Source organism: Pseudomonas sp. LB3P81, assembly GCF_054897965.1.
This window is the reverse complement of record NZ_JBUBVG010000001.1, coordinates 5,266,340-5,324,010: the sequence shown is the minus strand read 5'-3', so window position 1 is coordinate 5,324,010 and position 57,671 is coordinate 5,266,340. Positions and strand designations below refer to the sequence as shown.

Sequence of the window (57,671 nt, the reverse complement as noted above, 5' to 3'; positions counted from 1 at the left end):
TGGCCTTCATCGGCCGAACCCTGCACGTGGCCAACCCGATCGTCGATTTGCGTGCCCTCAAAGACCGCAACTTCGCCCTCGGCTGTTTCTTCTCGTTCGTCACCGGGATCGGCCTGTTCGCCACGATTTACCTGACGCCGCTGTTTCTCGGCCGAGTACGCGGCTACGGTGCGCTGGACATTGGTCTGGCGATTTTCTCTACCGGGGTGTTCCAGCTGATGGCGATTCCGCTGTACGCCTTTCTGGCCAACCGCATCGATCTGCGCTGGATCATGATGACCGGCCTCGGGCTGTTCGCGTTGTCGATGTGGGATTTTAGCCCGATCACCCATGACTGGGGGGCCAGGGAATTGATGCTGCCGCAAGCCTTTCGAGGGATTGCCCAGCAACTGGCCGTGCCGCCCGCCGTCACCTTGACCCTCGGCGGACTGGCGCCAGCCCGGCTCAAACATGCTTCGGGTTTGTTCAATCTGATGCGCAACCTCGGCGGCGCCATCGGCATCGCCGTGTGCGCGACCATCCTCAATGACCGGACCAACCTGCACTTCACCCGGTTGGCGGAAAACCTCAACAGCACCAACGAAGCCCTGAATCAATGGCTGTCCCAGGTCGGCAACAACTTCGCCGCCCTCGGCCAGAGCGGTGACACCGGTGTCACCGCCAGCCTGCATCAGTTATGGCTGCTGACCTACCGCGAAGCGCAGACGCAAACCTACGGCGACGCGTTTCTGATGATCGGGGTCTGTTTCGTCATCGCCACGGCGATGGTGCCCTTGATGCGCAAGGTGCAACCACCGGCCGCGCCATCACCAGACGCTCACTGATCAGGCCTGAGGCATCTTGCGAAAACCTACGGCCAGGCGATTCCAGCTATTGATGGTAGAAATCGCCACGGTCAGGTCGACCATTTCCTTCGGGTTGAACTGCGCGGAGACCTCTTCGTAGTCTTCGTCCGGAGCGTGGGTCAGGCTCAGTTGGGTCAGGGATTCGGTCCAGAGCAGCGCGGCACGTTCGCGATCGGTGAAGAACGGTGCCTCGCGCCAGGCCGTCACGGCGAACAGGCGACGCGGGGTTTCCCCGCCCTTGATGGCATCGGCGGTGTGCATGTCGATGCAGAAAGCACAGCCGTTGATTTGCGATGCACGCAGCTTGACCAGTTCGATCAGGGTCTTTTCCAGCGGCAGCTTCGAGACGGCGGTTTCCAGGGCGATCATGGCTTTGAGCGCATCAGGGGAAGCGGTGTAGAAATCGATACGAGGTTTCATGGCAGGCTCCGGGAGCAAGTGGGGGTGGAGCTAAGTTAATGCCGTCGGCCTGTCGCTTAAATAGCCAATATTTCAGAAGACGGGTAGGCCATTGCGGGATGTCGGTGACGTTGGATTTCTGATCTGGGTTTTATGGTGAGCCTGATGACCGTTTACACAAAGCTCAGTACACCCTCACATCTTGACCCCGTTTATCCAAACAACTCGGTCCATTGTGGGAGCGGCGGTGCGACGATTCGACTTGCTCGCGAACCGCGCAGCGGCCATCCACCAAAAATCACTAAGCCCGACTCCGCAACCACTGCAAAAACCCCTTCTTCACCACCACCTTCGGCGTTTCCTGGGTCAACGTCTTGGCCTTGTGCAAACGGAAATCCAGCAACGCCTTCATCGCTTCGCCGATGTCATGCCGCGCATCCAGGCAGGGTTTGAGGTAGTCCTTTTCGATCCGGTACAAGCTGCAGGCCGTCATGGCGGTGAAGTCCGCCGGCAGCGCCGTGTCCGACAGGATCCCGCCCTCGCCGATCACCTCGCCCGGCCCCATGCGCCCGGACTCGAACTTGACCCCGGCGCGGCTCAGCGCCACCGACACCACGCCGGATTCGATGATGAACAAATGATCGCTGACCTCCCCCGCCGGCAGGATCACTTCCCCGGGACGGAAGGTTTGCAGCGTCAGGTGCTGGCTGAAGGTTTCTTTCTCTTCCTGGCGCAGGGTCGAGAAAATCGCCGAACTTTCCAGCAACGCCCGCGGGCGTGACAGGGCGACCGGCGCATTCGATTCGACGCTGGACAACAGGCTCACGCCCGACGCCTGCAAGTGCCGGAATGCCAGGTCGAACAGCAGGTTGCGCACCATGCGTTTCTGATCCATCGAAACCACGAAACCGCTGATTTCGTATTCCACGCCGGTGGCACTCGAACCTTTCAGCGCAACGCACGGCGCCGGTTTGTTCAGCAGATAACGGCAACCCTCCATCGCCCGTTCCAGCGCATCGATCACCGTTTGTGGCCGTGCATGCGGACTGAGTTGCAGGCTGATCGACACGCCGAAAATGTCGCTCGGTCGGCTGAAGTTGACGATCTTGGCTTTCGCCGCCAGCGAGTTGGGAATCACCGCCATGCTGCCCTGGGCGGTTTGCAGGCGCGTGGCGCGCCAGTCGATGTCGATGACCCGGCCTTCGGTGCCGTCGATGGAGATCCAGTCATCCAGTTGGTAGGGTTTGGTGGTGTTGAGGACGATCCCGGAAAACACGTCGCTGAGGGTGCTTTGCAACGCCAGGCCGACGATGATCGCCAACGCACCGGAGGTGGCCAGCACGCCTTTGACCGGCAGGTCGAGCACGTAGGCCAGCGCCGCGATGATCGCGATCAGGAAAATCACCGCGCCGAGCAAATCCTGAAGCAAGCGCCCGGTATGCCCGACCCGTTGCATCATCACCGCGCCGATCAGCACCGTCAGCGTCCGCGCGCCGAACAGCCACCAACCGATCTGCAAACCGGTCGCCGCCAGGTGCAGCGGCACATTGTCGGCCCAGGGCGGGGGCTCCAGCGGATTCAAACCCTCGTTGAACAGCAGCATGCTGAACAGCGCGAAAATCACCAGCCGCACCACCAGTTTCCAGTTGCTCCCGCCGGCACTGATCAGGCGCCACAATCCGAGGTCGATCAGAATCAGGATCAGGGCGCAGATCAACGGGTGATTGGTGAGCAGTGACAGCATCGAGCAACTCCAGCAAGGACCAATGACGCAAACATCGCACGTATTGTAGGAGCTGGCGAAGCCTGCGATCTTTTGGCGATCTAGAAAGATCAAAAGATCGCAGCCTTCGGCAGCTCCTACAAGGGGCGATGTGGGTCAGTGATTACTTGCTGTTGGTCAGTGTGTTGTAGCTGGTCATCAAATTGCGGTAGTCCGGGATGTGGTTGGAGAACAGGGTCGCCAGGCCTTCCACGTCGTTGCGCCAGTCGCGGTGCAGTTCACAGGCCAGGCCGAACCAGGTCATCAGTTGCGCGCCGGAGGACGACATGCGGTCCCAGGCCGATTGGCGGGTCAGCTCGTTGAACGTGCCGGAAGCGTCAGTCACCACAAACACATCGAAGCCTTCAGCCAGGGCCGACAGCGCCGGGAATGCCACGCACACCTCGGTCACCACGCCAGCGATGATCAGTTGCTTCTTGCCGGTGGCCTTGATCGCCTTGACGAAATCTTCGTTGTCCCAGGCGTTGATCTGGCCAGGACGGGCAATGTACGGCGCGTCCGGGAACAGCGCCTTGAGCTCGGGCACCAGCGGACCGTTGGGGCCGGTTTCGAAACTGGTGGTGAGGATGGTCGGCAATTTGAAGTACTTGGCCAGGTCAGCCAAAGCCAGCACATTGTTCTTGAACCGGTCCGGTTCGATGTCCCGCACCAGAGACAGCAGGCCCGCCTGATGATCGACCAACAGAACGGCGGCGTTATCCTTGTCGAGACGTTTGTAAGAAGTAGTCATGGGGTCATCCTCGCTTTTAATCGATGCCGAAGAGTTCGGCGAACAGGTGTCTTGATTGATCGTTCAGACGCGGCCAGACAAGCGTAGTCAGTCAAGCCTGGCGCGGTGCAACTTTATTTCCGTGTTTCAACCGCTCATCCGTCCAAACCGGCCCGACTGAAAATCGGCAAAGGCCTGGTGAATCTCTTGCTCGCTGTTCATCACGAACGGACCGTGGCCGACGATGGGTTCGTCGATCGGCTCGCCGCTGAGCAGCAACACCACTGCATCGTTATTGGCTTCCAGACTGATCTGGTTGCCATTGCGTTCGAACAACGCCAACTGCCCTTCGCGCACCAGCTCCAGGCCGTTGACCTGAACCGTGCCGCGCAGCACTACCAACGCGGTGTTGCGGCCGTCATGAAGGTCGAGGGTCAGTAACTTGCCGCCGTTGAGGCGCAGGTCCCAGACGTCGACCGGGGTGAATGTCCGCGCCGGGCCGGTGTGGCCGTCGAACTCGCCAGCGATCAGGCGCAGGCTGCCGGCCTTGTCCTTGAGCGGGATGCTCGGGATGTTGCCGTCGAGAATCGTCTGGTAACCGGCGTCGGCCATTTTGTCTTTGGCCGGCAGGTTGACCCACAGCTGGACCATTTCCAGGGTGCCGCCAGTTTTGGCGAAACCTTCGGAGTGGAATTCTTCGTGGAGAATTCCCGAGGCGGCGGTCATCCATTGCACATCGCCCGGGCCGATCTTGCCGCCGCTGCCGGTGGAGTCGCGGTGCTCCAGTTCGCCCTTGTAAACGATCGTCACGGTTTCGAAACCACGGTGCGGATGCTGACCAACACCACGACGCTCGGTGGTCGGAGTGAATTCGACGGGACCGGCGTGATCCAGCAGCAAAAACGGGCTGATGTGCTTGCCCAGATTGTCATAGGAAAACAGCGTACGAACCGGAAAACCGTCGCCGACCCAATGGGTCCGTGGGCTGGTGTAGATGCCGATGATGTTTTTCATGCTGCCTCCAAATCTGTGGTTTGACGCGATGGAGAAAGCTTAAAACCGAACCCTTTGGTGCGCTAGACTGCGAAAATCAGCCTTAGCGTTCTATATGGAGAACGATGGTGGAAGACCTCAACACCCTCTACTACTTCACCCAAGTGGTGGAACATCAGGGTTTCGCCGCGGCCGGGCGGGCACTGGACATGCCCAAATCGAAGCTCAGCCGGCGCATCGCCGAGCTCGAAGAACGCCTCGGCGTACGTTTACTGCACCGCACCAGCCGGCATTGCTCGCTGACGGAAATCGGTCAGGCCTATTACCAGCGTTGCCTGGCCATGCGTGTCGAAGCGGAAAGCGCCGCCGAACTGATCGAACGCAACCGCTCCGAGCCTCAGGGCCTGGTGCGCATCAGTTGCCCGACCGCGCTGCTCAATTCCTGGGTGGGGCCGATGCTGACTCGTTACATGCTCAAGTACCCGCTGGTGGAGTTGTTCATCGAGAGCACCAACCGCCGGGTCGACCTGATTCACGAGGGTTTCGACATTGCCCTGCGCGTACGCTTTCCGCCGCTGGAAAACACCGACATGGTGATGAAGGTGCTGGGCAATAGCACCCAATGCCTGGTGGGCAGCCCGGCGTTCGCCGAGCGGCTGTCGTCGCCCGCCTCCCCGGCCGACCTCAGCGGTTTGCCGAGCGTGCACTGGGGCGCGGCGCAGCGTGAATATCAGTGGGAGTTGTTCGGCGCGGACGGCGCCAGTGCGCTGATTCGGCACGCGCCGCGCATGGTCACCGATGACCTGCTGGCCTTGCGTCACGCGGTGCTCGCGGGCATAGGCATCGCGCACCTGCCCAGCGTGGTGGTGCGCGATGACATCGCCGCCGGACGCCTGGTGGAACTGGTGCCGGGCTGGGCGCCCAAGTGCGGGATCGTCCACGCGATCTTCCCGTCGCGCCGTGGCCTGCTGCCGTCGGTGCGGGCGTTGATCGACTTTCTGGGGGAGGAATTCAGTCACAGCGATATTGCGTGAGGGACTCGACACGCGGGGCTGGCGGAGTTTTTATTCCGGACATAATATTGGCGCAGATTACAACCATAATATCCGCACCCGTCCGAGGACATGACAATGCAAAGCCCCAACCGAGAAGCCACCCTCGCCCGATGGATTGCACAGGAAGACGCCATGCGCGCACGTCTGGCCGGGCCCGGCAGTCTGTCGATGGCCGAGGTCAGCGCGCTGTCGCCCACCGAATTTTTCAACGGCATCGGCAACGGTGAACTGCCCTCGCCGCCCATTGGCACGCTGATGGATTTCATCCCCATCGAATGGTCGGCCGGGCTGTTCATCTTTCAGGGCACACCGGATTCGCGGCATTACAACCCGCTGGGCAGCGTGCATGGCGGCTATGCGGCGACCTTGCTGGATTCGTGCATGGGTTGCGCCATTCATACGCAACTGAAGAAAGGCCAGGGCTATACGACGCTGGATCTGCGCATCAGCTATGTTCGCGCGTTGACCGGCGCCAGTGGGCCGGTGCGGGCCGAGGGCAAGATTGTGCATCTGGGACGCTCGACGGCGCTGGCCGAGGGGCGGATTTATGATGTGGATGGGCGGTTGTATGCGACGGGGTCGACGACTTGCATGATTCTTGAGGCGCGGGGGTAGCGTTTAAGATCACAAGATCGCAGCCTCGTTTCACTCGACAGCTCCTACAGAGTACGCAATCCCCTGTAGGAGCTGTCGAGTGAAACGAGGCTGCGATCTTTTGATTCATGACTTGCGGTAAACATTGCTTTGCCCCACCAGCGGTTTTTCTCAAGGATGCGGGCGCGGATACTCGTGCCCATTCCCACTGCAAACCCTGGAGTCATTGATGTCTATTCCCGCATTCGGTCTTGGTACGTTTCGCTTGCAAGGCCAGGTGGTCATCGATTCGGTCAGCACCGGCCTGGAGCTGGGCTATCGGGTCATCGATACCGCGCAGATCTACGAGAACGAAGCCGAGGTCGGCGAGGCCATCGCGGCCAGTGGCATTGCCCGTGACGAGCTGTTCATAACCAGCAAGATCTGGGTCGCCAACTTCGCCAAAGACCGCTTGATCGACAGCCTCAAGGAAAGCCTGAAAAAACTCCGGACCGACTACCTGGACCTGACCCTGATCCACTGGCCGTCCCCGGAAGATCAGGTGCCGGTCGAGGAATTCATGGGCGCCCTGCTCGAAGCCAAAAACCTTGGCCTGACCCGCCGGATCGGCGTTTCCAACTTCACCGTCGATTTGATGAAACAGGCGATTGCCGCCATCGGTGCCGAGCACATCGCCACCAACCAGATCGAACTCCACCCGTACCTGCAAAACCGCAAGGTCGTCGGGTTCGCGCAGAGCCAGGGCATCCGGATCACTTCCTACATGACCCTGGCTTACGGTGAAGTGCTGAAAGATCCGGTCATTCAGCAGATCGCCGAACGCCTGCAAGCAACGCCTGCGCAAATCACTCTGGCCTGGGCCATGCAATCGGGTTACGCGGTGATTCCTTCGTCCACCAGACGCGCCAATCTGCAAAGCAATCTCAAAGCCTGCGCCCTGACCCTGAGCGACGCTGACATGGCGCTGATCGCCGGTCTTGAGCGCGACCAGCGTCTGACCAGCCCGCAAGGCATCGCGCCGAACTGGGATTGAACCTTAGCCCTGCGCCAGGCTTTTGTCCAGCCGCGTCATGGCCTGCTGCAACTGATCGACAGCGGCGTCGATCTGCGCAGCGTGGCCATCACCGCAGGCACGCTCCAGTGCCTCGCAACACTCGATCAGGCTGACCGCGCGAACCATCAACGCCCCGCCCTTGATACGGTGCGCGAGCGTGCGAAGCACCTGCTGCTCGCCGCTCGCATGCGCCTCGAGCAGTTCATCGCGATCAGTGCGATTGGTCATGACCACGTCGCGCAACAATTGCGTGATCAATTCATGGTCGTCGCCGACGTATTGCTGCAGACCGCTCAAGTCGATCTCGGGGACTTTAAGTGCTTCGATAACTGGCACCGGTTCACCCGCAAACCTTGCGGCCAGCCAGGCTCTCAACTCCGCCAGCCCGATCGGTTTGAACAGGCAATCGTCCATGCCCGCCTCCAGGCAACGGGCCTTCTCATCGGGCTGCGCATTGGCGGTCAACCCCAGAATCAGTGTGGGCGGCAATCCCTGCGCACGCTCTTCATCGCGTATCGCACCCGTCAGTTCATAACCGTTGCACACCGGCATGTTGCAATCGGTCATGACCACATCGAATTGAAATTCGCGCCACTTCTCGAGTCCTTGCCGCCCATCCTCGGCGACCATCACGCTGTGACCCAGATAGCCCAACTGCCGGGACATCAACAGACGGTTGGCCGGAAAATCATCGACCACCAGAATCGTCAGCGGACGCGTCTGCGGCAGCCCTTCGTCTTCGGGCACACCGCAGGAGGGCAGCGGATGCAACACGGGCAGTTCAAGGCAGACATCGATCCGCGTACCACGTCCAAGCAAGCTTTCGAGGTGCAATCGGCCGCCCATCATTTCGCACAAGGTTCGGCTGATCACCAACCCCAGCCCGGAACCTTGCCGGCCTGAATGCGGATTGTTACCGGCCTGCGCGAACGATCTGAACAGGCGCTGCTGATCGAGTGCGCTAATGCCGATGCCGGTGTCTGCAATGCGCACGTTGACCACCAGATGCCCCGCCAACCCGGGTTCGACCCGCAGTGTCAGGCTCACTTCGCCTTCACGGGTAAACTTGATCGCGTTGCTCAGCAAATTGGACAGCACCTGCTTGAGACGCGTGGAGTCGACCGACACGTCGCATTTGCTGCGAACATCCAGAGCGACGTGCCATTCCAGACCCTTCTGCCGCGCCAACCCCTCAAACACCCGGCACACCGATTCGACCAGCGTGTGCAGATTGGACCGTTCCGGTGTCAGGGACAAATGCCCTGATTCAATACGCGCGATGTCCAGAATGTCGCCAATCAACGCCAGCAATTGTTGCCCGGCATTGAACGCCACTTCGATGGCAGGACGGTCAGTAACGCCTTCATCCGCTCCCTTCTTCGCCAGTTCGAGCATACCGAGCATCGCATTCATCGGCGTGCGGATTTCGTGGCTCATGGTTGCCAGAAACGTGGTTTTCGCACGGTTGGCATCGTCCGCAGCATCCTTGGCGTCCTGCAATTGACTGAGCAATTGCTGACGCAGACGAATCTGCCGACGCAGCCAGGCGATCCAGGCCAGCGCCAGCAACAACAAGGCACCGGCGACGGCAAAGGCCTGGAGAATGTCCTGGCGGTGCCCCAGCCAGAAACTTGGTTCGACCATCAGGTCATTGCGCCAGCGGCCAGTCATTTCATCGATTTCTTCGGGTGGAATGCTGAGCAGCGCCTTGTCCAGAATCGAATGCAGCACCACCGCCTCGCGACCGGTTGCCAGGGTGCTGCGGGCCGGATCGGTGCCGACGGTGCTGGTCACTTGCAGCCGGTCCCGATACTGCCGGGAAATCATGACCCGGGCACCGATCAGTGAGTTGATGCCGCCGTCAGCGTTGCCTTCGGCAACCATTTCCATCGCTTGCGCCGTCAATGGCGCATTGACCAGTTCAATCTGCGGAAAGTGCTGACGAATGAACTCGCCGGCACTGTTGCCCTGGGTGACGGCCAGTTTTTTGCCCGCCATTTCATCCAGTGTTCGGGGACTGTCCGACGCGATACGAGTCACCAGCACATTAGGACTGGTCAAAAACGGTCGGGTGAAGCGCAATCCGGTTTCACGTTCGATGCTGGGGCTTATCCCGGCAACCATATCGACCTGTCCGGTCCTGATCCATTCAAGTATTTCAGCCACTGACCGGGTCGGTTGGATGTCGAACTTCAAGCCTGTGCGCAAGCTGATTTTCGCCAGCACATCAATGCTGATCCCCCGGTACTTGCCCTCACTGTCGATGAATGAAATCGGCATGAGGTTTTCGTTGATCGCCACTCGCACACGCGGATGATCGTCGAGCCAGCGTTGTTCGACCACGTTGAAATGCAGGGCTTGAGTGCCTGCGATGGAGGTCCCGCTGCCACCCCATCGGCGCAGAATGTTCATCCGTTCATTGGTAGGGATCGCCGCCAGCGCCCGGTTGACAATGCGTTGCAGCTGCTGGTTGTCGCTGCTCATCGCGAACGCGAAACGCCCGGACTCCAGAAGCGAAAAATCGGCCAGTTGAACATTGTTGAGGTAGTTTTTGCTGATCAGGTAATTGGCGCTGATCGCATCGCTGAGGACAGCGTCCGCCTGACGGAACGCTACGGCCCCTACCGCCTCAAGCGTCGAGGGATACAGCTCGACATTCGCCTTGGGATAAAACGCCCGCACTTGCTGCTCGGGCAAATAGTGGTACAGCATCGCCAGCCGTTTACTGGCCAGATCGGGGTCAAGCGGCGCAGTCGAATCCGTGCGGGTCAGCACGACGGGTTGATCGTCCGCATAGGCGCCGGACATCCGCAACTGTGGATCCTCGGCCTCATAACGATTGGCTGTTCCCAGTAAATCAGCCTTTCTTTCCTTGACCGCCCGCACCGCCTCGTCCCGCGATGCATAGCGGTGAACGACGATCTCCACGTGCAACAGTTGCTTGAGCAACCCTGCAATGTCAGCCGTCAACCCTTCGTAGTCCGTGCCGGTGGTGGTGATGTCGAAGGGCGGATAATCCGGTGCCGAGACGGCCAGCACCAACTGGCCCTTTTGTCGCAGCAACCGCGAATCGGCATCCGACAGTTTGACGTCGTAGCCGTCGACGTTGGAGCGTCCCAGCAATTTCAGTGTTTGAGGTTGTGCGTAGACGCTGGATATCCATAGATAGCCCAGCAGAGCGAGGAGTAGCGGGTAACGCAAACGTCGGAAGGTCTTCATTCAGATCAGATTATTGCGTTTGGCGAAATCCCGCAGGTGCACCTTGGACTCGACGTTGAGTTTTTCTGTCAACCGGGTCTTGTAAGTGCTGACCGTCTTGTGACTAAGGTTCATGAGTTCGCCGATTTCCTTGTTGCTCACTCCCTGGGCCAGGTACAGAAAGATTGTCAGTTCACGGTCGGAGAGCTTGTCGATCATGTCCTTCTCGCTGCATTGCATTGCGTTCAGCGACACCGAACTCGACGGCAGCTTGGCGAAATAGGTGTAACCGGCCATCACCGCAAGCACGGCCTCGTGCAAATGCTTCAAATCGTTGGCCTTGGAAACATAAGCCCTGGCGCCGGCACGCATGCAACGGTCTTGATAAAACCGGCGTTCTTGCCCGGTGAAAACCAGTACCCGGCATTGCACGTCACTGGCCTGGATGCGGGCCAGCACATCCAGCCCGGGGAGACCGGGCATCATCAGATCCAGCACCACCAGTTCAGGTTGATGCTCACAGATCGTCGAAAAGACCTCGTTGCCGCTGGATACCTGATGAATCAGTTTGAAACCCAGCTGTTTAAGCAGCATCGCGACAGCAGCGCGAACCACCGGATGATCGTCTGCTAATAGCGCTGACTTCATGGCAACTCCCTGTGCAAATACACGACGATTGGGCCAGTAATGCCCGCGGGCCAGCCCCTGGTTAGACGCAAAGCTGCGCGAAGACTCTTGCACGGAAAACCGCGCAAAACTACCTGACAGAAATGACAGTACCGACGAACGGTAATCGAGGATCAGCAGTTGCCATCAACCGCTGAATGCATGCCAGATCAGGCAGCGTGGCGTGGCTCACCTGAACCTTCTGCTGCCCGCAGGCAGGGATCGACGGCAACTTCACCTGCTCGCCGTCATAGATCAATGCGTGATGAACCTGTGGGTTATCGAGGAAGAAATCGGGCAGGTCCAGCTCTTCACCCGCCAGCGAGGCATTGATGACCACCAGATCAAAAGGCTCGCTCCCGTACTCGATAAGCGTCAGCAATTCCGCAAGGTCTTGTACCGGCGCTACGCGGTAGTAATCGAGCCGGTTGAACAGGCGCTCGATTCTCATCCGCTGAAAATGCTGCTCGTCGGCAATCAGGATACGTAATGCTTTGTTCGGCAACCGGGGCCCCCAGAAGGGTTTCAGATTCGTGAGGCCGCAAGGCTACGGAAGACCTGCAGAGCTTTCTGTAGGACTATTCCTAAAAACCAAGGCATCTAGTCCATCATCAGCGGGGAATCAACGCTATTGCGAGGTCAGGTTGATTTTGTTGAGTGCCTGCATCAGAAAATCCTTGAACGACATAGGTCCCTGTGGCGAGGGAGCTTGCTCCCGCTGGGCTGCGGAGCAGCCCCAATAACCGGCTGACGTGATCTTTCTGCGCTGCCTGGTTTTTTAGGGCCGCTTCGCAGCCCAGCGGGAGCAAGCTCCCTCGCCACAGGGTTTTGTACGGTTTATTGCCAGCCAAACCGGCGGATATAGAACCCCTTCACCGCCTGGGTCAGCGCCATGTATGCCAGCAGAATCACCGGCAGGAACACGAAGTACAGCGACGGCAGCGCCTGCAATTTGAAGTAGTGCGCCAGAGGCCCCATCGGCAGGAAGATGCCCACGGCCATGATGATTGCGGTCATCACCATCAGCGGCAGGGCCGCGCGGCTTTGCAGGAACGGGATCTTCGGCGTGCGGATCATGTGCACGATCAGCGTCTGGGTCAGCAGCCCGACCACGAACCAGCCGGACTGGAACAGGGTCTGGTGGTCCGGGGTGTTGGCGTCGAACACGTACCACATCAAGGCAAACGTGGTGATGTCGAAGATCGAACTGATCGGGCCGAAAAACAGCATGAAGCGTCCGACATCCGCCGGTTGCCAGCGCTGGGGTTGCTTGAGCATTTCTTCATCGACGTTATCGAACGGGATGGCGATCTGCGAAATGTCGTAGAGCAGGTTCTGCACCAGCAGGTGCATCGGCAGCATCGGCAGGAACGGGATGAAGGCACTGGCCACCAGCACCGAGAACACGTTGCCGAAGTTCGAGCTCGCGGTCATTTTGATGTACTTGAGCATGTTGGCGAAGGTGCGGCGCCCTTCCAGCACGCCCTCCTCCAGCACCATCAGGCTTTTCTCCAGCAGGATGATGTCCGCCGCTTCCTTGGCGATGTCCACGGCGCTGTCCACCGAAATACCAATGTCGGCGGTGCGCAGAGCCGGGGCGTCGTTGATGCCGTCGCCCATGAACCCGACCACATGACCGTTGCCTTTGAGCAGACGGACGATGCGTTCCTTGTGCGTCGGCGTCAGTTTGGCGAAGACGTTGGTGGTCTCCACGGCCACGGCCAGTTCGGCGTCGGTCATGCGCTCGATGTCGTTGCCCATCAGCAGGCCTTGCTGCTCCAGACCGACTTCGCGGCAGATTTTCGCGGTCACCAGTTCGTTGTCGCCGGTCAGCACTTTTACCGCCACGCCATGAGCGGCCAATGCTTTCAGTGCCGGCGCGGTGCTTTCCTTCGGTGGGTCGAGAAACGCCACGTAACCGATCAGCGTCAGTGCCTGCTCATCCGCCAGGCTGTAAGTGTCGTGCCCCTCGATCATTGGCCGCGCGGCTACCGCCACCACGCGCAGTCCTTCGGCATTGAAGGCGGCAGTGACCTGGCGAATCCGTGCCAGCAGGTCATCGGTCAGCGCTTCATCGACCACGCCGTGCCGCACCCGCGCGCACACCGCCAGCACTTCTTCCACCGCGCCTTTGCAGATCAGCAGGTGCGAGTGATCGCGCTCGGCGACCACCACCGACATGCGTCGGCGGGTGAAATCGAACGGGATTTCGTCGACCTTGCGAAACGCCGTGCCGACTTTCAGTTCACGGTGGACTTCGACGTGTTCGAGCACCGCCACGTCCAGCAGGTTTTTCAGGCCGGTCTGGTAGTAGCTGTTGAGGTAGGCCATTTCCAGCACGTCATCGGAGTCGTTGCCCCAGACGTCGACGTTGCGCGCCAGAAAAATTTTGTCCTGGGTCAGAGTGCCGGTTTTGTCAGTGCACAAAACATCCATGGCGCCGAAGTTCTGGATCGCATCAAGGCGTTTGACGATGACTTTTTTGCGCGACAGAAACACCGCGCCCTTGGCCAGTGTCGAGGTGACGATCATCGGCAGCATTTCCGGGGTCAGGCCCACCGCAATCGACAGCGCGAACAGCAGCGCTTCGGTCCAGTCGCCCTTGGTAAACCCGTTGATGAACAGCACCAGCGGCGCCATGACGAACATGAAGCGGATCAGCAGCCAGCTGACTTTGTTGACCCCGGTCTGAAAGGACGTCGGCGCGCGATCAGTGGCGCCAACCCGCTGGGCCAGCGCGCCGAAATAGGTGCTGTTGCCCGTGGTCAGAATCACCGCAATCGCAGTGCCGGAAACGACGTTGGTGCCCATGAACAGGATGTTGTCGAGGTCCAGCGGATTGTGGGTGTCGTTGTCCTGCTGACGGGGAAATTTTTCCACCGGCATGGATTCACCGGTCATCGCGGCTTGACTGACGAACAGGTCCTTGGCGTTGAGCACGCGGCAATCGGCGGGAATCATGTCGCCGGCCGAAAGCACGATCAGATCGCCCGGCACCAGCAGTCTGATCGGCACTTCGGTGCGCAGCGCGTCCCGACGCATCACCGTGGCCGTGTTGCTGACCATCGCCTTCAGCGCGTCGGCCGCCTGGTTGGATTTGGTTTCCTGCCAGAAGCGCAGCAAGGTCGAGAGCACCACCATCGAGAAAATCACGATGGCGGCTTTCATGTCCTCGGTCAGCCAGGAGATCACCGCGAGCAATGTCAGCAGCAGGTTGAACGGATTCTTGTAGCAGTGCCACAGGTGAACCCACCACGGCAGCGGTTGCTCGTGCTCGACTTCGTTGAGGCCGAATTGCACACGTAGTGCATCGGCTTCGGCTTCGCTCAGGCCGTCGGTGTGACTATTGAGATTCTCCAACAGTTGGCCGGTGTCGCTGTTGGCGGCGCTCACCAGGGTTTGCGCCAAGGTCGGCGGCACCTCGCGGCTGACCGTGGTGTCGGTGAAGTTTTCCAGCAGCGCCAGGCGACGGAAGTGTCGGGCGATGTGGCGGGTGCGCAGGAATCCAGCGAAGAATTCCTTGAGCAGGGTCAGGTTCATGGCAGTTCCCCCAGGGTCAGCCGGGAAACCTTCGAGCAGGCGTGTCGGTGCGCCGCGATGACGACAACACGTCGAACATCACGCACGGTTCAGCGTCGATGAGAGGACGTCGGGACACGGACCAGGACTGGCCGCGATCGGGATGCCGCTGCTCGCTATCGGGCGAGACAACGGCACAAAAAGTGGCGCGTTATCTTGCCGGGAAGTTGCCGGTTATCGAAACCGGCCGACTACTGTCACTCGAACAAGTACCCACTGTGGGTCTCCGCTATTGATGAAAACGCGCGAAGCTTACGCCCCGATTTCTGGAGAGTAAACGATGCATTGGCAAGTCGTCGGGGAATTGCGGGGTTCTTCAGGAAGGGTTCAGGATCGGTTTAATGTCAGCCCGAAAATCAAAAGATCGCAGCCTTCGGCAGCTCCTACAGGTGTACGCCCGTAGGAGCTGCCGAAGGCTGCGATCTTTTCCGGACCGACTCGATATCAGCTCGCTGTGGCCAACAACAAGTCCACCACCGAACGACCATGCACACGCGCCTTGCCATGCTCATACAAAGACCCGGCAATCTCATCCGCGCGAATCGGCAGGATCGACAGCAAGGTGTCACTCAAGCCGTGGCTCGCCTGGCAGAAGCCCTGCATGTAGATGCCGGCCTTGCAGCGCTCGTCGGTGATCAGTTTGTAGTTGCGATCCACTTCGAAATCACCCAGGTACTCTTCCAGCGGCGCCAGCAGTTTGCGGTGCATCTGACGCTCATACCCGGTGGCTAGAACCACAGCGTCGTAATGACGAACCGTGACTTCGCCGGTGGCATTGTTGCGCAACGCCAGTTCGATGCCACGCTCGGTGGCCGTGGCTTTTTCGATAGTGGTCAGGGTGCGGAAAGCATGACGCGCAATGCCCGAGACTTTCTGGCGATAGAAGATCCCGTAGATGCGTTCGATCAGGTCGATGTCCACCACCGAATAGTTGGTGTTGTGGTATTCGTTGACCAGACGCTCACGCTCGCTGTTCGCCTGCTGGAACACCAGGTCGGTGAACTCCGGCGAGAACACTTCGTTGACGAACGGGCTGTCATCCGCCGGCTTCAGCGCCGAGCCGCGCAGGATCATGTCCACCTGCACCGACGGGAAGCTGTCGTTCAGATCGATGAAGGCTTCCGCTGCGCTTTGCCCGCCACCGATGATTGCGATGCTCATCGGTTGATTGTTCACGCACGGCTGCTTGGCCATCTGCGCCAGGTACTGCGAGTGATGGAACACCCGGCCGTCATCCTTCAACGCCTTGAACGCTTCGGGAATGCGCGGCGTGCCACCGGCACTCACCACCACCGAACGGGTGGTGCGCACGTGTTGATGCCCTTGGGTATCGCGGGAGATCACGCGCAACGCTTCCACTTGCTGGTTGTGCAGCACCGGCTCGATGGTCAGCACTTCTTCGCCGTAACGGCTCTGTTCGGCAAATTGCCCGGCGACCCAGCACAGGTAGTCGTTGTACTCCATGCGGCATGGATAGAACGTGCCGAGGTTGATGAAGTCCACCAGACGACCGTGGTGCTTGAGGTAGTTGACGAAGGAATACGGGCTGGTCGGGTTGCGCAGGGTCACCAGGTCCTTGAGGAAGGAAATCTGCAATTCGCTTTGGGTCACCAGGGTATTGCCGTGCCAGCGATAGTCCGCCTGCTTGTCGAGAAACAGTACATCCAGTTCGCCCTGGCTCGGTGCGCGCTCTTGCAGGGCGATGGCCAGCGCCAGGTTCGAAGGGCCGAAACCGACGCCGATCAGGTCGTGAACGATGGGCGATGCAATTGCCTGTGTCATTTCCAGTGTCCTCTGGATGAACCCCTCAACAGTGGGGAGTAAGCCTAAGTGACCTTGCCAGCAGGTCGTCTGTTGATAGGGAACGAGGACAATGAAATAAAATTTAATAGTGTTTTTTACGGGGCAGACGAGATCAATGGGCGTCCCACTGACGCATCCGCACGCGGCAGTGCTTCATCGCATTGACGATGTGCTTCTCGACCAGCGCACGGGAAATCCCCAGGCGTTCGGCGATTTCCGGGTGCGACAAACCGTCGATCTTGCGCAGCAGGAAACTCTCTCGGCACAGCCGTGGCAATTCCGCCAACGCACGCTGGAGCATCTCCAGGCGCTGGCCGTGATCGAGGCAATTGTGAGGGGACGGGGTGAAGTAGCGCTCTTCGTTGTCGAGCACTTCCAGCGACTCGACCTGACGCAAGGCATTGCGCCGATGGTCGTCGATCACCAGATTGAGCGCGGTGCGATACAGGAAAGCCCGGGGCTGCTCGATCGGCGTGTCGCTGGAACGTTCCAGAACCCGCAGATAAGCGTCATGCACCACATCTTCGGCCACCTGACGGTTGCCCAGCTTGGCGTTGAGGAAACACACCAGCTCGCGATAGTAGTTTTCCAACCATGACTCCCGGCCGCACGGGTGCGGTTTCTATCCTTGAGCCACGTCGACGACCGCCGAAATGGGCAGTGGCACGATAGTGGCAGTTCGAGGTGCGTAATTTATAGTAATTCTCATATAGATTTAAAGTGTTGCTTCGTCTTACCCAACAAATAGTCGCGAACTTGTGGGAGCAAGCCATGTGGCGAGGGGATTTATCCCCGTTGGGCTGCGGAGCGGCCCTGGCATTTCGTTAAAGCGCATTTACGACTGCTTCGCAGCCGAACGGGGATAAATCCCCTCGCCACACAAGCTCGCACAGGGTGATTGTGTCGGCTTGTGTCCGCGCCTAAATTCCCCGCCGCTTTTTTCGTATAAAGGACAGCTCCCCGTCTCTGTCGGCTTCCCGACAGCGTTCAACTGTTGCCGGATTTCGTGCGCAGGCTGAACGACGGGCCGATTTCCATTGGCCGGAACCCTGCATGAAACGTCCCCGACACACCCGACGCGCCCTGCTTGTAGCACTGTGTCTGATCCCCGTTATCGCCGTGGCTGCCTGGCAGGTCATCCCGCCCGGCCGAGACAAATTCGCCACTGTGCAAGTCAGCCGCGGCGACATCGAAAGCAGTGTCACGGCCCTCGGCACCCTGCAGCCTCGGCGCTATGTCGATGTCGGTGCGCAGGCGTCCGGGCAGATCCAGAAGATCCACGTCGAAGTCGGTGACGTGATCAAGGAAGGTCAGTTGCTGGTGGAAATTGATCCTTCAACGCAACAGGCCAAACTCGACGCCGGGCGTTACTCCATCGAAAACCTCAAGGCGCAACTCGAGGAACAACGGGCGCAACACGAACTGGCCCGGCAAAAGTTCCAGCGCCAGCAGAACCTCAAGGCCGGCGGTGCCACCCGCGAAGAAGACGTACAAACCGCCCAGGCCGAACTGCGCGCCACCCAGGCGCGCATCGACATGTTCCAGGCACAGATCCGCCAGGCCCAGGCCAGCCTGCGCAGCGATCAGGCCGAACTCGGTTACACACGCATTTATGCGCCGATGTCCGGCACCGTGGTCGCACTCGACGCCCGGGTCGGCCAGACCCTGAATGCGCAACAACAAACACCGCTGATTCTGCGCATCGCCAAGTTGTCGCCGATGACGGTCTGGGCGGAAGTCTCAGAAGCCGACATCGGCCACGTCAAACCCGGCATGACGGCGTGGTTCACCACCCTCAGCGGCGGCAAGCGTCGCTGGAACAGTACCGTGCGGCAAATTCTGCCGGTGCCGCCCAAGCCTTTGGACCAGACCAGCCAGGGCGGCGGCAGCCCGGCCAGTTCGAGCAAAAGCGGTAGCGCCCGCGTGGTGCTGTACACCGTGCTGCTCGATGTCGACAACGCCGACAACGCGCTGATGGCGGAAATGACCACCCAGGTGTTCTTCGTTTCCGACCAGGCGAAAGACGTGCTCACCGCACCCATCGCCGCGCTGCAAGGCGGCACGCAACCGGACATCCAGAGCGCTCAGGTCGTCGCCAAAAACGGCCGCATCGAGCAACGCGAGGTGCGTACCGGCATCAGCGATCGTCTTAGCGTGCAGATCCTCGACGGCTTGCAGGAAGGCGATCACCTGTTGATCGGCCCGGTCGACGGGAGTGGCGGCTAAATGCTGACGCCCCTGATCGACCTGCAGGACATCCGCAAATCCTACGGTGGCGGCGATTCACCGCACGTTCACGTGTTGCGCGGCATCGACCTGTCGATCCATGCCGGGGAATTCGTGGCGATTGTGGGTGCGTCCGGTTCCGGCAAGTCGACGCTGATGAACATCCTCGGCTGCCTCGACCGCCCGACCTCGGGCGAATACCGCTTCGCCGGCGAAAACGTTGCCGGGCTCGACAGTGACGAGCTGGCCTGGTTGCGCCGCGAAGCCTTTGGTTTTGTGTTCCAGGGTTATCACCTGATCCCGTCCGGCTCGGCCCAGGAAAACGTCGAGATGCCGGCCATCTATGCCGGCACGCCGGCCGCCGAACGCCACGCCCGCGCCGCCGCCCTGCTCGACCGCCTCGGCCTGGCCTCACGCACCGGCAACCGCCCGCACCAACTCTCCGGCGGCCAGCAACAACGGGTGTCCATCGCCCGTGCCTTGATGAACGGCGGCCACATCATCCTCGCCGACGAACCCACCGGCGCCCTCGACAGTCACAGCGGCGCAGAGGTCATGACGCTGCTCGATGAACTGGCGAGCCAGGGTCACGTGGTGATTCTCATCACCCACGACCGCGAAGTCGCTGCCCGGGCCAAACGCATCATCGAAATCCGCGACGGGCTGATCATCAGCGACAGCGCGCACGACAACCCCGACGTACAAACCTCGGCCAACCCCGGAGCACTGCAAGCCGTCGATCTGCGCAGGCGCCTGATCGAAGGCGGCAATGCCAGCGGGGCCACCGGCGCCTGGAAAGGCGAGCTGGTGGATGCAGTGCACGCCGCGTGGCGAGTGATGTGGATCAACAAGTTTCGCACCGCGCTGACGCTGCTCGGGATCATCATCGGCGTCGCGTCGGTGGTGGTGATGCTGGCCGTCGGTGAAGGCAGCAAGCGTCAGGTGATGGCGCAAATGGGCGCGTTCGGCTCGAACATCATTTACCTCAGCGGCTCGGCACCGAACCCGCGAACACCGCTGGGCATCATCACCCTCGATGACGTAGCGGCGGTGGGCAGCCTGCCGCAGGTGACGCGCATCATGCCGGTCAACGGCCAGGAAGCCGGGGTGCGCTTTGGCAACCTCGACCACTTGAGCTACGTCGGCGGCAACGACACTAACTTTCCGGCCATTTTCAATTGGCCGGTGGTGGAAGGCAGTTATTTCACTCAGGAAGATGAACGCAACGCAGCGGCTGTCGCGGTGATCGGCCACAAGGTGCGGACCAAATTGCTCAAGGACGTGGCCAACCCGATCGGCCAGTACATCCTGATCGAAAACGTGCCGTTCCAGGTGGTCGGCGTGCTTGCGGAAAAAGGCGCCAGCTCCGGCGACACCGACAGCGACGACCGCATCGCCATCCCGTATTCCGCCGCGAGCGTGCGGCTGTTCGGTACCCACAACCCTGAATACGTGGCCATCGCGGCGGCTGATGCGCGCAAGGTCAAAGAGACGGAAAACGCCATCGAGCAGTTGATGTTGCGCCTGCACGACGGCAAAAGGGATTTCGAATTGACCAACAACGCGGCGATGATTCAGGCCGAAGCGCGCACGCAAAATACCCTGTCGCTGATGCTCGGTTCGATCGCCGCGATTTCGCTGTTGGTGGGCGGGATTGGCGTAATGAACATCATGCTCATGACCGTGCGCGAACGCACCCGCGAGATCGGCATCCGCATGGCCACCGGCGCCCGGCAGCGCGACATCCTGCGGCAGTTCCTCACCGAAGCGGTGATGCTTTCGGTGGTCGGCGGCCTCGCCGGCATTGCCCTGGCGCTGATCGTCGGCGGCGTGCTGATTCTCAGCGAAGTCGCGGTCGCGTTCTCTTTGATAGCGGTACTCGGTGCCTTCGGCTGCGCCCTGGTCACCGGTGTTGTCTTCGGCTTCATGCCGGCCCGCAAAGCTGCCCGGCTCGACCCGGTCACGGCCCTTACCAGTGAATGATCGATCTATGAAAGCGCCACTCAGCCTGTTGACCCTCTGCGTGTTGCTCAGTGCGTGCGCCAGTCCCGACCCGCGTCCGGACAGTGACCTGCAGCCGCCCACCTGGCAGTCGGCGCACAGTGAAAACGCCTTGTTGAGCAACGCCCAGTGGTGGACGCACTTCGGCAGCCCGCAGCTCGATCAACTGATTGAACAGGCGCGCGTCGGCAGCTATGACCTGGCGGCGGCGCTGGCGCGAGTTCGTCAGGCCCGGGCAACGACCGTGATTGCTGGTGGTTCGGCGCTGCCGGAAGTGAAGGGAGCGCTGAACGCCAATCGCCAGAAGCTGATGCGCGGCAACGGCTACAGCCAACTGGACGCCGACAGCAGCGACAAAGCAGTGGATTACTTCGACGCCAGCCTCAGCGCCAGTTATGAAATCGATTTCTGGGGCGGCCAGCGCGCTTCCCGCGACAGCGCACAGTTTGGTCTGCGGGCCAGTGAATTCGATCGCGACACGGTTGAGTTGATGCTGCTCAGCGCGGTTGCCAGCACCTATGCGCAAGCCCTGTCGCTGCAAGAGCAGCACCGTATCGCGCAGCTCAATTTGGCGAACGCGCAAAAGGTTTTGAACCTGGTACAAACCCGCTTCGACGCAGGCTCAGCCACCGCCCTGGAGCTGGCTCAGCAAAAAAGTCTGGTGGCTGCGCAACAGCGGCAACTGCCCTTCGTGCAGCAACAAGCCGAAGAAGCACGGATCACCCTCGCCGCCCTCCTCGGCCGTCCCGTTCAGGAATTGAAGCTCGACGATCAGCGCTTCGACCAGCTCAGCTGGCCAGTCATCGGTGCGGGCGTGCCCAGCGACTTGCTCAACCGGCGCCCGGACATTGCTCGCGCCGAAGCGCAGTTGGCCGCCGCACGGGCCGACGTCACCGTGGCCCGGGCGAAAATGTTGCCCACCGTGACATTGAGCGCCCAGATCGGTTCTGGCGCCGACACGTTCAACGATGTGCTGCGCAGCCCGTTCTACAACCTCACCGCCGGATTGGTCGCACCGATTTTCAACAACGGCCGTCTCGGCGCCGAACGCGACAAAGCCACGGCGCGCCAGGAAGAGCTGCTGGAAACCTACCGTGGCGCGATCATCAACGGCTTTGCCGACGTGGAAAAAGCCCTGACCGGTATTCGCGGACTGGACGCCCAGCGCGAATGGCAGAGTGAAGAATTGAATCAGGCGCAAACGGCTTTCGATATTGCGCAAAGCCGCTATCAGGCCGGGGCCGAGGATTTGCTGACGGTGCTGGAGACTCAACGCACGCTGTATGCCGCACAGGATCTGAATGTGCAGCTGCGGTTGTCGCGGTTGCAGGCGAGTATTGCGTTGTACAAGGCACTTGGGGGTGGGTGGCAGGTGGTGGAGGGATCGGACGCAAAAACTGAATCCCTCCCTGAGAAGTAGAACTTGTTCCGGCAGCGCTGCTGACTAAAGCGTCACTGTAAAAGCAGGACCATTATTCGTATAACTGACATCGTCGAGAAGCCAGATTTTATAGGCGATTAAAACCGTCGACCCAATGAACATTGCAATATCTCCGATGGGCACGAAAAATTTAAGCCCTGGATTCGGGACCGTTCTAACAACTTGTCCGTACGCAAAACTTGAACTTCCGCTTACATACAGATCCAGGGATACATACGCACCACGATGAAGCCCTCTAATTGAAGGAACATGGACGAACGCTCCTCCTTGACCTTCAATTGCTTTGATACTTAATACATCATCCCGGACATCCAGATTTTCTAATTCAGGGAGTTTATCAACATCCAGATCGTTGTTCCCTACGGTGAACTCTGAGGGCAAGGAAGGCTGCGCTCGCCCCTCGATAACAGTGGTGTAAGCCACAGTGACCAGCTGTCCTTCGTGACGCAGGGCTTGTTCTTTTGTAATACCGACAGCCTGATCCGCATCCCCTTCGACATTGTGGACGACTTCAGTCGTTCCATTATCACTTTGCAAGTACAGATTGATTTGTTTCCCCTCCATACCCTCAAACTTTCGGATGACTGCTATAAGGCCGCTGGCGTTCATCTTAAAAAGCACCGGATAAAAAAATGAGCTAATTTTATGAGCTTCCATTCCGACAAAATACATCTCTGGCGCAGGGAGCAAATTACTTTCAGAAAACCCGGATGTATCTTTTTCTGCAGCCATGACAAATCTCCTTTTATCTGATTAGACCGCTCACTGCTTCCGGCAGTAGAAACGACGCAATGATCAAGTGATTGGTCAAGCAATCGCCAGATCTGCCTGATTGCGTACCAATGAGATATATAAAACGCCTCAAGGAGATAAATAACTACTGTCATAAATAACAGGTTATCGGGATTTTCGATTAACGGTCAGGTTTGCGACCGCAGTTGCGGTGGTCGAGATTGCGGGCGAGTTTCGCGCTGGCGCTTGGGGGGACGGTGGCAGGTTTTATAGATTTGTGGTGCTTGTCAGGCCGCCTTCGCGAGCAAGCCCGCTCCCACATTAGACCGAGTTGTTTGGATAAACGGGGTCAAATGTGGGAGCGGGCTTGCTCGCGAAGAACGATAACGCGGCAGGCCTGATTAACTGGCAATCGGTTTAGCCTTTAAATTCCGCGCATACCAAGGCCGTTGCGGCACCTTGCGGAACAGGTCCTCCAGCTTCTTCTCGTCTTCACCAAAAGTAATCCGCAGCGCCAGCTTCATGGTTTCCGGGTCCATTTCCACCGACCTGCCCGCCTGCAACCCTGGCGTGGTGCTGCAGCCATGGGTGCTCGGACCCAGCCACGGATCGTCGATTTCGACCCAGCGACCGGGCGCGAACCACGGCACGCCATTGACTTCCAGCCGACTGACTTCCCCCGGATGAAAGCGCTCGTGCGCGCGGAACCAGTCTTCGAGACGGTCGTCGATCCAGCCGTGGAAATGCCAGAACACCGGGTTCACATGGGAGGAAAACGGGTCGCCAAGAAAGTCGTTTTCCGCCGCAAACCAACGGGCGGAAAAGTCTGCGGTGTCGCGCGCGAATGGCACAGGCTGGCCGTTGGACGGGTCGCGTGGCACCGATGCCCAGCGCATGTGCAGCCAGTCATGCAGCCCGAGTTCGACCTCGGAACCGAACTGCCCCAGGGTCAATTTCGCCAAATAACGCGGGTCACGGTATCGCGATTCCCAGACCTGGAAATTGCTGTGGTAAGTCTCGGCGGTCTTGAGATCGGCGACCCACTGCGAGTATTCGTCATCGTCTTCGGCGCGCCAGGCCGGTGGCAGCGCGGTGCCGTCGTGGTTGTCGAAGTAACGGGCAAAGCCCTGACGATCGCGCACCAGCTCCGGTTGCGGTAACGGAAATTGCTGCCAGGACGGCAAGTCTTGCAGTGAGCGCGCGGTGCCGAGCATGTGCCGGTGCATGAAGAAAAAGTCGATGCCCGAACCATTGCGGTCCTTGCGCGGCCCGCGTGCATCGCGCTCCTGGTCCCGAAGCCCCGGCTGCCAGCCGATACCGCGCAAGGCGTCGCGCTTATCTTCGGACAAGGTGTGCCATTTGTCTCGAGAGGCGTGCCAGAGCTGATGGAACAAGCGGTGCTCGGGCGAAATCAGCCACGCCAGCAACGCCGGGCCCAGGCCCGTGCGCTCGCGCGCTTCAGGGAACACTTGTTTGACCGCGACGAAACGATTGTCCTGAGCGGTCAAGGCCAACGGACGATCCAGACGCAGTACGCGACCACTCAAGGTGCCGCTGCCGGCATTGCCGAATGCGGCCCAGACCTCGTCCAGTTTGAAGGTGAATTCGTAGTCCGGCGTCCCGCTGGGGGATCGGGAATCGATCAAACGCCAGCTCAACTCGGTGGTGTTGGTGCCCGCCAGATCGCCGAGGACGCGATAGCGCGGCGTCGGTCCGCCGCGCAGTCCATTGAAGGTATCCAGAAAACCGTTGAGCCCACGGCCCTTGTGACCGACGTCGAGCAGCAATTGCAGGCCCTCGCGGGGCAAGCCGTCGAGCCCCGCATCACGGCCCTCGAAACGTATGTCCCAGACGCCCTGCAACGTGTTGGCCAAACGCTGCCCGGCCACGTCCGCGACGTCGAATGACGCTTCGCCGGGGGTAATGGTCGGGTCCGGTTTTGTCAGTTCGCGATGCCCGTAATACGCCGCAGGCAGGGCAGCGCCGGTCAGTGCCAGACCCGCCAGGAACCATCGTCGAGAAATCGTCATTGCCCTACCTGTGTCAGCCATGGAGCAGGCTTTATCCAAGCTAGAACGTGTGTTGCCCCGATAAATTTACGGTGTTCCCGAAAAGATCGCAGCCTTCGGCAGCTCCTACATTGGATCGGCGTGCACCCGTAGGAGCTGCCGAAGGCTGCGATCTTTTCGGGACAACCTAAATTTTTGCCTTGGCCACTCGTTCTTCCCAGATAGCAAAGGCCCCCGCGCCTGCACCCTCGACGGCGAACCTGACTGAGATGGCAATGACAAAACCTCGTTCGAAAAAGGCTCTTTTCATTGGCCTGCCCCTGGCGCTGGCCATCGCCGGCGCGGCAGGGTTTGCGGCTTGGGAATACTGGCTCAACGACAACCCCGGCTACCCGGTTGCGGTGATGAAACAGGCCGATGAACTGCAAGAACGCATCCTCTCGTTCGACAGCCACATCACTGTGCCGATGGATTTCGGCACCGCCGAAAACGAGGCCGACAAGGACGGCAGCGGCCAGTTCGACCTGGTCAAGGCGGCACGCGGTCGCCTGTCTGGCGCGGCGCTGACCATTTTCGGCTGGCCCGAAATCTGGAACGGCGACAACGCCCCGCACCGCCCGACCGCCGGCTTCATCGACGAAGCCCGTCATGAGCAGGAAACCCGCTACAAAATCATCAGCACCCTGGTGCGCGACTTCCCCAATCAAGTCGCCATCGCCTACACCCCGGACGATTTCCGACGCCTGCACGGCGAGGGCAAGTTCGCCGTGTTCATCAGCATGCTCAACGCCTACCCGCTGGGCAACGACGTCAACGCCCTGGATAAGTGGGCCGCGCGCGGAATGCGCATGTTCGGCTTCAGTTACGTGGGCAACAACGCCTGGGCCGATTCATCCCGGCCGCTGCCGTTTTTCAATGATTCCCGTGACGCCCTTGGCGGCCTGTCGGAGCTGGGCAAGCAAGCGGTGCATCGCTTGAACGACCTCGGGGTCATCATTGACGTGTCGCAAATGTCGACCAAAGCGCTTGAGCAAGTCAGCCAATTGAGCCGCGCGCCAATGGTCGCCTCGCATTCGGCGCCCCGCGCGCTGGTGGACATCCCGCGCAACCTCAGCGACAGCGAAATGCAGCTAATCAAGCACAGCGGCGGCGTGGTGCAGATCGTCGGCTTCCCGACCTACCTCAAGCCGCTGAGCCAGACCACCCAAGACAAACTCAACGCCCTGCGCGCCCGTTTCGACCTGCAACCGTTGCAAGGCCTGGAGATGGCGCTGATGCCGGGCGACCCGGTGATCACCGTGTGGTCGGAACAGCGTTTCGGCGAATACGCCAGTCAGCTCTACGGCATCATCGATGAAGAACCCAAAGCCACCCTCAAGGATTACGGCGACGCCATCGACTATGCGGTGAAAAAAATCGGCATCGATCACGTAGGCATCAGCTCCGACTTCAACGACGGTGGCGGCCTGAACGGCTGGAAAGACGTCAGCGAAGCCCGCAACGTGACCGCCGAGCTGATCAGTCGCGGCTACAGCGAGGCTGACATTGCCAAGCTCTGGGGCGGCAATTTCCTGCGGGTCTGGGACCAGGTGCAGAAGTCCTCCAGGCCTGTCGTCAAACACTGATTTTCACCTTTGCCAAGCGAACCGAATCCATGACCAATCGTCGTACCTTCCTCAAGCAGGCTGGCGTTATCGCGGCCGGTATTCCCCTGAGCTCTGCGGTCAACCTGCCTGCGCTGGCCGCCATGCCGGTGCCGCTGCCCAAAGACAAATGGGCGCAGTTTCGCCAGCTGTTCAACCAGGATCCCGACTACCTGCATTTCGCCAATTTTCTGGTGACCTCGCACCCACGGCCCGTGCGCGAAGCCATCGAGATGCACCGCGCCAACCTCGATCGCAACCCTGGTCTGGCGATGGACTGGCATCGCGGCGAAACCGAACGCCGGGAAGAAGAAGTCCGCGTGTGGGCCGGCCGTTACCTGAAAGCCAAGCCCTCGCAGATCGCCCTGACCGGCAGCACCACTGAAGGCCTGGCGATGATTTACGCCGGCATCCATGTGCGTCCGGATCAGGAAATCCTCACCAGCGAACATGAGCATTACGCCGCCAACAGCGTGTTTGAATTCCGCACGCAAAAGGACGGCACCCAGGTTCGCAAAATCAAACTGTTCGAAGACCCGTACAAGGTTTCGACCGATGAAGTGCTGGCCTCGATTGCCCGCAACATTCGCCCCGAGACCCGCGTGCTCGGCATGACCTGGGTGCATTCCGGCAGCGGTGTGAAACTGCCCATCGGCGAGATCGGCAAACTGGTCGCCGAGAAGAACCGCGACCGCGAGGAAAAGGATCGCATCCTTTATGTGGTCGATGGCGTCCACGGTTTCGGCGTGGAAAACCTCGACTTCCCGGACATGCATTGCGACTTCTTCATCGCCGGCACCCACAAATGGATGTTCGGCCCACGGGGCACCGGGATCATCTGCGCCCGCTCGGACGAGATGAAAGATGTCACGCCGACTATCCCGACGTTCTCCGAAGCGACCACGTTTTCGACCGTGATGACCTACGGCGGCTATCACTCGTTTGAACACCGCTGGGCGCTGACCGAAGCGTTCAAATTGCATCTGGACCTGGGCAAGGCCGAGGTTCAGGCGCGCATTCACGAGATCAACAGCTACCTGAAAATGCGCTTGCAGGAGCAGCCGTCCGTGGAGCTCGTCACGCCGTTGTCGCCCGAGTATTCCGCCGGTTTCACCTTCTTCCGGATCAAGAACCGCGACTGCGAAGAAGTCGCCAATTTCCTGATGGACCAGCGCGTGGTCTGTGATGCCGTCGACCGCGATGTCGGCCCGATCATTCGTCTGTCACCGGGCCTGCTCAACACCGAGGCGCACATCGACCGCGTCATGACGCTGTTGGCCAGCAAGCTCTGACACACCGATTCCCTTTAGCGAGAACGCTCATGAAAAACACCCTGCACCGATTCATTGCTGCTCAGTCCTGGGCATTGCTGAACCTGTGGCGAGGGAGCTTGCTCCCGCTGGGCTGCGCAGCAGACCCTGTTCTTCAGGCGAAGCGCGGGGGTCGCTTCGCGCCCCAACGGGAGCGAGCTCCCTCGCCACAGGTTTATGTTTACGCAGTATTGGCACTGCTGGCGTTGTTGCCCGTCGCTTCCCAGGCCTCCACCGCGCCGCTGCCGGGCAAGGTATTCAAGGATTGCCGCAACTGCCCGGAAATGGTGGTGCTGCCTGCCGGCACCTTCACCATGGGCACGCCGGAAGGTGAGGTCGGTCGCGAACCCGATGAAGGCCCGATGCACGAAGTGACGTTCGCCAAGCCGTTCGCCATGAGCCGTTACCAGATCACCGCCGGTGAATGGGACCAGTACATGAAGGAAACCGGGATCACCATTCCCGACGGCGACACCCGCCCCGGCCGCGAGTGCATCAACAGCAAGCCGCGTTATCCACAGAGCCCGCGTCAGCCGGCGGTGTGCATGAACTTTGCCGAGGTCAGCGCGTATGTCGCGTGGCTGTCGATCAAGACCGGCCAGCACTACCACATCGTCAGCGAGGCCCAGCGCGAATACGCCGCCCGTGCCGGTTCAACGGGGTCGTTCCCCTTCCCGTTCGATGAAGGCACCGAGTACAGCATCGCCACCCATGCCAATACGTACGGGCCCACCGACGCCTACAGCTACACTTCCCCGGCCGGCAGCTACCCGCCGAACGCCTTCGGCATGTACGACATGCACGGCAACGTCTACGAGTGGCTCGCCGACTGCGAACACACCGATTACGTGGGCGCCCCCACCGACGGCAGCGCCTGGGTCGAACCCAACTGCGAAACCCTGCAGATTCGCGGCAATGACTGCGGCGAAGCACCGGTGTTCTCGCGTTCCGGCAACCGCAACAACATCTACCCGCAAACCCGTGGCGACTGGATCGGTTTCCGTGTCGTGCGCGATCTGCCGTCCAAAGGCTGACCCCCTCCCCCTGCGGCCGCCGCCAGTCGGCGGCCGTCTAAATTAAACGCCTGACCACACGTTCTACTGGGTATCTGCCTCACGACCCAAGGGACTTTTCTCACATGCATCTCCTCAAGACCCAGCCTACGCGCGGTGCAATTCATGAATTGTTCACCCTCCTGAAACCGTTCCGGCTGGTCGTCAGCCTGTCGATCATTCTGGGCATGGTGGGCGGTCTGAGCGTGACGGTGCTGCTGGCCACGATCAACAATGCCCTGCATTCGGAAAGTGGCCTGACCCAAGGCGTGGTCGCACTGTTCGGCGGCCTTTGCCTGTTAGCCCTAGCGAGTTCGATCTGCTCGGACATCGGCACCAACTATGTCGGCCAGCACATCATTGCCAAGCTGCGCAAAGAGTTGGGTGAAAAGGTGCTGTCGGCGCCCATCGAACAGATCGAACGCTATCGCAGCCACCGATTGATCCCGGTGCTGACCCATGACGTCGACACCATCAGCGACTTCGCGTTTGCCTTCGCGCCGCTGGCCATTTCCCTGACCGTGACCCTCGGCTGCATGGGCTACCTCGCGCTGTTGTCGTGGCCGATGTTCCTGATGATGGTGCTGGCGATTGCCATCGGCACCGGCATCCAGTTCTACGCACAGGGCAAAGGCATCAAAGGCTTCATGGCCGCCCGCGACGCCGAAGACGAACTGCAAAAGCACTACAACGCCATTGCCGGTGGCGCCAAGGAACTGCGCATTCACCGCCCACGCCGCCAGCGCATGTTCACTTCGGGCATTCAGGGCACGGCGGACTTCATCTGCAACACCCAGGTGCGTTCGATCAATACCTTCGTGATCGCCAAGACACTGGGGTCGATGCTGTTCTTCGTGGTCATCGGCCTGGCGCTGGCCCTGCAATCGTTCTGGCCGAGCGCCGACAAGTCGGTGATGAGCGGCTTCGTCCTGGTGTTGCTGTACATGAAAGGTCCCATCGAGCATCTGGTCGGCACCTTGCCGGTGGTCAGCCGCGCGCGAATTGCCTTCCGCCGGATCGCCGAACTGTCGAGCCAGTTTTCCTCGCCCGAGCCGCACCTGCTGCTCAACGACAGCGGCAAAAAACCGGCCGTGGTCGACAGCCTGCAACTGGACAACGTCAGCTATGCCTTCCCCGCTGCACCGGGCAGTGAAGCGTTCCGTCTGGGGCCGGTGAACCTGACCATCGAACAGGGCGACATCATTTTCATCGTCGGCGAAAACGGCTGCGGCAAGACCACGCTGATCAAATTGTTGCTCGGTCTTTATGCGCCGCAACAGGGTGCAATCCTGCTCAACGGCGAAGGCATCGATGCGCAGAACCGTGACGACTATCGCCAATTGTTCACCACGATTTTTGCCGACTACTACCTGTTCGATGACGTGGTGCAGGGCGATCAGCACATTCCCGAAGACGCCAACACCTACCTGCAACGTCTGGAAATCGCGCACAAGGTCAGCGTCAAGGACGGCAGTTTCACCACCACCGACCTGTCTACCGGCCAGCGTAAACGCCTGGCGCTGGTCAATGCCTGGCTGGAAGAACGGCCGGTGCTGGTGTTTGACGAATGGGCGGCCGACCAGGACCCGACCTTCCGCCGGATCTTCTACACCGAGCTGCTTCCAGACCTGAAGCGCTTGGGCAAAACCATCATCGTCATCTCCCACGACGATCGCTATTTCGACATGGCCGATCAGTTGGTGCGCATGGAATCGGGCCGCGTGGTGACGGAGCGGGCGACCGCCTGAGCACCGTTGAATCCAAATACCTCGACGATTTTCGGAGTTTGTTTTCCGGTTTCGTCGGCGTGATGCGTCTAATAATAATTATCATTAACTAAAAAACTGCACACCTTAGGAGCGATTTGAGCAATGCAAAGCCCTACCCTGTCCCGCGCGCCGTTGGCACTGGCCATCGCGCCGCAAAAGAAATTCCGAACAGTCGTACCGGGTGCGTTGCTGACCCTGTTGCTGCTGGGCACGTCCCAGGTCCAGGCGGCCCCGGTGAACGTCAACGTTCCTTCGCAATCGCTGGCCAGCGCGCTGCAGCAACTGGGTCAACAGACCGATCTGCAAATTCTGTACAGCCAGGACATGGTCAACGGCCTCAAGTCCACGGCGGTTTCCGGCAATCTGGAGCCGGAACAGGCGTTGAGCACATTGCTGCTGGGGAGCGGCATTACGTTTCAACTGACTGGCAACACCGTTTCGCTGATTCCGGTGGCCGGCAACTCCAGTGCGCTGCAACTGGGCGCGACCGCGATCTCCGGCGTAGCACCGGGGCCGACCACCGAAGGCACGCATTCCTACACCTCCGATGAAGTCAGCATCGGCAAGGGCAACATCAAGCTCAAGGACATCCCGCAGTCGGTGTCCGTCGTCACGCGCCAGCGCATGGACGACCAGAACATGAACAGCCTGCAAGACGCGATGCGCCAGGTCACCGGCGTCACCATCAAGACCTACAACTCCGGCTCCAGCCTGAACGACGTCTACATGCGCGGCTTCCTCGTCGACCAGGTGCAGGTTGACGGCGTGTCGCAACCGACCGGCCAGGGCGACATGGGCACAAGCTTCGACCTCGCCATGTACGACCGCGTCGAAGTACTGCGCGGCCCGTCGGGTCTGTATCAAGGCGCGGGCGAACCCGGCGGAACCATCAACGTGGTGCGCAAGCGCGCCCTGAACAAATTCGCCCTCGGCGGCGAACTGGACGCAGGTTCCTATGACCACTACCGCTCCATGGTGGACGTCACTGGCCCGCTGAACGATCAGGGCACCGTGCGCGGCCGCTTCATCACCGCTTACGAGAACAACAAATCCTTCGTCGACTCTGCCCAGAACGAACGCCCGATGGTGTACGGTCGCCTGGAATTTGATCTTGCCCCGTCCACCACCCTGTCGGTCGGTGGCGCCTACCAGCAAAACCACTCCACCCCGGCGTTCGGATTGCCGGCCTTTGCCGACGGCAAATTGCTGGACGTGCCGCGCTCGACCTTCGTCGATGCCAAGTGGAACACCCTGAACGAGAAAGTCTGGGAAAGCTTCGCTGAAGTCGATCACGCGCTGGACAACGGTGGTCAGTTCAAGACCACCCTGACCTACCGTGACGCCGAAACCCCACAACGTAACTTCACCTGGGCCGACGGTGCAGTCGATCCCGCGACCGGTGACAGCTGGGCCGTGGCGTATGACTACTACACCCACATCAAAACCATCGGCGTCGACAGCTTCGTAACCACGCCGTTCGAATTCGCCGATCGCAATCACGAGTTCACCGTAGGTGCCGAGTACCAGCACCTCGACAAAGACTTCGAATACGGTGGCGGCGAGTACTTCCCGATCAACGTCTACAACCCGGGCAGCATCGACATTCCCAAGAACGACTATGAGCGGGTCAACGGCAACTGGTCCAAGTCTGACCAATACGGCCTCTATACCCGCGCCAAGTTCAACGTCACCGACTGGCTCGACGTGATCGGCGGCAGCCGCGTGACCTGGTATGAAGGCGACGCCAAGAACGCCAACGCCTTCTTCAACAATTTCGGCGAAGCCCACACCAGCATCAACCGCAAGGTCGTGCCTTACGGCGCCATCATCGGCAAGATCACCCCGGAACTGTCGGCCTACGCCAGCTACACCGGCGTGTTCAAACCGCAGAGCGAAATCGGAACAGACGGCGGGCCGGTCGGCCCGCGCAAAGGCAAGCAGTACGAGATCGGCCTCAAGCGCGAGTTCTTCGACGGTCGCCTGAACGCCAGCATCGCCGCCTTTCGCATCTACGATGAAAACCGCGCCGAATACGACAACACCTCCGGTGCCTACATGACCGAAGGCAGGGCGCGCAGCGAGGGTTGGGAAACCGAGCTGAGCGGCAACCTGACAGAGAACTGGAGCATCGTCACCGGTTACGCCTACACATCGACCAAGTTCCTGGACGGCGATGAGGCCAACAAAGGCAAGACCTTCAACACCATCACGCCCAAGCACAACTTCAACCTGTGGACCAAGTACGAGTTCACCGACGGTCCGCTCAAGGACTTCAGCGTCGGCGGTGGCGTGCGTGCGGTCAGCGACACCTACTACCAGCGTGACGTGAAGTTCGAACAAAGTGGCTATGCCATCACCACCGCGCAGCTCGGCTACAAGTTCAACGAAAACCTGTCGTCGACACTGACCGCCAACAACCTGTTCGACCGCAAGTACTACGATCGAGTGGATGCTTCGTGGGGGACTAACTTCTATGGCGATCCGCGGAATTTGACGTTGACGTTGCGGGCTCAGTACTGAGTTTCGGGATAGTCAAAAAGCTACACACCACCGGGTCGCCTGCGGTCCGGTTTGTTTTTTCGGGCGGTGGAATTAGACAGCGCTTCGCTACCAGCTCTCAGCAAGAATCGAAATGTTGCGCTTTGCCTCAAAGAACATCAGGCAGTTGATCAGCGGTTAAGGAGTAACAGTTTCTGAACTAGAGCTAGAGGCACTCTCTCCTCCAAAAGCGTTAACAAATGGAGCCTTTACAGAGGTAATGGCGTTGTCTTTTGCAGTATTCCATGACGATGAATCGGCAAAAACCCAAACAAAAACCGCAACAATAACAGCCGTCCAAAAGTTGCCAACAACACCGGCCGAACCAGAGTTATGCCATCTAAAAAAACCTTTGTACATCGGATCTTTAGGCAGAGAATCGAGTGTCAGCTTATTGATCTTTCCAGCCAACTCAGCTTTGATCCCCTTTATTTTTTCATCAGCTGCAGCCTGTAAAAACAAATTAACCAAACCCTCTGCCTCGCGCTTGTATTTACCTATTTCATTCGACTGAAGCTTTAGCTTGGTAAACTCAACAATATTTAATCCGTTTTTGATTGCTTCGCGCTTTTCCGCTTTATAGATGGAGTAAGCAATCATGCCAGTGAAATCTTCACTCGTTTTAACGAGCTTTTCATGCATCTGATTGTACTGATCACTCATTTTTGAAAACCTTTACCTCGTTGTCTGCGTTGTATTTATCGATCACCTTAATCATCATCTCGTTGAATTTTTTTGACGAAACTTTACCTACAATAGCTTTCGCCATATCGCTGGGTATATATCCAGAAATGACTCTGTCATTGATTTTCTCGGCGAGCGATTTTTTTCTTAACCCTAATGTTTTTAGAAACGAGTCAAAAGTCATGGCATACCTCCACTCATTTGTTCTATCAATCATAGCTTTCAAAGATCCATTCAGAGCTAAATTTTATGAGCAGAGGGAAAGCCAGCGACGTACCGCTGTCGTTGCTGCCAAGACGAAGTACATCCCTGCCAAATGCCGGGTGAGCCACCACCCTACACGCCGAACTTCCGACCGCCAAGCCTAAAAACACGTCGGAAATTTCCCCAGTATTTTCGCGTTTTACCTCGGGTGCAGGAACCGTGCAGCCGCTTATGAATGCTGTTCGGCATAGCTTGTTTAAGCGGCCTACAAGTTACTTCATGAAAGCTACATCACCTTGCGTCGTTGCCTACAGGTACGCCAGAATCCGCCGGCTTGTGCGTCTTGGCCATGGTCTCTATCGTTTCCCTGCCACTGCAAATCAGTGGTCGGGTTTGGTAGCCCGCTTCGCTTAGGCGCAAAGAGTCACCTATGCAGTCGCTTTCTCAGGGCTCTGATTTATGGTGGCCATGCGCAGGGCTCCTTCGGGAGCGCCGGGGTCCTAATGCGACCGGTCTACCAACCCGCGTATGGCCGCCACCCTTCGTTTGGTAGCGAGGGTGATGGCTCCTTTACTTTTCGCGTTAGGAGTTCCATCTATGCCCAAGGTCACACCCAACCCGCCGGAATTCGATCCGGCCTCCCCCAATGAAAACCTCGATTCCTCCACCAATCCCAGGCCTGATATCCAACCTTCATTCGCCGACATCAAAGCCACCCCGCGCACCATGAGCACCATGTTCATCGTGAATCCGGAAACCGACATCGAAACCCTGTTGGGTTATGCGTGTGAATCGCTGGCCTCGGCCGATGTGATGGCCAATGATCTGGCGGATCATTTGCAGGGATCGTCGCGTAATTCGCTGCTGGGTATTTCGCAGGTCATCATGCTGGCGGAATTGGCGGTGAATCGGGCGTTGGATCATCTGGATCCGATAGAGGACGTGCATTAGTCCGGCAATTGCACCGCGTTATTGTTTTCGTCGGAACGCCGCTCGGGGCAAGCTTTAATGCCAGTCAGTCAAGCGAAAGTTGACTCTTGTAGGAGCAAGCTTGCTCGCGATGGACGCCAACGATAACGCGTATTTTCTGGATACACGCGTCGTCCTGAAGTCCATCGCGAGCAAGCTCGCTCCTACAAAGTCACAAGCGATGTGATCGTTCCCACGAGAGTGCGGAACGATCGCCGCGAATGCATCAACTCAAGCTTTCAGTAATCTGCGCCGCCAGTTGCTCCAACATCCCCGGCACTTCCTGAACCATCTCCCCCATTCGCGCGAAGTCGTGGGTCATGCCCGCTTTCACATCCAGCACCACAGGTTGTCCGGCGGCACGCAGTTTTTCCGCCCAGGCCAGGCCTTCGTCCAACAACGGATCATATTCAGCCAGCCACAGCACGGTCGGTGTCAGCCCTTGCAAGGTCTCGGCAAACAGCGGTGAAAAGCGCCAGTCGCGGCGATCATCGGTGCTGCGTTGGTACTGCTGATAGAACCATTCCAGCGTGGTCGCTTCCAGCAAATAGCCTTCGGCGAAACGCTCGAGGGACGGGCGTTTTTCCACGGCGTCGATCACCGGGTACAACAACACTTGCACCCGTGGCGTGAGCGGCCAGGTCTGCGAATCCTGGGCGATGGCAATCGACAAGGAGGCCACGAGGCTGCCGCCAACGCTGTCGCCCGCCAATGCGATGCGCACCGGGTCCAGTCCGAGAGCAACGGCGCCGGTGGTCGCAAGCCAGCGCGTCACGTCCTCGGCATCCTCGTAGGCGGTAGGGAAACGGTGTTCCGGGGCCAGTCGATAATCCGCCGACAGCACCGCAAAACCACCCGCCAGCGCCAGTCGCCGGCACAGGGTGTCATGGGAGTCGAGACTGCCGACCACGTAACCGCCGCCATGGAAATACAGCAGCACCGGGCGCTCCTGCGTGCCCAGCGCCGGGCGAGCGTAGAGGCGCGCGTTGAGCAGATGGCCATCGCGGGCCGGAATGCTGACCGCGGTCACCGTCAGCGCGCCCATCGGTGCGGCGTCGAGCAACTGCGAGGTTTGTTCGAATTGCTGGCGCGCTTCGGTCGGGCTCAGCTCGTGCATGGGCAGGCTTTTGCCGGTGAGGCGGCCGAACTCGGCCAGCTCTAGAAAACCTTCGATGTCCGGGTGCAGTGCCATGGGCGGTGGTCTCCAAAAAATAAAAAGCTCGCCCTATAAACGAACCGTGAATGCCGTTCATTAGGGCACACAAGCGCAATGCTCTTCTGTGGCGAGGGAGCTTGCTCCCGCTGGGCTGCGCAGCAGTCCCCTTCTTTTTAGGGATAAGTGGGGCCGCTTCGCGACCCAGCGGGAGCAAGCTCCCTCGCCACAAGTTTTTGCATGCCTGGATATTTTTCTTGAGTGAATGGCAAACCTTACGACTGTGGCACCACCTCCCGACCGAGTGCCGTCACCACGGCACTCAGGCATTCATCCTGTTGCAGGATATCGAAGTGGCTGGCGCTGACGGTTTGCACTTTTCGCAGCCGTGGTTGCTGACGCTCCAGCGTCGCGCGTTCGGCCGTCGGGTTACCATCGGCCCACCAGCAGCACAGTTCGGCGTGCGGCAGCGGCAAGGTCTCGACCTGCCGCGACAACGCCTTCAATCGTGTGCTGACCATGAATGTCTGCGCCAACTCATCGGCACCGAGCAACGCGTAGCCGCTGGCCTGCTCGCCTTCGGTGTCGATCACCGTGCGAATGATCCGCGCGACAGCGTCCTGGTCACCCGAGTTTTCGACACTCAACGCCTGAACAATGACATCGCTGTCCATGCTCAACGTTGCACCGAGGAACTCGCGCAGGTCCGCGCGCCACTCATCAACACTGGCGACGGCATTGGCCTGGGTCGGCACAAAGCTGTCCACCAGGCCGACGAACGCCACGCGCTGACCCTGCTGTTCAAGCAGATCGCCGACCATCAACGCCAGCGCCCCGCCCAACGACCAGCCCAGCAAATGGTACGGGCCTTGCGGTTGCTTGCGGCGAATCGCTTCGACGTAGTCCGCAGCCATTTGCTGCAGCGAGGTGTCGTGCCACTGACGGTCGAGCAACATGCGGCATTGCACGCCGTACACTGTGCGCTGGCCTTCCAGTCGACGGGCCAGCGGTTCGTAGTCGAACACCGTGCCGAACCCGGCGTGCAGGCAGAACAGCGCCGGTTGATCGTCCACCGGCTGGTTCAACAGCAGCAGCGGTTCCGGGCTCTGTTTGAGCGGTTGCTCATCGACACCGGACAACCCGGCGATGGTCGGTTTGGCCATCATGTCGCGCAGTTTCAGCTGGAAGTCCGGCTGATTCAGTGCCCGCACCTTCGAGATCACTTTGAGCGTGCGCAGCGAGTCGCCGCCCAACTCAAAGAAATTGTCGGTGATGCCGACTTTGTCGACGCCCAGCACTTGCTGCCAGATCTCGGCCAGCGCCCATTCCAGCGGTGTGCGCGGGGCCACGTATTCGCGCCCCTCGAAGGTCGGGTCCGGCAAGGCCTTGCGGTCGAGCTTGCCGTTCGGTGTCAGCGGGAAACGCGGCAACACCACGATCTGCGTCGGCACCATGTAATCCGGCAGGCTTTCACGCAAGGCTGCCTGGCAACGCTGGCCCAGGCCATCGTCTTCGGCCGCGACCACATAGCCGACCAGTTGCGGACCCTGTCCGCTGTCACGTACCACCACGAGTGCGTCGTTTACTCCGACCTGCTCGCGCAGACGGGCTTCGATTTCACCCAGTTCGATGCGGAAGCCGTGCACTTTGACCTGATGGTCGATGCGTCCCACGTAATCGAACACGCCATCCTCGCGGCGGCGCACCAGGTCACCGGTGCGGTACAGACGACCGCCGTCGCGGCTGAACGGGTCGGCGACGAAACGCTCGGCGGTTTGCCATGGGTGACGGTGGTAGCCGCGCGCAACGCCTCGGCCGCCGATGTACAGTTCGCCGACCATGCCCACCGGCAACGGATTGAGGTCCATGTCCAGCACATGCAGGCTGCGGGTGCCGACGCGGCGACCGATCGGCGCATACATCGCCTCGCAGTGGCCGTCGGCAGCGATTTTCCATAGCAACGGCGTGACCACGGTTTCCGTCGGGCCGTAACCATTCACCAGGTATTGCGGCTTGAGCGTGTGCTTGACCCGCTCGAACGTGGCGTCCGGCACCGCATCGCCACCGAAGCAATAGATGCGCACGGTTGGTGGATTGCCGCCCTGCAACTCGGCGTGTTCGGCCAGTTGCAGCAAGTACGCCGGCGGGAAGCAAGCGACGGTGATGCGCTGGCGATGCAACACCGCCAGCGTCTGTTCGGCGGTCCACAAGGTGTTGTCGCGCACCACCAGGGTCGAGCCGCTAATCAGCGCGGTGATCCAGCGTTCATGGGCACCGTCAAAGGCGAACGACATGAAATGCAGTTCGCGATTGGCCGGGTCCATTTCGTACAGCTCGGCAATCGCCTGCACGTGCATGCTCAACGGCCCGTGAGCCACGGCGACGCTTTTCGGTTTGCCGGTCGAGCCCGAGGTGTAAATCAGGTAGGCCAGTTGCTCGGCGTGTACGTTGCTTTGTGGCGCTGGCACCTCGATGTCGAGGTTCAAGCGATCCACGGCGACCATCGGCGTGCCCGGATTGAGTTGCGCGGTGTCACGCAGACGCTCCTGGGTCAGCAGCAAGCGCATGTCGCTGTCGGCCATCATGTAGCGCAGACGTTCCTGCGGGTACTGCGGATCCAGCGGCACGTAAGCCGCGCCGCACTTCATCACCGCCAGCAGCGACACCACCAGTTCCAGCGAGCGCTCCATGAACACGCCGATCACGTCTTCGGCCTGCACGCCCTGCGCCAGCAGGTGCACCGCGAGTGCGTCGGAACGACGATCCAGTTCGGCATAACTCAGGTGTTCGGCGTCGCGGTCGGCGTAGCTGAGCACCAACGCGGTGTGCTCCGGTTGCAGCCGCGCCCGCTCACGGATCAGCTCGTGCACCGGCCGTTCGTGGTCGTCAGCCAGCGTCGGCAGTTCGCCGTCCAGTTGCCGGCCTTCGTCCAGCGTCAGCAAACCCAGTTCGCCCACGGCGCGGTCAGCGTTGTCGCACAGACGCTGCATCAGGCTTTCCATGTGGCTGCGCAGCACTTCGACGGTGGCGAGGTCGAACTGATCGCGCTGGTGCATGTACTCGATGCGCAGTCCTTCATCGAGGCTGACCATCAAGTCCATGGCGAAGCTGGTCAGGCCGAAGTCGGAGACGTCTTCGAATCGCAGCGAGTCGCCGTTCCACTCGCGCAACGTGCGATCGACCGGCTGGTTTTCGAAGACGATGATGCTGTCGAACAGCGACTGCCCGCCCTGCCCGGCCCAGCGTTGAATATCGCTGAGTGGGGTTTGCTGGAAGTCGCGGATGTCGAGGTTATAGGCCTGAATCTCGCGCAGCCAGTCACCGACGCTCGCTTCGGTTGGCACACTGTTGACCACCGGCAAGGTGTTGATGAACAGCCCCAACATGTTCTCCGAACCGTTGAGGGTTTCCGGCCGGCCCGACACCGTGGCGCCGAACGTCACCGTGCGCTGACCGGTGTAGCGCTGCAACAGCAGCAGCCACGCGGCTTGCACCAGGGTGTTGAGCGTCACTTGCTGCTGCTGGGCAAACGCCTGAAAACGCGCGGTCTGCTGCGCATTCAGGTGCGTGTAGATCGCGTGATAACCCGCTTGCGGCGCCTTCACCGGCAACGCGCGGGCCAGGTGCGTGGCGCCTTCGAGGGCGTTGAGTTTGTCTTTCCAGAACGCTTCGCTGGCCTCGGCCACCTGCTGGCCGAGCCAGTCGATGTAGTCGCGATACGCGGCCACCGGTTCCTGCGCGTCGCCACTGTAATGACGCAGCACTTCGCCGATCAGACGCGACACACTCCAGCCGTCCATGAGGATGTGGTGATAGGTCCAGATCAGGCGATAGCGGTCGTCTTCCAGACGCACCAGCAGCAGGCGCAGCAACGGCGCGCGGTTCAGCGAGAAACCACGTTCACGTTCATCGCTGGCCAATTGGCGCACACGCTCGGGCTGGATATCCAGGCCGCGCCAGTCCAGCTCGGTCAGCAGCGCCGGCGCGTTGCGCAGCACCACTTGCAGCGGCTCCTTGTCGCCCTCCCACAGGAACGCGGTGCGCAGGATCGCGTGACGCTGCGCAGCGTCGGCCCAGGCTTCGCGGAAACGCGGACCGTCAACGCCACGCACGCCCACTTCGATCTGGTTGACGTACAGCCCCGAGTCGCCGTCCTGCACCGAGTGGAACAGCATGCCCTGCTGCATCGGCGACAGTGGATAAACGTCGTCCACCTCGTTCGCCATCAATTCCAGCGCCTGATATTGCGCTTCGCTCAGTTCGATCTTCAGAGCCGGCGCAGCAATGACCGGCGCCGCTTCCACGGCTTCCAAAGCCTGGGCAACAGTCGCCAGTTCAGCGATGGTCGGGTGGCTGAACACGTGCTTCGGCGAAATGCTCAGGCCGGCCTTGCGCGCACGGCTGACCGCCTGGATCGACACGATGGAGTCGCCGCCCAGTTCGAAGAAGTTGTCCTGAATGCCGACCTGAACTTCAAACAACGCCTGCCAGACAGCTTGCAGCGTCGCCTCCACGGCATTGCGCGGTGCGACGTATTCACGAACCTGCTGATCGGGTTGCGGCAATGCGCGACGATCGAGCTTGCCGTTCGGCGTCACGGGCAATTGCTCAAGCAACATCACATGACTGGGTTGCATGTGCTCAGGCAGCGCGTTGCGCAGATGCAGTTTGAGCGCGTCGAGCACCAACGACTGGCCGACCACGTAAGCCACCAGTTGTTTGGATTTACCGACATCCAGCGCGATCACCACCGCCTCGCGCACCTGCGGATGTTCCAGCAGGCAGGCTTCGATTTCACCCAGTTCGATGCGCAAGCCACGGATCTTCACTTGATGATCGATGCGGCCGACGTATTCGATCACGCCGTCCTCGCGGTAGCGCGCCAGGTCGCCAGTGCGGTACAGGCGCTCGCCCTGTTGACCGAACGGGCTGGCGACGAAACGCTCGGCCGTCAGGTCTGGACGACGGTGGTAACCCCGCGCCAGACCGATGCCGCCCAAATACAGCTCACCGACGCAGCCCGCCACTTGCGGTTGCAGGCTGTCGTCGAGGATGTAGGTCACCAGGTTGGCGATCGGGTAACCGATCGGCACGCTGATCGAGCCGTCATCGACGCACGTCCAGTGGGTCACGTCGATGGCGGCTTCGGTCGGCCCGTACAGGTTGTATAAACCGACGCCAGGCAGCACGCGGAACAGGCTGTTCTGCAAATCCGCCGATAGCGCTTCACCGCTGCACATGATCTGCCGCAGGCTGGCGCAACGCTCGAAGCCTTCACCCTGGACAAACGCCTGCAACATCGACGGCACGAAATGCAGGGTGCTGACCTGATACTGCTCGATCAAACGCACCAGTTGCGCCGGGTCGCGATGGGCGCCCGGTTCGGCGACCGCAAGGCGTGCACCGACCATCAGCGGCCAGAAGAACTCCCACACTGACACGTCAAAACTGAACGGGGTTTTTTGCAGCACGGTGTCGCGACCGTCCAGCGGGTACGCGCCCTGCATCCACTCAATGCGGTTGTACAACGCATCGTGACGGTTGGCCGCGCCCTTCGGTTTGCCCGTGGAGCCGGAGGTGTAAATCATGTACGCCAGCGACTGCAGCTCGACCACGCTTGGCAGGTTTTCCTCGCTCAAGCCTTCGACCAGTCGAGCGCTGTCGTCCAGGCAGATCGCCGTGGTCCCGGCGGGAATCGGCAATTGCGCCAGCAGATGACGTTGGGTCAGCAGCACGTGCACGCCGCTGTCCTCGAACATGTGCTCCAGGCGCTCGCGCGGGTAATCCGGGTCCAGCGGCACATAGGCGCCGCCGGCCTTCATGATTGCGAGCAAACCGATGACCAGTTCCAGCGAACGCTCGGCGGCAATGCCGACCAGCACTTCGGCGCCGACACCTTGGGCGCGCAGGTAGTGCGCCAGTCGGTTGGCCTGTTGGTTGAGTTGACGATACGTCAGGGTCTGACCCGCAAACACCAACGCCGGCGCGTCCGGGGTTTTCAGCACTTGGGCTTCGAAGCACAGGTGGACCGGGCGCACGTCGGGCCAGGTCACGGCGGTGTTGTTGAAGCCTTGCACTTGCTGCTCGGTCTGCGCAGCGTCGAGCAGACTCAGTCGGCCCAGGGCTTGTTGCGGCTCACGGACCATGGCATCGAGCAACGTCACCAGACGATTGCTCAGGCCGTCGATGGCCTCGGCGGCAAACAGCGCCGTGTCGTAATTGAAGCGCAGGTCCAGGCACTCGCCCAGCTCTGCGGCAATGGCCAGCGGGAAACTGGTTTGATCGTGATTGCTGACACCGGAGAACTTCAGTGCACTCGGATTGCCACCCTCCAGCGCCTCGGCGACCGGGTAGTTTTCGAACACCAGCAGCGTGTCGAACAGCGACTCGCCCGAGTGCCCGGCCCAACGCTGCACGTCCGCCAGCGGCGTGTACTCGACATCGCGTAGTTTGAGATTGAGCGCCTGCACCTCGTCCACCCATTGGCTGACCGTGCGCTCGGGGTGTGGCGTGGCAATCACCGGCAAGGTGTTGATGAACAGGCCGACTTGCTGCTCGATCCCCTGCAACTCGCTCGGACGACCCGACACCGTGGCGCCGAACGCGACGGTGCGCTGGCCGGTGTAGCGCTGCAACAGCAACAGCCACGCCGCTTGCAGCAAGGTATTCGGCGTCACGCGGGCCTGACGGGCAAACCCGCTCAGGCGCTCGGTGGCCGCCCGGTCCAGGCTCAGGTGAACGGTGCGATGACCGTCGCCCTGCCCCGCGACCGGCCCCGGCATCGCGCCGGCCAAACGCGTCGGCTCGTTGAACGCCTGCAATTGCTCCAGCCAGAACGCTTCGCACGCGGCAGGATCACGCCCGCTGAGCCATGTCATGTAATCGCGATAACGACCGCCGCTCGCCACCGGCATCACGCCCGAGTAACGCTGCAATACTTCGCCGAACAGCTGCGAGGTGCTCCAGCCGTCCAGCAGAATGTGGTGGTGGGTGAAGATCAGGTGATGGGTGTCGGACGCGGTTTGCACCAGGGTCAGGCGCAGCAACGGCGCGGCTGTCAGGTCGAAACCGCGCAGACGATCGTCTTCGACCAGACGTTCCAGGGCTTGTGCCTGACCAGCTTCATTGCGCCAGTCGAGCACGGTCAGCGGTACGGTGGCGTTGGCCAGAATCACTTGCAGTGGTCGCGAACCATTGCTCTCGCTGAAGAACGCGGCGCGCAACACTTCATGGTTTTCCAGCGTCTGTTGCCAGGCGCTGCGGAACGCTTCGACCTCGATGCCCTGCACGTCCACGCGCATTTGCGGGATGTAAGCGCCGGCATCCGGGGCGAACAAACTGTGGAACAGCATGCCTTCCTGCATCGGCGACAGCGGGAAGATGTTTTCGATCTCACGCGCCGCCAGCGGCAGTGCATCGAGCTGCGCCTGATCGACGCTGACCAGCGGCACATCGCTCGGCGTCAGGCCACCGGCACCGCTCAGGCAGTGTTCGATCAGCTGTTGCAGTTCGGCAGCGTAGGCGTCGGCGAGTCGCTGCACGGTGTGCTCGGCAAACACTTCACGGCTGAAGGTCCAGCTCAGGCGCAGTTGCCCGGCGTACACCTGACCGTTGATGCTCAATCCGCGATCCAGCGAGGCCGAAGCCCCCTGCTCCGCGCCACCGCTTTCCCGGGCCGGACGCCACGGCGCCTGCTCATCGAAGCTGGCATCGAACTGGCCCATGTAGTTGAACGTGACTTGCGGCTGCGGCAAATCCTCAAGACCGGCCTGCGCCAGATACCGCAGGATGCCGAAACCGATGCCTTTGTCCGGCACCGCGCGCAGTTGTTCCTTGACCGCCTTGATGCTCCCGGCCAGATCGCTGGCCGGGGTCAGCCTGACCGGGAAGATCGAGGTGAACCAGCCCACGGTGCGGGTCAGGTCGATGTCGTCGAACAGGTCCTCGCGGCCATGACCTTCCAGTTTGACCAGAGTCGATGACTGGCCGGTCCAGCCGCCCAGCACCCGCGCCAACGCCGTCAGCAACAGGTCGTTGACCTGCGTGCGGTAAGCCGCCGGAGCGTCTTGCAACAGTTGCCGGGTGAAGGTGCTGTCGAGCACGGTTTCCACGCTCACGGCATGTTCGCTGGCCAGACTGCCTTGTGGATCATCGGCGGGCAGGTCCACCAGCACGTCGTGGTATTGGCGCTGCCAGTAAGCCGCCTGACTCACCAGTTCAGGGCTTTGCGCATGCAGCCGCAAGCTCGCCGCCCAGGCTTGATAAGCGCTGGATTTGGCCGGCAGGCGCAGCGGCTGAGCCTGGCGCGCTTGGTCGTAGGCCGTTTGCAAATCTTCGAGCAACAGACGCCAGGACACACCGTCCACCGCCAAATGATGCACCACCAGCAGCAAGCGCTGACCGGCCGCGCCCATGTCCACCAGCAAGGCGCGCAACAATGGGCCGTCGTGCAAATTCAGGCTGGCTTGTGCGGCGTTGCAGTGCTCAAGCAACTCGTCGGCGTTCGCCGCCTGACGCTGCCACAACAGTTCGGCGCTGTTCCAGTGCTCGGCCTGAGCCTGCTGCCACACGCCGTCCACCTGACGCAAACGCAGGCGCAACGCGTCGTGATGGTCCAGCAGCGCGGCCAACGCCTGTTGCAGGCACGCGCTGTCCAAAGGCTCGCGAAGTTCCAGCAGTACCGACTGGTTCCAGTGGTCCCGGGCCTCGATGGGCTGCTCGAAAAACCAGTGCTGGATCGGTGTCAGCAGCACGTCGCCACGCACCGGGCCCTGATTGATGAGCAGACCAGCACTGCGCTGCGCGACCTTCGCCAGACTCTGCACGGTCTGGTGTTGAAACAGATCACGCGGGGTGATGCGGATCCCGGCCTGACGCGCACGGCTGACCACTTGAATCGAGATGATCGAATCGCCGCCCAGTTCGAAGAAGTTGTCGTCGATCCCCACGCGCTCAAGCTTGAGCACGTCTTGCCAGATCGCCGCCAACTCGGCCTGCATGTCGTCCACCGGTGCGGTGTAAACCTGCTGCGCCAGGGCGGCATCAGGCTTGGGCAGTGCGTTGCGATCGAGCTTGCCGTTGCTGGTCAGCGGCCACTGGTCGAGCTTCAGCAAATGGGCCGGCACCATGTAATCCGGCAGGCCCGCTTGCAAGTGTTCACGCAACGACTGGCGCAAATCGGCGATGTCTTGCGTGACGGTGAACCAGGCGACCAACTGCTGGCTGCCATTGATCTCGGGCGCCAACACCAGCGCTTGTTCAATGGCCGGGTGACTTTGCAGGCGGTCCTGGATTTCACCCAATTCGATGCGAAAGCCACGAATCTTCACTTGATGGTCGATGCGCCCGGCGTACTCGATGCTGCCATCGGCGCAATAACGCGCGAGATCGCCGGTGCGATACAGGCGTGCACCCGCTTCATCGGCGAACAGGTCCGGGACAAACCGCGTGGCGGTCAGATCGGCGCGCTGGTGATAACCCCGCGCCAGACCGGCGCCGCCGACGTAAAGCTCACCGACGCACCCCTTCGCCACCGGGTTCAGACGCGGGTCGAGCACGTACCAGCGCAGGTCGGCAATCGGCTCGCCCAACGGCGAACTGTTGGCACCCTCGAGGTCAGCGCGGGACAACGGTCGGTACGTCACGTGCACGGTGGTTTCGGTGATGCCGTACATGTTGATTAGCAACGGCTGTTGATCGTCGAACGCGTCGTACCACGGACGCAGACTCGCGACGTCCAGCGCCTCGCCGCCAAACACCACGTAACGCAGGGCCATGTCTTTGGCATTGGCGCAGGCAAACGGCATCAACTGGCGGAACGCCGACGGTGTCTGGTTGAGCACCGTGACCTGTTCATCGCGCAGCAAGCGAGCGAAGTCTTCCGGGGAACGGCTGATAGCGTGCGGCACCACCACCAACTTGCCGCCGTAGAACAATGCACCAAAGATTTCCCACACGGAGAAGTCGAAGGCATAGGAATGGAACAGGCTCCAGACATCGTCCGCGTTGAAACCGAACCAGTGTTCGGTGGCGCTGAACAGGCGGGGCAGGTTGCTGTGCGGCAGCAACGTGCCTTTGGGTTTGCCGGTGGAACCGGAGGTGTAGATGACGTACGCGAGGTTTTCCGGGCGGGTCAGGTTCGGCAGATTCTCAACGGACGCTTCACTCAGCCAATCACTGGCGTGGTCGAGGCAAATCACTTCGATGCCTTCGGACAACGGCAGTCGCAGCAGCAGCGCGGAGTCGGTCAGCAACAGGCGCGTGCCGCTGTCGGCCAGCATGTAGGCCAGACGGTCCTGCGGGTATTCCGGGTCCAGCGGCACGTAGGCGCCGCCGGCCTTGAGGATCGCCAGCACGCTGACGATCATTTCCAGCGACCGCTCCAGCGCGATCCCAACCAACACGTCCGGCCCGACACCGCGTTCGCGCAGACGATGGGCGATGCGGTTGGCCTGTTCGTTCAGTTGCGCGTAGCTGAGGGTCACGCCGTCGCAGGTCACCGCGATCTTGTGCGGGTGCGCGGCAGCCTGGGCTTCGATCAGTTGATGAGCGCACAGCAAGTTCGTGGCCTGCGAAGCGGCGCTGCGGTTCCAGTCCCGCAACGTGGTTTGCTGCTCGGTTGTGGCGAGCATGCGCAGGTCCGCCAACGCGACCGAGCTGTCGGCGCAAATGGCTTGCAACAGGTTCAGCCAATGCCGGCCGAGACGCTCGATGGTCGAGGCGTCGAATAATTCGATGGCGTACACGAAAGAGGCATGGATGCCGTCGTCACTCTCCACGGTATCGAGCATCAGGTCGAACTTGGTGGTCTTTTCATCCCAGATCAGCGGTTCGACGCTCAGACCCGGCAAGTCCCAGCGCTGTTTGCCACCGGCATCGCGCTGGTGGTTGAACATCACCTGGAACAACGGCGTATGGCTCAGGCTGCGTTCTACATCGAGCCCATCGACCAATTGCTCGAAAGGCAAATCCTGATGTGCCTGCGCGCCCAGTGCCGCAGTTTTGACCTCGGCCAGCAACTGCACAAATGACTGATCGGCGTGGGGCTGGCACCGCAGCACCTGGGTGTTGACGAAAAAGCCCAGCAGGTTTTCCACGTCCTGGCGGGTACGGTTGGCAATCGGCACGCCGACGCGAATGTCCCGTTCGCCGCTGTAGCGATGCAACAGGGTTTGCAACGAGGCCATCAACACCATGAACAGCGTGCAGCCTTCGCGGCGGGCGAGATCCTTCAGGCTGACCGCCAGTTCGGCCGGCACCTTCAGCTCGACGCTGGCGCCCTGCTGGCTCGGGATCGCCGGGCGACGACGATCGGCCGGCAGGTTGAGCGGCGGGTGCTCGCGACCCAGTTGTTCACGCCAGTATTCAAGCTGACGCTCGGCCTCGCCGGCTTCCAGCCACAGGCGCTGCCAGCGGGCGAAATCGGCGTACTGAATGCCCAGTTCTGGCAGTTGCGGCGCTTGCCCGGCGCTCAGTTGCGCGTAGAGCTGGGTGAATTCCTGCAACAGAATCGGCAACGAGCCGCCGTCGGTGACGATGTGATGGAACGTCAGCACCAGCACATGCTGCTGCGCTTCGAGCCGGATCAGCCGGCAGCGCATCAACGGGCCGTGCTGCAGGTCGAACGGCTGCTCGGCATTGAAGGCGATCTGGCGATGCAGTTCGGCGTCGTCAGCAGCGTCGGCCTCGACCAGCGGCGCGTCCATCTGCGGGTGGATTTTTTGCAGCACGTGCTGCTCATCGAAGACGAAGGTCGTGCGCAGTACTTCATGACGTTGCACCAGCGCGGCGAGGGTTTGCGCCAGCGCTGCGCGGTTCAGCTCACCGCTCAGGCGAAAGGCACCGGTCAGGTTGTACGCGGTCGCCTGCGGCTGCATTTGCCACAGAAACCACAAACGCTGCTGCGCGTACGACGCCGGCAGCGTGTCGACCGCCGGGTCCCTTGGCGGGATCGGCAGCAACTCAAGGGTCAGGCCCTGCGCGTGCATCTTTTCTTGCAAGGCACGCCGCGCGTCCAGGCTCAAGCCGCAGAAACGCTGGGCCAGGGTCATCATTCTGTCCGGTGCAGCACTCATCGCGTGTGTTCCTCATCCACTTCGTCGAACAACGCTTCCAGCGCGTCTACATCGTTTTCTTTGTGTTCACTGCGCTGACGGAACTGCTCGATTTCCGCCGCCAGACGTTCCAGGGTGTCGCCTTCGAAGAACAGCTTCAGCGGGATCGCCAGGTTCAGTTCTTCCTGAATCCGCGCACGAATCCGCGTCGCCAGCAGCGAGTGACCGCCCAGCTCGAAGAAACTGTCGTGCGCGCCGACACGCTCGACGTGCAGCGCCTCGGCCCAGATCGCCGCCAGGACTTTCTCCAGATCGGTGCGCGGCGCAACGAAGTCACTGCGGCGGACGTCGAGGTCGAGCAAGGCCTGGCGGTTGAGTTTGCCGTTGGGCATCAGCGGGAAGCCTTCCAGCACCTGCAAGCGAGCCGGCTGCATGTGCTCGGGCAGCGCTTCGCTCAGGTGACTGCGCAATTCGTTGAGGCGGATGTCGGCGGTGTCGGCCGGGGAAATCACGAAGCCCAGCAGTTGCGGGCCGGTCGGCGTTTCGCGGGCGATGACCGCCGCGTCTTCGATGCCGGGTGCGCTGCGCATGGCGGATTCGATCTCGCCCAGCTCGATGCGGAAGCCACGGATTTTCACTTGATGATCGACCCGGCCGAGGTACTCCAACACACCATCGGCGCGGTAGCGTGCGAGGTCGCCGGTGCGGTACAGCCGCTGGCCGGCCTGCTTCGCAAACGGGTCGGGAACAAAACGTTCGGCGGTCAGCGTGGCGCGCTTGAGATAGCCGCGGGCAATGCCGGCGCCGCCGACATACAGCTCACCTTCGACGCCCACGGCCACCGGCATCAGATCCGGGCCGAGCACGTGAATGCGCATGCCCGGAATCGGCTGGCCAATCGGGAGGGTGTCGTCATCCTGGCCGAGCGGCAGTTCCCACGCCGAACACCAGACCGTGCCTTCGGTCGGGCCGTATTCGTTGACCAGCGCCACCTGCGGCAACGCCTCGCGATGTCGCGCAACCAAGGCGTTGCTGCACGCTTCGCCGGCCACGATCACGCACGCCAGAGCATGGCCGTCGAGGTGCTCCAGAATCTGCGCGTGGTAGGACGGCAAGGTCAGGTAGTGGGAAACCTCTTCACGCTGGATCAGCGCCGCCAGCAGCGCCGGGTCCTTGTAGCTGTCTTCATCCGGCAGGCACAGGGTCGCGCCCTGCCCCAATGCCCAGAAAACCCCGGCCACGGAGCTGTCGAAAGAGAACGACGAGAGCATCAGGAACGCTCGCAACGGCTGACGATAGAACCCGCTGCGTGCGAGGGTCGAGGCCACCGCGTTGGCGTGACTGATCATCACGCCCTTCGGTTTGCCGGTGGAGCCGGAGGTGTAAATGACGTAGGCGAGATTGGCACTGTCGCCCAAAGGACCTGGATGTTTTTGGGACGCGGACCAGACTTCGGCCTCCGGCATCAGGGAAATGACCCGCTCGCTGTGCAACGCTTCGGGCAGCGGCTGGCAGGCCAATATTTGGCGCGCAGCGGCGTCCTGCAACATGAACGCCAGACGATCAATCGGGTAGTTGGGATCGAGCGGCAGGTAAGCGGCGCCGGCCTTGAGTGTGCCGAGCAATGCAATGACGATTTCCAGCGAGCGCTGACCGTAGACCGCAACGATTTCATCCGGCGCCACACCTTGCGCGCGCAAGGCATTGGCCACTTGGTTAGAGCGTGCATCCAGTTCGGCATAGCTCAGGCGTTGGCCATTGACGCTCACGGCGATGCGCTGCGGATGCAGGCGTGCCTGTTCGGTAAACAGGTCTTGCAGGTAGCGATGCGGCAGTGCCTGCTCGGCGGCCAGCGGGTTGAAGTCTTCGATCAAGCGCGTCAGTTGCGCTGCATTGACCTGAGTGGCCTGCCCCAGGGTCAGCTCCGGCGAATTCAGCAACTGGCGGCTGAACTCGACGAACTGCTCCAGCCATGCCGCCAGCATCGACTCGGGCACCGCGCCGGCCAGGCACGACAGCTGCAAGCGTTCGCCCTGAACCCGCAGGCGCAGGACTTCCGGGTTGGCGTCGTCCACTTCGATGTTCGCCTCGGCATCGGCCTGATACACCAGGCCATAACGCAGCGGTGTCGCGACTTCGGCGCTCAGTTCGAACTCGTTGAGGCAGTCGAGCCAGGACAGCGATTGCTCGACGCTGGCAGCAAACGATGCCAGCGCTTGCGCCAGGGTCTCGTGCCTGCGGTGATCGAAAGCCACTGGCAAACGACGGGCGAAACGCCCGAGGGTCGCTTCAGTCTGCTCGTTGCGCCCCGCCACTTCCCAGCCCATCAGCAACTTTTCCTGATTGCCGATGCGCGCCACGAACGCACTCCACAGCAATAACGCGACGCGCGGGGCTTCGACACCCTGAGCGTCGGCCACCCGTTGCACATCGGCCAGCCATACCGCGTCGCCAAGCGTGGCCTGATGTCGAGCCAGGGTCACCTCAACGGCTTTTTCGAAGGGCAGACGGTGCGCCAGCGCGAACTGTTGTTGCAGGTTGCGCCAGAACGCGGCGCCTTGATGGCCGATGTCTTCTTCGCGCAGTTCTTCCTGCCACGCGGTGTAATCCAGGTACTGCAAATCTTCCTGATTGTCGGCCAGTGTTTCGCCGCGCAACAGGCTCGCAAGCTCCGCCGACAGCACACGCAGCGACGCTTCATCGAGGCTGCTGGCCGGCGCCAGCAGCGTGACGAAATACTGACCGTCTGCGGTTTGTACGGGCGTCACCACCAACACTCGAACCGGATCGTCAGCCATGGTTTCACGGCCGAGGCTCAGGGCTTCGGCCACCGAAGACGCGCTGTCCTGCAACGTGACCGGCAGCTCGTCGCACAGGCTTTGCACAGGCCATTTCATACCCGGCAAGCGACGATAGACCGTGCGCAGGGTTTCATGGCGCTGGCCCAATTCATCCAGTGCCGCGCGCAATGCCGGCGCGTCCACAGCCTGGGCGACCGGCACGGTCAGGGCGGCGAACAGCGGCTGTCCGCCCAGCTCCTGAGCGCGCAAATAGAAGGCTTGCTGAGCCGAAGTCTGGAAAACGTCTACCGAAGGTTCGAGGGCGGTGGTGTTCATGTCGAGTGTCCTTATTCCTGATCCAGGTCGGCGCTTTTCTGCGCGATGGCCATGGCCGTGAGGATTTTTCTGTAGCCAGTGAATTCGTTGCGCGCATGTACGCTGAGGATGTTGTCCAGCAGGACCACGTCGCCCTTCTCCCAGGTGAACTCGACCATTACGTCGCGATAGATGCCTTGCAGGTGGCGGATGACGTCATCGGGAATGACCGTGCCGTCACCGAAGAAGGTGTTTTGTGGCAGGTCCAGCGGGCCGAATTCACGCAGCAGGTTGTAGCGAATGCTGTCCGGCAGGGTCAGCGCGTTGAAGAAGGTGCCGTGGTTGAACCAGATGCGCTCGCCCGTCAGCGGATGGCGCACGATCGCCGGGCCGTTTTGCCGGGTGCGCAGGCGATTGCCCGATTTCCACTCGGCCTGAATGCCGATCCTGGCGCAGTAGGCTTCGACTTCACCGCGATCTTCGCTCTGGAACACGGTCTGCCATGGCAGCCCCATGCCGTCGCCGTAGTTGCGCACGTACATGATGCGTTTACGCTGAAACGCCTCGCGCACGGCCGGGTCGATCCGCGCGAGGATTTCGCGGGTGTCGCCGAACGGTGTTTCGCCGCCGGTGGTCGACGGTGTGTCGCAGTAGAAGTACAGGTGACGCGGAAACACCGGCGAATAGGAGTGTTCGTTGTGCGGGAAGATTTTCTCCACCGCCGGGTAGTCGGTGGAGCTGTAGATCTTGAACTGGCCGGTGATCTGGGTCCGTGGCGAGGCGCGGAACAGGTACTCCAGCGCGCCGTCGGAAATCGCCGCCACGCAGCGGTTGAACTCGGCGATGTCGGCCACCTGGAAGCCACGGAACAGAATGACCGCATGCTCCAGCAGCTTGCTTTCGATCAGGGCGCGATTCTCTGTCGCCCATTCCACCAGGCTCACGCCAGGCACTGCCGGACGGCACACCAGCGGCATGCTGACGCCGTCGAACATCGGCGCAAAACTCACCAGCCGGGTCGGGTCGGTGGACAGGCTCTTGCGCGCACCGCGGCCGATTTTGGGAATGGACTTGGTGGTTGAAACAGTCATAAACCCCTCCAGAAAATGATGACGGCGGCGCCCGGTTGGCGCCGCCGCAATGAATCAGTCCGCCGCGGTTTGCGCTGCCGGCGTGCCACGACGGCGCTTGATCGCCATGCGCCCGCCCAGCAACGCCTTGCGTTGTTCGTTCAGGCGCGCATCGGCGCGGCGCTGCACATCCGTGGCCAGGTCCAGCAAGTCGCTGACCGTCAGCTCGTCGGCGCGCAACATCGCTTCCAGTACCGCTTGAATCTGTTCGAACAGGCTTTCCAGCGTGCTCGGCAAGTACTGCCCGGCGGGTGTTTCGAAACTCAGGTGAATGTGTTCGGCCTCGTTGTAGAACGCAGCGACCATGCCGATCTCGGCGGCTTGGCGGCCCGACGGGAAGTCCTCGACCAACAAGCCGTCCATGGACGGCAAGCGACCGACGCCTTCCTGATAGATCAACTTGATGTCGAACAACGGCGAACGCCCGGCCCGACGCGGCAAACGCAACGCTTCCACCAGTCGCTCGAACGGCAGGTCCTGATGGTCCGAAGCCTCCAGAACCGCGCGACGACAGGCTTGCAACAGTTGCCCGGCAGCCTGGTCAGCATCGACCTCCACTTGCAGCACTAATTGGTTAACGAAGAAGCCGACCATTTGTTCAAGCTGAACTTGATTTCGGTTGGCGATATCGGTGCCGATGCGCACGCGACTGACCTCGGTGCGCTGACGCAACACCAGGGTGAAACCGGCCAATAGCACCATGAACAGGGACAATCCACGCTGTTGGGCGAAGTCGCGCAACTGCTGACTCAAGGTCGCATTCAAGGTGAAATGCTGACTGGCGCCTTCCTGCGCCTGACGCTGATCGCCGTCGCCCGGCAGCTCCAATACCGTTTGCGGCTGGCCAAGGCGCATGACCCAGTAATCGAGCTGACGTTGCAGTTCACCGCCCTGCTCCAGCCACTGGCGCTGCCATTTGGCGAAGTCGGCGTATTGCACGCTGTGCTCCGGCAACTGCACCACGCCGCCCTGATTTAAGGTCGGATACAGCGCGACGAATTCATTGATCAAAATCCGGAACGACCAGTCATCCGCCGCGATGTGGTGCACCGTCAGCAGCAGCACATGCTCCTGATCCGCGACCTGCAACACCCGCACCCGCAGCAACGGCCCATTGCGCAAATCGAACGGCCGGGCGACTTCTTCACGGGCCCGTTGCGCGGCTTCGACGTCCGGCGCCGGCAAATGCCGCAAGTCGCTGATGGCGAAGTTCAACGGCAGTTCGGCGTGTACCCGCTGCCAGGCCTGACCGTCTTCCTCATAGAACGTGGTGCGCAACACGGCGTGGCGTTGCACCAGGGTTTCAAAGGTTTGCTGCAACGCCGACAGGTTCAACTCGCCGCGCAACCGCAAGGCGCCGGGCATGTTGTACATCGAGCTGTCGGGCTCAAGGTGCCACAGGAACCACAACCGCTGCTGGGCAAAGGACAACGGCTGGCGTTCGCCGGAAAGGTCCGCCACCAGTGCCGGGCGTTCGCAGACATTGGCGCCGTGTCGCAGACCTTGCACCTGAGTCGCGAAATCCTCCAGGCGCGGATGTTCGAACAGGCTGCGCAAACTTACCGACAGACCCAGGCGCTGACGAATCTGCGAAACGATCTGCGTGGCCAGCAACGAATGGCCACCCAACTCGAAGAAGTTGTTTTCGCGATCGACACGCGCAACCTGCAACACCCGCTGCCAGATTTGCGCCAGCTCGATTTCCAGCTCGCCTTGCGGCGCGGTGCCGGCCACGGCTTCCCAAACCTCTGGCGCCGGCAGCGCCGCGCGGTCGAGTTTGCCGTTGCGGTTGAGCGGCAATGCGCTCATCACCACCAGTTGCGCCGGGAGCATGTAGTCCGGGAGGCGCTCGCCCAAAGCCTGGCGCACGGTTTCGGTGAGTTGACGCGAATCGGCGTTCGGCAACACCGGCACGACATAGCCAATCAGTTGCTTGCCACCGACGCCTTCGTGCACCAGCACCGCGGCTTCGCTGATCATCGGCAAGCCTTGCAGGTGCGCTTCCAGTTCACCCAGCTCGACGCGGAAACCGCGAATCTTCACTTGGTGATCGATGCGCCCCAGGTATTCCAGCGCGCCGTCTTCGCGATACCGCGCCAGGTCGCCGCTGCGGTACAAGCGTGCGCCCGGCGTGGTGGAAAACGGATCGGCGATGAAACGCTCGGCACTCAAACCCGGACGCTGGTGATAGTGCTGGGCAATGCCGGCGTCACCGCCGATGCACAACTCGCCCACGCAGCCCGGCGGCAGCAGATGGCCCTCGGTGTCCAGCACGTACAGCGCCCGGCCCGGCAAGGCGCGGCCAATCGGCACGCCGATCAGGTTTTGCGTGTCGGCCAAGGTGCACAGGTGCGTGCTGGAAACCACCGTCGCTTCGGTCGGCCCATAGGTGTTGAGCAGGCGTACGTCGCCGAGACCGGCGGCATGCCAGAGCTTCAGGCCTTCCAGCGACATGGCTTCGCCACCGACGTGGACCTGACGCAAGCGACCTTTGTCGCGCTGAGGCTGCGCGGCCCACTCCTGAGCCAGCAAGTACCAATAGGCCGCCGGCAAGTCCGCCAGGGTCACGCCCTGTTCGATGATCTGCCGGTACAAGGTGTCGGTGTCCCATAGTTCATCACCGCGCAACACCAGCGCCGCGCCCACGCACAGCGGCGGGTAGCACTGCTCGACAAACCCGTCGAAGCTGAACGTGGCGAATTGCAGCACGCGGTCTTCGGCGCTGAGTTGCGAATAGTCCGCCGCAATCAGGCAAAACTCGCGCAGCGCGGCGTGGTTCAGGCACACGCCTTTCGGCCGCCCGGTGGAGCCGGAGGTGTAAATCAGGTACGCGAGGTCTTCGGCACAGGCGAGGTTGACCGGGTTGGCCGTGGAATAGCCGGCCAGCGACGCCGCCGTCAGCGCCAGACGCGGCAAGCCTTCGGGCAGCGCGACATCGGTCAGCAGGTCCGGTTGCGCCAGCAGCAGATCCATCCCACTGTCTTCGATCATGTAGGCCAGGCGTTCGGCCGGGTAGTCCGGGTCCAGCGGCACATAACCGGCACCGGACTTGAGGATGGCCATAAGGCTGACGATCATCTGCGCGTTGCGCCGTACCGACAGGCCGACCCGCTGCCCCGGCGCCACACCGTGCTCGCGCAGGCGATGGGCGAGCTGGTTGGCCTGGGCGTTGAGCTGTGCATAAGTCAGGCGTTCGTCGCCGACGATCACGGCCAATGCCTCGGGCGTGCGGGCCGCTTGCTGCTCGAAACGTTGATGCGCCAGCAACGGACTGTCCAGCTGCGGCGCGGCGGGACGCGAACCCAGCAATACCTGCGCTTTTTGCTTCGCGTCCAAGAGGCTGACGGCACCCAGCACCTGCTGCGGCTGCGCGACGAATTGCTCCAGCACATGCAGCAAGTTCGCTCCCAGCCGCTCGATCTGGGCAGCGCTGAACAAGGCCTGATCGAAACTGAATTCCAGGCGCAGGCTGGCGCCGACTTCGATGCCGAGGGTCAATGGGTAGCTGGTGATTTCGTGATTACACAGCGCGCCGAACGTCAGGCCCGCCGGTGCACCTTGTTTCAGCGCTTCGGCCACCGGGAAGTTTTCAAACACCAGCAAACTGTCGAACAGCGCGTTGCCCTGCTGTCCGGCCCAGCCCTGAATGTCGTAGAGCGGCACATGCTCGAACTCACGCAGGCTCAGGTTCAGCGTTTGCAACTCATTGAGCCACTGGCTGACCGGTTGCGCGGAGTGTGGCGTGGCAATGATCGGCAAGGTGTTGATGAACAGACCCAACTGTTGCTCGATACCCGGCAACGGTGCGGATCGCCCGGCAATCGTCGCGCCGAACGCCACGCACGATTGACCGGTGTAGCGCTGCAACAGCAGACCCCACGCGCCCTGCAACAAGGTGTTGAGGGTGACTTTTTGCTGCCGGGCGAAATCCGCCAAGCACTGCATCGCGGCGCTTTCGAGCGTCAGATGATGCTCGCCCATGCCACGCCCTTCGACCGGTGCCGGCAACGCGTGCGTCAGCAGCGTCGGGGTTTCGAGGTCGACCAGCGCCTGCTTCCAGAAGTGCTCGCCCGCCGCCAGAGGTTGCTGCTGAATCCAGCCAAGGTAGTCGCGGTATTGCCCCAGCGGTTTGGCCAGTGTCTGCCCGGCGTACTGTTGAATCACCTCGCCGAGCAACTGCGCGTTGCTCCAGCCGTCCATGAGGATGTGATGACTGGTGTAGATCAGGTGCCAGGCGTCGCTGCTTTTGCGCACCAGCATCAGGCGGAACAGCGGCGCGGCACTGAGTTCGAAACCACGGCTGCGCTCTTCGGCAGCCAGCGCATCGAGGTCGATATCGGCCGCCTCGATCACCTGCAATTGCAGGTCGATCTGGCGATGAATCACCTGATGCGCAGCTTCCAGACCCAACCAGTGGAAGCTGCTGCGCAGAATGTCGTGACGGTTGATCGCCGCCTGCCAGGCCCGACCGAAGGCCGCCAGTTCCAGCCCCTGAATATCCAGGCGCAGTTGGTTGATGTAGGCCTCGGCCTGCGGCTCATACAAGGTGTGGAACAGCATGCCCTGCTGCATCGGCGTCAACGGGTAAATGTCTTCGATGGCCGGTGCCGCGACAGGCAAGGCGTCCAGCTGCGCCTGGTTGATCCGCGCCAGCGGGAAGTCCGACGGCGTGACCTGACCCGCCGGCGTTGCGCAGCAGTGTTCGATCAGCACGGTGAGTTCTTCGGTGTAGGCATCGGCCAGTTGCTGAACGGTGCTGTCAGTGAACATGTCGCGACTGAAACCCCAATGCAGCGAGAGTTGACCGCCATAGACCTGGCTTTCAAGCGTCAGCCAGTTGGCCAGCGGCGCATCGTCACCCTGGGCCTGGCCGCCATTTTCCGCTGCTGGTACAAACAGCGCGTCCTCATCGAACTGGCGGTCGAACTGGCCGAGGTAGTTGAAGGTGATGCGCGGCGTTGGTAACCCTTGCAACGCTTCACGC

Annotated in this window: 32 protein-coding genes (2 of these 32 running past the window's edge); 13 read left to right on the top strand and 19 right to left on the bottom strand. The window is 61.0% G+C overall.

What is annotated here, in order from left to right; translation table 11 throughout:
* Positions 1-824: the 3' portion of a DHA2 family efflux MFS transporter permease subunit gene (locus ACYZTL_RS24670; protein WP_461953923.1), read on the top strand. Its footprint begins 769 nt before the window's first position; only the last 824 of its 1,593 coding nucleotides appear in the window; its start codon lies off the left edge, out of view; its stop codon occupies positions 822-824.
* On the opposite strand, the gene ACYZTL_RS24665 is transcribed toward ACYZTL_RS24670, so the two are convergent.
* From ACYZTL_RS24665 to ACYZTL_RS24650, 4 genes are all read right to left on the bottom strand, one after another.
* Positions 825-1,265, bottom strand: coding sequence for a carboxymuconolactone decarboxylase family protein (locus ACYZTL_RS24665; protein ID WP_461953922.1), 441 nt, complete (start codon positions 1,263-1,265; stop codon positions 825-827). It abuts the gene before it with no gap.
* Between the two features lie 280 nt (positions 1,266-1,545).
* Complete coding sequence (locus ACYZTL_RS24660) at positions 1,546-2,988, bottom strand: mechanosensitive ion channel domain-containing protein (protein WP_461953921.1); 1,443 nt, start codon at positions 2,986-2,988, stop codon at positions 1,546-1,548.
* 142 nt (positions 2,989-3,130) lie between these two features.
* On the bottom strand, positions 3,131-3,757 hold the full coding sequence (gene ycaC, locus ACYZTL_RS24655) for an isochorismate family cysteine hydrolase YcaC (protein ID WP_008032356.1): 627 nt from the start codon (positions 3,755-3,757) through the stop codon (positions 3,131-3,133).
* Between the two features lie 126 nt (positions 3,758-3,883).
* Positions 3,884-4,750, bottom strand: coding sequence for a pirin family protein (locus ACYZTL_RS24650; RefSeq protein ID WP_461953920.1), 867 nt, complete (start codon positions 4,748-4,750; stop codon positions 3,884-3,886).
* 104 nt (positions 4,751-4,854) lie between these two features.
* Here ACYZTL_RS24650 and ACYZTL_RS24645 point away from each other — a divergent pair, with 104 nt between their 5' ends.
* From ACYZTL_RS24645 to dkgB, 3 genes are all read left to right on the top strand, one after another.
* Positions 4,855-5,763, top strand: a complete 909-nt coding sequence (locus ACYZTL_RS24645) for a LysR substrate-binding domain-containing protein (protein WP_461953919.1) — start codon at positions 4,855-4,857, stop codon at positions 5,761-5,763.
* 96 nt (positions 5,764-5,859) lie between these two features.
* The gene (locus tag ACYZTL_RS24640; RefSeq protein ID WP_461953918.1) at positions 5,860-6,399 is read left to right on the top strand and encodes a PaaI family thioesterase; all 540 of its coding nucleotides are present in this window, start codon (positions 5,860-5,862) and stop codon (positions 6,397-6,399) included.
* A 208-nt stretch (positions 6,400-6,607) separates the two neighbouring features.
* Positions 6,608-7,411, top strand: coding sequence for a 2,5-didehydrogluconate reductase DkgB (gene dkgB / locus ACYZTL_RS24635; protein ID WP_461953917.1), 804 nt, complete (start codon positions 6,608-6,610; stop codon positions 7,409-7,411).
* 3 nt (positions 7,412-7,414) lie between these two features.
* Here dkgB and ACYZTL_RS24630 read toward each other — a convergent pair whose 3' ends face one another.
* The 6 genes from ACYZTL_RS24630 to ACYZTL_RS24605 form a co-directional block, all read right to left on the bottom strand.
* Complete coding sequence (locus ACYZTL_RS24630) at positions 7,415-10,651, bottom strand: transporter substrate-binding domain-containing protein (protein WP_461953916.1); 3,237 nt, start codon at positions 10,649-10,651, stop codon at positions 7,415-7,417.
* Positions 10,652-11,278: a response regulator gene (locus ACYZTL_RS24625; protein WP_461953915.1), complete on the bottom strand. Its 627-nt coding sequence runs from the start codon at positions 11,276-11,278 to the stop codon at positions 10,652-10,654. It abuts the gene before it with no gap.
* Positions 11,279-11,387: 109 nt separating this feature from the next.
* A complete protein-coding gene (locus ACYZTL_RS24620; protein ID WP_461953914.1) occupies positions 11,388-11,801 on the bottom strand; it encodes a response regulator in 414 nt (137 codons plus the stop codon).
* A 332-nt stretch (positions 11,802-12,133) separates the two neighbouring features.
* Entirely contained in the window at positions 12,134-14,836 is a 2,703-nt protein-coding gene (mgtA, locus tag ACYZTL_RS24615; RefSeq protein WP_461953913.1) for a magnesium-translocating P-type ATPase, read from the bottom strand.
* Between the two features lie 483 nt (positions 14,837-15,319).
* The gene (locus tag ACYZTL_RS24610; RefSeq protein WP_461953912.1) at positions 15,320-16,657 is read right to left on the bottom strand and encodes a lysine N(6)-hydroxylase/L-ornithine N(5)-oxygenase family protein; all 1,338 of its coding nucleotides are present in this window, start codon (positions 16,655-16,657) and stop codon (positions 15,320-15,322) included.
* A 133-nt stretch (positions 16,658-16,790) separates the two neighbouring features.
* Positions 16,791-17,270, bottom strand: coding sequence for a sigma-70 family RNA polymerase sigma factor (locus tag ACYZTL_RS24605; RefSeq protein ID WP_461953911.1), 480 nt, complete (start codon positions 17,268-17,270; stop codon positions 16,791-16,793).
* A 461-nt stretch (positions 17,271-17,731) separates the two neighbouring features.
* On the opposite strand from ACYZTL_RS24605, the gene ACYZTL_RS24600 reads away from it, so the two are divergent.
* Genes ACYZTL_RS24600 through ACYZTL_RS24590 form a run of 3 tightly spaced genes read left to right on the top strand, consistent with a single transcriptional unit; the run spans position 17,732 to position 22,325 of the window.
* A complete protein-coding gene (locus ACYZTL_RS24600) occupies positions 17,732-18,904 on the top strand; it encodes an efflux RND transporter periplasmic adaptor subunit (RefSeq protein WP_461953910.1) in 1,173 nt (390 codons plus the stop codon).
* On the top strand, positions 18,905-20,887 hold the full coding sequence (locus tag ACYZTL_RS24595; RefSeq protein ID WP_461953909.1) for a MacB family efflux pump subunit: 1,983 nt from the start codon (positions 18,905-18,907) through the stop codon (positions 20,885-20,887). It begins immediately after the preceding gene.
* A 7-nt stretch (positions 20,888-20,894) separates the two neighbouring features.
* Positions 20,895-22,325, top strand: a complete 1,431-nt coding sequence (locus ACYZTL_RS24590; RefSeq protein ID WP_461953908.1) for an efflux transporter outer membrane subunit — start codon at positions 20,895-20,897, stop codon at positions 22,323-22,325.
* Between the two features lie 24 nt (positions 22,326-22,349).
* On the opposite strand, the gene ACYZTL_RS24585 is transcribed toward ACYZTL_RS24590, so the two are convergent.
* Together ACYZTL_RS24585 and pvdP are read right to left on the bottom strand one after the other, a co-directional pair.
* The gene (locus ACYZTL_RS24585) at positions 22,350-23,078 is read right to left on the bottom strand and encodes a hypothetical protein (RefSeq protein WP_461953907.1); all 729 of its coding nucleotides are present in this window, start codon (positions 23,076-23,078) and stop codon (positions 22,350-22,352) included.
* A 401-nt stretch (positions 23,079-23,479) separates the two neighbouring features.
* Complete coding sequence (pvdP, locus tag ACYZTL_RS24580; RefSeq protein ID WP_461953906.1) at positions 23,480-25,108, bottom strand: pyoverdine maturation tyrosinase PvdP; 1,629 nt, start codon at positions 25,106-25,108, stop codon at positions 23,480-23,482.
* A 254-nt stretch (positions 25,109-25,362) separates the two neighbouring features.
* Between pvdP and pvdM the strand changes: the two genes are divergently transcribed.
* From pvdM to ACYZTL_RS24555, 5 genes are all read left to right on the top strand, one after another.
* Positions 25,363-26,712: a pyoverdine-tailoring dipeptidase-like protein PvdM gene (pvdM, locus tag ACYZTL_RS24575; RefSeq protein ID WP_461953905.1), complete on the top strand. Its 1,350-nt coding sequence runs from the start codon at positions 25,363-25,365 to the stop codon at positions 26,710-26,712.
* Between the two features lie 29 nt (positions 26,713-26,741).
* Positions 26,742-28,022 (top strand): pyoverdine-tailoring periplasmic protein PvdN, encoded by a 1,281-nt coding sequence (gene pvdN, locus ACYZTL_RS24570; RefSeq protein ID WP_461953904.1) that lies wholly within the window; start codon positions 26,742-26,744, stop codon positions 28,020-28,022.
* Positions 28,023-28,051: 29 nt separating this feature from the next.
* Positions 28,052-29,074 carry a dihydropyoverdine dehydrogenase gene (pvdO, locus tag ACYZTL_RS24565; RefSeq protein WP_461953903.1) on the top strand — a complete coding sequence of 341 codons (1,023 nt, stop codon included), beginning with the start codon at positions 28,052-28,054 and terminating at the stop codon, positions 29,072-29,074.
* Positions 29,075-29,178: 104 nt separating this feature from the next.
* Positions 29,179-30,840, top strand: a complete 1,662-nt coding sequence (locus tag ACYZTL_RS24560; RefSeq protein ID WP_461953902.1) for a cyclic peptide export ABC transporter — start codon at positions 29,179-29,181, stop codon at positions 30,838-30,840.
* A gap of 123 nt (positions 30,841-30,963) precedes the next feature.
* The gene (locus tag ACYZTL_RS24555; protein ID WP_461953901.1) at positions 30,964-33,381 is read left to right on the top strand and encodes a TonB-dependent siderophore receptor; all 2,418 of its coding nucleotides are present in this window, start codon (positions 30,964-30,966) and stop codon (positions 33,379-33,381) included.
* Positions 33,382-33,537: 156 nt separating this feature from the next.
* Here ACYZTL_RS24555 and ACYZTL_RS24550 read toward each other — a convergent pair whose 3' ends face one another.
* Together ACYZTL_RS24550 and ACYZTL_RS24545 are read right to left on the bottom strand one after the other, a co-directional pair.
* Complete coding sequence (locus ACYZTL_RS24550) at positions 33,538-34,062, bottom strand: hypothetical protein (RefSeq protein WP_461953900.1); 525 nt, start codon at positions 34,060-34,062, stop codon at positions 33,538-33,540.
* Positions 34,055-34,267, bottom strand: coding sequence for a hypothetical protein (locus ACYZTL_RS24545; protein WP_461953899.1), 213 nt, complete (start codon positions 34,265-34,267; stop codon positions 34,055-34,057). Before ACYZTL_RS24545 ends, ACYZTL_RS24550 begins: the two co-directional genes overlap by 8 nt.
* A gap of 617 nt (positions 34,268-34,884) precedes the next feature.
* On the opposite strand from ACYZTL_RS24545, the gene ACYZTL_RS24540 reads away from it, so the two are divergent.
* Positions 34,885-35,238, top strand: a complete 354-nt coding sequence (locus ACYZTL_RS24540; RefSeq protein WP_461953898.1) for a DUF6124 family protein — start codon at positions 34,885-34,887, stop codon at positions 35,236-35,238.
* Positions 35,239-35,482: 244 nt separating this feature from the next.
* Here ACYZTL_RS24540 and ACYZTL_RS24535 read toward each other — a convergent pair whose 3' ends face one another.
* The 5 genes from ACYZTL_RS24535 to ACYZTL_RS24515 all read right to left on the bottom strand — a co-directional run.
* The gene (locus ACYZTL_RS24535) at positions 35,483-36,448 is read right to left on the bottom strand and encodes an alpha/beta hydrolase (RefSeq protein ID WP_461953897.1); all 966 of its coding nucleotides are present in this window, start codon (positions 36,446-36,448) and stop codon (positions 35,483-35,485) included.
* Positions 36,449-36,684: 236 nt separating this feature from the next.
* Positions 36,685-48,483, bottom strand: a complete 11,799-nt coding sequence (locus ACYZTL_RS24530) for an amino acid adenylation domain-containing protein (protein ID WP_461953896.1) — start codon at positions 48,481-48,483, stop codon at positions 36,685-36,687.
* Positions 48,480-51,578, bottom strand: coding sequence for a non-ribosomal peptide synthetase (locus ACYZTL_RS24525; RefSeq protein WP_461953895.1), 3,099 nt, complete (start codon positions 51,576-51,578; stop codon positions 48,480-48,482). Before ACYZTL_RS24525 ends, ACYZTL_RS24530 begins: the two co-directional genes overlap by 4 nt.
* A gap of 11 nt (positions 51,579-51,589) precedes the next feature.
* A complete protein-coding gene (locus tag ACYZTL_RS24520) occupies positions 51,590-52,648 on the bottom strand; it encodes a TauD/TfdA family dioxygenase (RefSeq protein WP_461953894.1) in 1,059 nt (352 codons plus the stop codon).
* A 54-nt stretch (positions 52,649-52,702) separates the two neighbouring features.
* On the bottom strand, positions 52,703-57,671 hold the 3' portion of the coding sequence (locus tag ACYZTL_RS24515) for an amino acid adenylation domain-containing protein (RefSeq protein ID WP_461953893.1). The gene runs 4,274 nt beyond the window's last position; only the last 4,969 of its 9,243 coding nucleotides appear in the window; the start codon falls outside the window, past its right edge; its stop codon occupies positions 52,703-52,705.

Coding starts and splice junctions, on each gene's coding strand:
- ACYZTL_RS24665 (WP_461953922.1), bottom strand. CDS start 1,265: ATGAAACCTCGTATCGATTTCTACACCGCTTCCCCTGATGCGCTCAAA.
- ACYZTL_RS24660 (WP_461953921.1), bottom strand. CDS start 2,988: ATGCTGTCACTGCTCACCAATCACCCGTTGATCTGCGCCCTGATCCTG.
- ycaC (WP_008032356.1), bottom strand. CDS start 3,757: ATGACTACTTCTTACAAACGTCTCGACAAGGATAACGCCGCCGTTCTG.
- ACYZTL_RS24650 (WP_461953920.1), bottom strand. CDS start 4,750: ATGAAAAACATCATCGGCATCTACACCAGCCCACGGACCCATTGGGTC.
- ACYZTL_RS24645 (WP_461953919.1), top strand. CDS start 4,855: ATGGTGGAAGACCTCAACACCCTCTACTACTTCACCCAAGTGGTGGAA.
- ACYZTL_RS24640 (WP_461953918.1), top strand. CDS start 5,860: ATGCAAAGCCCCAACCGAGAAGCCACCCTCGCCCGATGGATTGCACAG.
- dkgB (WP_461953917.1), top strand. CDS start 6,608: ATGTCTATTCCCGCATTCGGTCTTGGTACGTTTCGCTTGCAAGGCCAG.
- ACYZTL_RS24630 (WP_461953916.1), bottom strand. CDS start 10,651: ATGAAGACCTTCCGACGTTTGCGTTACCCGCTACTCCTCGCTCTGCTG.
- ACYZTL_RS24625 (WP_461953915.1), bottom strand. CDS start 11,278: ATGAAGTCAGCGCTATTAGCAGACGATCATCCGGTGGTTCGCGCTGCT.
- mgtA (WP_461953913.1), bottom strand. CDS start 14,836: ATGAACCTGACCCTGCTCAAGGAATTCTTCGCTGGATTCCTGCGCACC.
- ACYZTL_RS24610 (WP_461953912.1), bottom strand. CDS start 16,657: ATGACACAGGCAATTGCATCGCCCATCGTTCACGACCTGATCGGCGTC.
- ACYZTL_RS24600 (WP_461953910.1), top strand. CDS start 17,732: ATGAAACGTCCCCGACACACCCGACGCGCCCTGCTTGTAGCACTGTGT.
- ACYZTL_RS24595 (WP_461953909.1), top strand. CDS start 18,905: ATGCTGACGCCCCTGATCGACCTGCAGGACATCCGCAAATCCTACGGT.
- ACYZTL_RS24590 (WP_461953908.1), top strand. CDS start 20,895: ATGAAAGCGCCACTCAGCCTGTTGACCCTCTGCGTGTTGCTCAGTGCG.
- ACYZTL_RS24585 (WP_461953907.1), bottom strand. CDS start 23,078: ATGGCTGCAGAAAAAGATACATCCGGGTTTTCTGAAAGTAATTTGCTC.
- pvdP (WP_461953906.1), bottom strand. CDS start 25,108: ATGACGATTTCTCGACGATGGTTCCTGGCGGGTCTGGCACTGACCGGC.
- pvdM (WP_461953905.1), top strand. CDS start 25,363: ATGACAAAACCTCGTTCGAAAAAGGCTCTTTTCATTGGCCTGCCCCTG.
- pvdN (WP_461953904.1), top strand. CDS start 26,742: ATGACCAATCGTCGTACCTTCCTCAAGCAGGCTGGCGTTATCGCGGCC.
- pvdO (WP_461953903.1), top strand. CDS start 28,052: ATGAAAAACACCCTGCACCGATTCATTGCTGCTCAGTCCTGGGCATTG.
- ACYZTL_RS24560 (WP_461953902.1), top strand. CDS start 29,179: ATGCATCTCCTCAAGACCCAGCCTACGCGCGGTGCAATTCATGAATTG.
- ACYZTL_RS24555 (WP_461953901.1), top strand. CDS start 30,964: ATGCAAAGCCCTACCCTGTCCCGCGCGCCGTTGGCACTGGCCATCGCG.
- ACYZTL_RS24550 (WP_461953900.1), bottom strand. CDS start 34,062: ATGAGTGATCAGTACAATCAGATGCATGAAAAGCTCGTTAAAACGAGT.
- ACYZTL_RS24545 (WP_461953899.1), bottom strand. CDS start 34,267: ATGACTTTTGACTCGTTTCTAAAAACATTAGGGTTAAGAAAAAAATCG.
- ACYZTL_RS24540 (WP_461953898.1), top strand. CDS start 34,885: ATGCCCAAGGTCACACCCAACCCGCCGGAATTCGATCCGGCCTCCCCC.
- ACYZTL_RS24535 (WP_461953897.1), bottom strand. CDS start 36,448: ATGGCACTGCACCCGGACATCGAAGGTTTTCTAGAGCTGGCCGAGTTC.
- ACYZTL_RS24530 (WP_461953896.1), bottom strand. CDS start 48,483: ATGAGTGCTGCACCGGACAGAATGATGACCCTGGCCCAGCGTTTCTGC.
- ACYZTL_RS24525 (WP_461953895.1), bottom strand. CDS start 51,578: ATGAACACCACCGCCCTCGAACCTTCGGTAGACGTTTTCCAGACTTCG.
- ACYZTL_RS24520 (WP_461953894.1), bottom strand. CDS start 52,648: ATGACTGTTTCAACCACCAAGTCCATTCCCAAAATCGGCCGCGGTGCG.